Below are 57,671 nucleotides of genomic sequence, written 5' to 3' on the forward strand. Positions count from 1 at the left end.
CGATTCCGGAAAACTGCCCAAAATCGGTCACGATAAAACGGAATGCGCGGTCACCATCATCCAGAACAGACGGTCACGTTCAAACGGAATGGGCGGTCACGATAGGGCGGAATACGCAACGGTATGGCTAAACACGTATTTTTCTTAATTTCAGCACTCTTTTAAAATTAATATTTGGTTATTATAAAAAATTCATTTAGAGTGTTAAAGGAGGAGTTTTTGTGAATATAAACGATATCGACGATATTGATGAGTTGGAGAAAGCTATCGACTTGGATATAGCTTTTGAAAACAATCTTTCTGAGTTTTATGAAAATAAAGATTTTCATGAGTTTTTAATTGACCTTGAAAATTGCATGCCTGTAGAGATGAATGATTTTCAAAAAGCACTTTTTGATTTCAACCAACATGCCAATATTCTCTGTGACATTACGGCTGCTCAAATTTATTCCTTGATAGATTTTCTTTATGTTTATGCCCTTTTAATCGTGGAAGAGTTTAATAATTCGTTAAATCATGACAAAACCAAAAATCCTCACTTCAGATACTGGAAACATTTTTGCATAGTAACAAAAGGAAAGACTGCGGTTGTGATTCGATGGAAAAGATATAGGGGTAAAGGTGTACATAGTGACCCAGTTAATAAAGGTATGTTGAAGGCATTTAAAATGCCTTCTGGAGCTTTCATAAAGTGTTCAAACACAGAAAAGAAAGCAATTATGATCGCTGAAGATAAGTTTAGTAAAATCAGAAGAATTAATTCAAAAATGGGTACTTTGATAGAGTCAGCAAGATCCATGAAGTACATTACAGATTACCAATCGAAAATTACTAAAGACCATGAAACGTTAGAAGAAGATGAAAAAATTGAGGACCTCGAAAAATATCATGCTGACCGAGAAAAAACACATGGTCAGTTTGATCGGCATGAATTTCGACGATCGCTTGGACTGTAAGTTTTTTTGATTGAAAAGCTATTAATCTCCCCCCTGCGTTACAGGACTTAGCCTGTAACGCAGGGGGGGGGCTACGTACATAGATAGATTTGTAGCTTGCCCCTTGCAGCATCAAGCTCTTGGCTTAGAATTAGACAGGAGAGTGCTACGGCCACTTTGTAAGGAATTTTCCATTAGAAATTCAAAGTATTCGCTGGTTTGGATCACTGTTTCGCAGATGAAAGAGGTCATAGTCATGAAAACTGTAAAAGATATAATGGTGTCAGTAGTTGAGTCGGCAGAAGAGCTTGAGAGTTCTTATGAGGTTGAAGTTTCTTTTTCTTTAAGGAGGAGTGAGGGAAAGTTTGTGAATATGCAGTCGTATATGAGCATAATCAGCAATATTGAAACTAATTCGCAACATAATGAGCTTGAAGAAAGTAAATGGTTCTGAATAAGAGGATCTCAAAATGAAAAACTATTTATTAAATACTAGTGACATTGATACAAGTGATCATCCGAATATAAATCCAGCAAATGGCTTACCAATGTTAATAGGTGGCGCTATAGATGTTGAGGGTAATTTGTATGGTTCAACAGATATTTCAGGAAACACTTTTGGTGATGATGATTTTTTAACAGCTGATATTTTCGGAGAATATTAATAATATATTAGTTGATTAAACTAAAAGCAGAATAAAAACTTTAAAGTATTCTGCTTTTTTTAACACTTTTTCTGCGTATCATCAATCCACATGGTGCACATCCCCGGTGCGGAAGCGAATCAATTTTTTTCACCGTGATGTGCTGCTGGTGTTATTAGCCACCGCCAGCTGGGCCACAACTATCATTCATATAAAACAGCATATCTTAGGACTTTTTTATGCAACCCCACTATTGGCATCTTTTAGGAAATTGATTTCCATATAGCAAAATCTATGAATCACTGTAATCTAACTTTCAGGAGCAACTACTGTTGGGGATCTGCCCTGCCCTTTCGCTCCCCCGTTACTTTTATGACTGTTTGATAAAAGTTACCTCAAAAGCTTTGCTGGAACGAAACTGCTGCAGGCGGTTAGTAAATGAGAAGGCCTCATTCATTTCGTAGTGCTGAAAAATGTCTAGCCCTCTGTCTAGTGATATCTTCCAGCCATTGTCCGATACGATATGGCGCGCGTGAATAGTGCCGGTTTCGTCAAACTCCCAAGTGAAGTCGATACCGACTGTGCGTGCAGATTCCTGGATTTTTTCAAAGCTCTCGTCTTGTAATTCGCCCTTGAACTCATCTCTTACAGTAACAAGGTGAACCACGACTTCATCTTCTTGGGCCTTGTTCTTGACGATGGTCTCAAAAAATTCCATGAGGTTGCGAATTTGGTAGAAGAGGCGAATGTATGGATCGGTAACTGTGATACGTTTGGTACCCTTCAGGTAAGGCCCAAACAGAGTATCGAATGAGACTCCTTTCTGGTTCTCCTGGAAGGTTAGGTGTTTTTCCTCCAGTCCATGCTTTTCGGGTTCAGGCACGTTAACTGCACTATCTAGTGGCTTCTCTACAGAATGAGACCCAGCCGTGCCATTCTCTATATCTGCATCAGCCACTGTCTTGTAATAGCAGCCAGGATATTCCTCTTCCTCAAGAGTGGTTACCAGCGATTCTTTACCCTCGTTATTCATATAGGCAAAGCGTACCTGACCATAGGTAGTGTCGATTCTCATCAACTGGTCTTTCACCCGCTTGCGCCCTTCAATAGCAAATCGCAGCAATTCCTCAATATCACCTTTGCTAGCACCACCTTGAGGGAACAGAATCTTCATGAGTCCAGAAAATGTCTTATTGATACCGTCTCGGTCACGGGTCGAAATATCCGAAGATAACGAGAAATGCTCCTGATACTGATCGGAGTAGTCATAGTTCCGCATGGAGCGCAGAATTTCAGCAAGATAATCCACCACAAACCCGTAGCCATCCGAGAACATCTCCCCCCGGATAATGTCGATTTCCCACCCTGGAATATAAAAATGGAGCCGATCCAGAAAGGCAGAATCGTAGAACTTGTCCGGCAACTCGTCGAACAAGTCAGAATGCTTCAACATATAAGGGACGGTATGCCGGGTGTTGCCAACGAACACCATGGAAGCCTCAGCCCCCAGCGTTTCCACACCCCGCGAGAAAGACTTGTTGGCCATGTAGTTTTTCATGATGTCGACGAGGGCCTTATCGACACGTTTATTCTTGCCGGCGAACTCATCGAAAGCCACACAGTCCCAGTAGCCCACTAGGCCAATTTTGCCACTAGAGTTGTTCACAAATAACTTGGGAACTGACACCTCGCCCCCGGACACTAGAATGCCGTGGGGAGAGAATTCAGAATAAACGTGTGATTTGCCAGTTCCCTTGGGTCCGAGCTCAATCAGGTTGTAGTTTCGCTCGCAGAAGGGGACAAGCCGCAGGAGCTGGAATAGTTTGCTGCGCTTGCCAAACATCTCTGGGTTGAAACCAATGCTCTGGATCAGCAGGTCGATCCACTCATCAATACTGAACTTCTGCCGGGCCTCTACATAGGCGTCGTAATCAAAGTGGGACAGCTGAATCGGCTTAAGGGTCGATAAGATCCACGGGCTAGCATTCTTATCTTCGGCAAACTCGTATTCGATATCAGCGATACACCACACGCCGCTTACCAGCAACTTTGGGTGAGCTTTCACAGTACCGGAATCCACCAGTACCTTTTTGATGCCCAAATTGGAAAACTGAGCCTCGTAAGCGTCCGTCTTCTCGTTCAATGCGACACTGATCTTGTCGATAACCTTATAACGCCCTTTCTCCTTGATATTGGAGCGCACCAGCCCGGCCTCATTACGATGAACATAATGCTTGGCCAGGATTTCCTTCACCGTCTCAATACCGGTCTGAATAGTGGCCTCGTCACTGGTCGCGCAATATTGTCCCAGTAAATACTCCAGCACATAGGACGGCACAATGGCATTGCCCTTGACCGTCTTTACCAGATCTTTGCGAACCACCAAGCCCGGAAAGTGTTCGTTGATCTTTTGGTCAAGCGTGTTCATTGGCTACCGTCCTCAGAAATCAAAATCGCTGGTAAAGGATCGCCGCATTGTATATCTGAGCGACTTATACTCCTTGAAATGAGACGTCCCAGCATGCTGTTCCTCAAGCCTTAGGGAGACTTCCTGGCCATTGGCCTCATCCGCCTTACGGGTGAGAACAAAGCGTACCTGCAGCTCCCGTTCACGAGGGTTCTCCGAGGTCAGATCAAACACCAACTCATGACTATCGGAGATCAGCTCACCTGCCTGGGTGTAGATGCCAGCACGCAACAAGCGTGGCTGGATCTTTTCCGTAACTGGCCCTGACTGATAAAGAGTGACCGCGAGCTGTCCGGAAGTGATCACTGAACTGGCCCCACGCAGGATATCCACCTCAACGGCACTAACATCGCTCTGGCGCTTCTTATTCACCTTCAATACCGGTATGACCACCTCCTGCAAGGAGGCACCGCCATGAACAAAACGACTGCCAGAGCCCTTCAAGCGTAGTCGATTGATCGACTTGGGGATCTGCACTTCCATATCCCCATCTAGTGCAAGCTGTTCGGACGAGAAGTGGTGGAACGCCGGAGATGTTGTCAGCCCTTTCCCTAGAACAAAGCGTCGATCCCGATAGAGAATGCTTTCTCCGTCCACGGGAACACTGAGAAAGTCACTCTCATCTAACTCGCGGTTCTGGTAGATAAATCCGTGATCGGCAGTGATCAGCAGATTATTGGCATTGGCTGCCGTCAGCTTCTTGATCAGGCGAACCAGGTCATCCAGAGTTTGTTGCGCCGCTTCGAAGGCCTGCCCCTCTGAATGCATTTTATCGCCGGTGTGGTCAATTCGATTGTGATAGATATACAGCACATCGTTGCCTTTCAGCACGTCACGGCTATCATCACGGTTGAGCTGCATAAACTCATCCGCCCTGATGGCTTGACCACGCCCCTCCAGAGCCGCCTGCAATATCTTGGTGCGATTGGCAGTACCTTGGGAGCTCTGGCCGTCAACCAGCACCGTACCAGTATCGTTATCCGCAATCGACAGGGTTTTATTGGGCATCAGCGCAGCCATACCAAGCTGGGTATAACTGGGAAGCATGGAGAGCGCAGGCTCAAGATCGGCGCTGTAGCGATCCTCCTGACGGATAAGACTCAGCAACTCGTCCCCAATCTCATAACGCATGGCGTCCGAGATAACCACGCATACGCGTTTGTCCTTGCGCAGGAACGGGCGCACCCAGTGTTCGAAGAAGTCTTTCTGTTGGCGAACAGGGTAAGCTTCCCAGTTGGAGCTTGTATCGACGTGGCTCTGAAATGCATCCCCAAGCTTCATCAAGTAATTGTTGGAATACAGATTTTCCAACTGTTCACTAAGTTCTCCCATCAGTGATGGCTGTCCGGAAAAGCACACATGGTAGGTAAACTTGCGATAAAGCTGATCCAGCTGAAACCAAACTCGGCTGTATCGCTGCACGCCATCGGCCAGACTCTCCATGGTTAGCGTGGCCTCGCCTAGCATCTGCATAAAACGTGCGGCGAATTCGACAGCCTCGTAAAGGTGCCGAAACTCACCGTACCAATGCCCCTGGCGCCGCTGACGAACCCAAAGGGCGACATCGCCACTGGTGACCGTACGGCCCACTACGGCTCTTACCAAGTCACTGATAATTTTCTGGTCAATCAGCCGGAAGTAATCCAACTCAATCAAATCGCGGAAATCTCGCTTTTCCAGATCCTTCTCAATGCCAAGTACATCGGCACACTCGGCGGATAAGGTCTCAAACCCTGCCTCGAACTGCCGACTGTCTTTCCAGCGCTTGAGGAACACCAGGGCATCGCCGGTCATTTTGACCTCGCCATCGGTGCTCATCGCATAGCAGGACTTGAATAGCGCGATGACGAAATCCCGTAGGCTCGGCTCAGTAGATGCATAGCCATAAAAGCGAGTGAGTTGCTCCCAGAGAAAGATATCCAGACCACAGCGCTCGATCAGCCGCATGCCCTCATCCCTGCCTTCAGCCAGCTGCTGAAGTAAGGTCTCTACTACCGAATCCATACGTGGTTCGCTGCCGGCACACACGGCCAGCATCTTTAGCCGTAACTGGCCAACGGTATCATCGGTCTGCAACCAGTTCTTCAGGGCATCCTTGCGTTTCGCAGCCTGGAAGAATTCCGCATGCGTCTGTGCGAGCTCAGCAAACTCCAAGCCCAACTCCAGCTCAGATAACCAGATGGCCACCTGGTCGGTACGAAATTCGCCATGGGCCAACTGCACATCTAACAACCAGTTATCCAGGTCAGCTGGCTGCGGACCTTCTTGATACAGAAGAAATTTTTGCTCCGGCGCTTCGCGCAGAATACGATATTTCAATCCATATTCATTGTTGGCAATTTCCAGCTTCTCTACGTTCGGAAGTGTCGCCGTTTCATAATCTCTGCGCAATTCGCACTTGGTGTCGTACCAGAAAATGATTCGGTGCTTTTCGAACAAGCGAGACAGCGCTGTCTCTATTTGTTTGCTCATAGAACTGCTTCTTCCAAAACTTCTTCACCCTCGCTATCGTCTACTTCCTCTGGCACGACAGGCGTAGCCATGTAGACACGTGAAATTAGTCGCCGTTTGAGGGCTTCATGCCTCGCTTCATAAAACGCTTTGAACGATTCAAACTCTAAAGCAACATTTTCGACTAGCAAATCGCGCGCCGACAGATGGATATTTTGATCACCAAGCCAGTCTTTAAGAGGCCTGTCATTTTTGGACTGGTTCTGTGAATGGTTCAATAGATGCAAATTTGGGATAGCGTTCCAGTGGACGGGGTTACCGTAGAACGCCCTTAATTCCTCATTCTCCGCTAGATATTCATGCCCTTTCAGCGCTTTTTTAGAGAAAGCTGACTGTGGATGTAAGTGATCAATGTGGAAGATCTCGGTCACATTCATTTCTGGAAACAATAGATGTAATAAGGCGCGGCAACGCCCTTCACCGTGTTGAGTCTCCAGTAATTTGTCAAGCGTTTCCTCATCAAACCTGAGATCTTTGTTTGTCGCTCGATAACGCTCGATGATCGCTTCCAACGGAAACGATCTTTCACTGAGGTGTTGATCCAGTAGATCCCGCATGCTTGAGAGAATAGTGTCGGCCTGGCCCCCGAAGACCCCTTTCAGAAGCGCCATATAGAACCACTGGCTGATCATAGATCGTTGCTCGTGGCACTTTGCGAGATTATTGATTTGCGTGTAAATCAGGCCATTACCGGTCTGCTTTCGGTACAAGTAGTAGCAAATTGGAATAACCGCATTCTTGGATGTCAAAGACTGGGGTGTTATGCCAAAACGCCTGATCAACCGAAATGTCTCAGTAATACACTCCTTGATTCCAGGCCACTCCTGTTGAATGCGGGCAACCTGATCACCCTTGAAATTCCTGACTTTGAAACGAACATCAGCCCCAGTAAGAGTCAAGCACGCCTTCAGCAACCAGTCCCGTTCAATGTAGAAACCCATTTCGGTGCTCTGGTGAATGTGATGCGTTAAATCGTCTAGTTCTTTCCGAAAATCCCCTTCCCAATGGGCTACAGCGATCGACATCAGTAGATCTGAGAAATCGAGCTTCGTTCCGCCGCTGTTAGTACGGATAAACACATCAAGAACATGGTCAATTTCTTGGCTGCTCTCGTTGAAATAGTGGATGATCCGTTGGCCACGAACCACATCGTATAGTTTCAGCAGTGTTTTGTTTGCGAACTTGTTGTCCGTCAGTCCTCGACGCTCTAGCTCAAGCAAGACAACTTCGAGTAACACATCGGTGCCATCGTATGTCGGATATCTCAGAACTTCGTGCATACATAGCCAGTGATGAGCGGGATCCGCTGCTTTTACAGAATCCTGATACTGACGATCGGTGAGGAACTTGAAGTTGTAGTACATCAACGACTCGTCATCTTCCGTGACTAATGGAGCCATCAAGTCAAGATAGAGCTTTCGCGGCGGTAGAGCTCTGTCATCGCGTGTGCTTGGCCACCAAACACGAGGCTTTTTATAGGCATAGGTACCACAAAGTCCTATATACAAGGAGGTTAACCGCTGTTGACCATCAATAATCGCCTTGAAGTCCTTATAGCTCGCATTGGTGGGTTCATGAGGGTTTTCCTCACCGAAGCGCTGACAAAAAGACTTCAAAAACTCGTAGAATTTGTAGTCATTCTTGATTGGCCCATCTTTGACTTCCCACATCATAAAGCTGTTGATGGGGTAGCCACGCATAATTGAGTCAAACAACACGCAGATTTGATGACTACTCCATACAAATTTTCGCTGAATCGCTGGTAGCAAAAAATCCCGCTGATTGATCGCATCAATAGCTTCTTTAATCGTAATGGGGTTTTCGTATTTACCCGGCACGTTCTCACTCCTCAATGCGTCAAAACAGGCCTGGGATTTTTTTCAAGGCGTCGCCAAATTTCGGATAATTCACTTTCACCCCATCATCCAGATCGATTTCTATCTGCTTGGTAGCCAGTGGATAGAGTACGTCGCGCTCGTAGTCATCCAGTTCAACAATGATCTTGCTGATTTTTTCGATGTCTTTCAGTGCTGTTGTCTTCTCCCCCGTAGATGCCCCGGCACTGATGCTGACAGCCTCCAGATGATCCCGGCGGGCCGTTAGTTTGGTGCGAAACTCCCGCAGGTAATCATTGAGCACGACGCTGACGTTGTCGGGGCGATAGCGGTGCATATAGATCAGGGCGTTAAAGGAGCCCTTGGGGGAGGAGAACAGCCAGTAGATAGGCCGCTTTTTATAGCGTTTCACATGGTCGGTGTAGAAATCGCCGAGAAAATAGTCGCGGATACTGTAGTTGCGCTTTCCCTTGATGTTCAGCGCCTGCTCGACGAATCGAAGGTTGGCCTCGTAGTACTCCTCCCCAAAAGCCACGCGCAGGAATTTGCGGAAGCGTTCGGCAATATCGTCGGTAAACCAGTCACCGTCGAGCATAGGAATGGCATTATCGTCGTCCGCCGGGAAGCTGGGCTCCGGAATTTGTTTCAGATAGTCCTCGATGGACTCGCCCTGGTCCGCAATAATCAATCCTGGCTTGTCCAAGGCATAGCGGCCGAACATACAGCCTACTGCGTAGGAGACAAGATCTCGCATGGTATCAGCCACCAGCAGTGCTTCAAGCTCCTCCAGGCTCTTATTTCCGCCATACTGGTAATGAGGGTTGCAAGTGAGAGTAATCTCATCAAGCGGCACTTCGGGCGTCAGCTCGGCCTGCAGGTCGTAGGCATCGATGAAGAGGCGATTGTTCTCTTGTTCAAGCCTATGCATTTCCAGCGTCATGTCCCGCCAGTGGGCGCGGAGTTTCTGATAGGTAGCTTTAAGGGATGACTGGTGGTGGTCGGAATGTAGAATCGGTAGGGTAGTGAAATCCCAAGAGGTTTCGTAGGAATCCCAATCATTCCTAGCCGTTAGAACCAATTTTTTGGCATTATTATCAACATTCAATTCATTTCGCATGTAAGGTAACTTTTCTATATCACCACTCACTATACTCATAGAAGATGAGATTGCTGTGATTAAAGTTTGAGCAACAATCGAGTTCATAAAGGATAAAGACTGAAACACATCTTTAGGCTCTGGAAAGCCCTTCAATCCAACAGAGCTGAAAATAAATCCGGCATCATCTTTTCTTACTCCAAGACATCCACTTGCGATTTTTGACCATGTTAATCCTGGCCGAAAATAAAGATCCTTAGAGGGCAGATGGTTTCCTAACTCTGAGAGCCTATTGAACGCAGGTGGATCGAAACGCAATATTTTTTCGTTATTCCCATACCATCTTCGGTTATCGCCACCTTTATTAAGGGGGAAATATTTGAAACCGGATTCTTGAGACTCCGACAAGCTAGCTATACCGATTCCTACATCCTGCCATTTAACCTCATGCCAAAAGCGTACAAAAGTTTCATCGTCGCCTGTAGAGGTACCTTGTTTAGGTTTAATTATTACCTTAAGCGGAGTCCCGCATACGAATGCCTTGCCAATAGCTTCGCTAGTCCAATAAGCAATCGGCCCACCAGGTATCTTTTTGAAATCCATCGCCGACGCGCGGAAGAAACACTTATCAATCTCTTGCTCGGCTTTACTTGTTTGGTCATTACTCATCGTCGTACTCCGAATTTTTCTCTTGGGCCGACACATTGACCTGCTGCCAGTCATCCGCAATCGCCTTCCAATCAACGTTACGCTCAACCGTCTCGCCTTCGTTACCTTGCCCCGACCACACGGCCCAGAAATCCGGGTCATCCGATTTTGGCCGATGATGCTCAGGCAGCGCATTCATCTGCACCAACACCGGGAGTTCCGATGCCCAACCGAGGAGAATGGCATGTTGAGATGGAAGCGAGGGCAAGTCCCGCAACAGGCCTCGCAGGTTGTCGGGCACTAACTTATGTACCAATTCCTGATCGCGGTCGTTGCTGATGCGGTGCATCAAAAAACTATTGCACTGGGAAAGCACCGTTGGCGACAGTTCACTCGGGCGCTGCGAGGACAACACTAGACCCAGTCCAAACTTGCGACCCTCTCGGGCAATTTTTTCAAACACCTGACAGCAGATGGTTGCTGAATTTTGATTTTCGGCATCGTCCTTGTAGCGCTTGATGAAGGTGTGCGCCTCTTCCATCACTAGCACGGTGGGCAAGGTCTTGCCGTGGTTCAGCTTACGGTAACGCTGCTGGGCCTCAAGCGTCATGCGCGCGATGACCGCGGTGATGATGTGCACCACCTCTGCGGGAACCAGTGAGAGGTCTATGACGCTGACGGAGCCATTGGAGGCCCCACTGTCACCGATGTAATTCCTTAACCAGGCATCCAGACTAATTTGATTCTCGTCGCCCATTACGGACTGAATGTCAGAATCGGAGAGCATGGTTCGGATGCGCATGACCAGAAAATCAACAAACTGAGTTGCATTCTCTTGTTGCGCAACAAAATCTATTTGGTCGGCAAAGCTGGTGCTATTGAATGGTAGCGGGCAATTTTCATCGGGGCCCTCCTGGTAAACCACGCCTCCCAGTTCGTTTACAAGTACTTCGATTGCAACACGAATTGCTGCAATATGGTTTTCAGTAAACGCTCGAAAGTAATGATTGCCTGGTGGATACTCCTTTATCGTTGAATCAATGGCAGACTCTAATGCCGACGTCACCGCAACGATTTGCTCTGCATACTTACTGAACTCTGTCTTCATTGCATGAATGTCGTCTAGGTACGCCTTGAGCCTGAAGCCAAATTTGGTTTCTTCTGTTTTCTCAAGGCCGTTCCGGCTAGCGGCTTCTAGCTGAATGAACAAAGCTGACATTTTTCGACGAAGCTTGATCTCTTTATCTTCAACAGTATCTTCGAGCGAACCACCAGCAGCCCTAACTTCTCGCAGAGCCCTCCTAAGTATTGGCCGCTGGGTCTTTCCGCTGGCCTGGGCAAACGCGCTCCATTCCGCGCTGTTCCAAAACCATAAAGGCACCTGTAGCTGCTCGACACCTTCACCGGGTTCGACGGCGAACACGCGAACCTTGCTCATGTCTCGGAAGGTATTTGCATACTCGCCATTAGGATCAAGCACTATAAAACGGGCGTTGGGATCACTTCCGTCCCCACGGGCTTTTTTTGCTGCGTCCATCGACCAACGGATCAAGCCGGCAACCGAGCAGGATTTTCCACTGCCGGTATTACCGAGTACTGCTAAGTGGCGACCAAACAACCTATCCGGATCAATGCTCACTTCGGCGTTAGCAGCCAGCGGGCTGGTGCCTATTATTACGTGGCGGTTATCGCCTGATTCCACGATGGCCCGCAGCTGATTCTGGGTGGGAAGCAGTACAGAATCACCCACGGTTGGGTAGCTCTCGACACCGCGACGAAAACGATATTTCTCTTTGCCGCTTGCCTCCCTGCCGTCATAGAACAGACAGCCCAGTGGATTCAGGCTCATCTTGCGTAAAGGATAGGGCAAGTCCACTAAACCAAAATCCTGCATACCTCGGCGCTTGGGGTAATGAGAGCGCTCGATGGTGATCCACTCAATCTGCGCGACCAGATGGCCTTCGTCACTGGGAATCAGTACATAGCCATTAATGCGGGGAAACGGGCGCGGCGTACCGGTATTGAGCGCAACACCATCTGGAGCCTCAATTTCCAGTAGTACTTTGATTTCATCGGGTGACACGAAATCAATGGTTCCGATACGCAAAGAATCAGCGTAAGCCAGTGGGGAGAGGCTCATAGCGGTTCCTCTTCATCAATAAGCTGATCCTTTTCGGTCGATTTTTGATCGACTGGCTGCTGCGTCCCCCACCGTTGCTTAAGTAGCTCGCTCATGCGGAAGGTCGTCTTGTCTATAGCGGCCTTGGGCAAGTAATTTTCAGTCAATGTGCTCAGGTCGCCCAGTGCAGGGCCAATCAGCAAACTGATTTGCGATGGCCTTCCTATCTCCTCGTAAGTCTGCATAATGCGACCAAGCGGGTCGTCAAAAGAGATCACGACCAGATGGGTGGAGGGGATGGTGAGCATATCGCGGATCACGCGGTTGATGTGCTCGTCGCCAAAACTGTAGCCATAGGTCACCAGCGTACTGTTCGGGCGACATACGGCCGCTGCGAGATCGCGAAACAGCTCCACGTAGGGATAATCAGCGGTTTCCCTGTCCTTGGCGGCGTTAGGGTAAATCATCAACTGATGGGCCGTGGCCTCACCAAGGCCGGGCGCTTTCAAATAAGGCGCAACACTGTCGGCTCCGAAGGGCAGGCCGAAGCGGCGAATATCTTTGCCGGTTTGCAGCCAGTCCACCGAGCCATGCAGCTTGGTATAACGCGCAACGCCTTCCAGATAGCGTGGCTCGCCGCGAATGCCAGGTGGGTTGTAGTGCATGTCCAGATCCAGCCGCGAAGAGCGGAAGATCGGCATGAGATTGCCCAGGAAACGGTCCAGCAGATGAAGACCGGCCAACTCTGCTCCGGCCTCGATCAGCCGGTCGTAGTTGGTGGTGAAGATATTCAGACGATCACGCACCCCTGTGCGGCTGGCAAAACTCATCAGGAAAGTGACCAGGGTATTAAAAGCCTGCTCGCGCCTCGCGTCATCAGACGAAGCAATCGACGTTTCATTTTTCAGTATCGAAGCTGTAAAGTCTTCAAGCGTCTTGTTGATATGTTCTTCCAATGCTTTGCTCTTGCTCGCTTCAACAATTTGCATCCCACGCAGTAACTCGTTCGCAACGCGCAGATCATCCTCAATGTTTGCTTCCGCTCGCTCTGCCTTTGGAGCTTCTCTATCTGCTGCTGCAAAGATTTTCTCGCCTAGGTCGCCAAAGTTGTATCCAGACCGATCCATTCCATGTGCGCCGGAACCTGTCGCGATACGGTGTACCGCATGAGTTATTCCGGAACCAATCAACAGCGATAGATGCTCAGACTGAAACAGCGAAGTTAACCAAGGTTCGATGCGATTGCGTAGCTCCTGGTGACCAAACTTTTCGGACTTTAACCAAGAAGCTTCTATTCCTGCCTGCAGCTTGAACTTATCCTCGTCAGCTGAGAACTGCACTGGAACATGGTCATCTCGTATTTTGAGCGTGTTAGTGGTCATGCCGTCCTCTCCCTTTGCGTTAGGCGTCTTCCGCCGGCGCGATTCGTGTCGCTGGCCATTTTGGGAAATTTTGATTCCACAATTCGATGTTGAAAACCTGACAGTTCTCCGCCAACTGGCGCTTCCAACGCGGTATCGCCTTGCCCATGGGAGGAAGCTTCTTGGCAATCTCATCCGAGAAATTGGGCAAAAACTCGCTATCCTCGAATGTGACTAAGCTGATGTAATACACAGGCTTATGCAGGAGCTCTTCGGCCCATCGATACAGGAAAGTGTCGATGAATTTCGCGGCAAAAGTGTCGCCCAGGGTGCCGTCACGCAGCTCCCCGTAAAACTTTTCCAGCCCTTCGGTTTGCGCCTTGGGGTTGCTCGGATCCTTAACTTCTACAAAGAGAATGGCTTCTTTCAGTTCCACTACAAAATCGACGCGGTGCATCTCGCCGACCCCGTGATAGTTCGGCTTGCTTACTTTCATCTGATCGAAGACGATGGCGTCAATGGCATCGGTGAAGTCGATCTCCAGGTCGCGCTCGCGCAGCTTCATTTTCCCAAACCTCCCATCTTGCGTGCCACTTGCTCCTTGGTCAGTTCGTTGAAGGTGTCTGCAATCGCGTTCGGTTCAATGGCTCTATAGTCATCCGTACTATCGCAGCAGATCTGTCCGGTTTCTGCATCACGAGACAGCACGTGGAAACGTATCTGATCTCCCTCGCCCTTATCCATTAACAGGTCGAACCACTTGAGCAGCACGTAATCGTGTGTCGCCAGGATAATTTGCTGGCCATTGCGAGCAAGCTCCAGAAGTGCCAGCACCAGATCTTTCATCAACTTGGGGTTGAGGTTGGATTCGGGTTCATCCCACAACAGGGGGCCAGCTGCACCGGGATCGAGGCTTCCATTGCTGAGTAAACGCTGCAGTACGCCGATCTTGCGATACCCTTCGGCGGTCATGCCACTGGATAGCAGTGGCGACTTCGTCGGCACGAAGCTCAGAATCGAATCCTGAAAACTCTGAGCAGCTTTCTCTGCCGCGCTGCTTTTACCTAGTTTTTCGACGTACTTTCCCTCCTGAAAGCAAAACCGCCCGTTGTGAAGTTCGTACCTACCTCCGATCAGGTTGGCCAGCCGAGGGACTATGCTCGCAAACCGAGGATCGAGCTGGACTTTGGTTTCAAGATCATCCGCACCCTCATTGATAAGCTGGTAGGCCAGATCCAAGTAGCCATCGTCAAAAATGCGGTCGATAGTAGCTTGGTCTGGCTGGTCGGCGGTGAGGCCTCGGACCAGAGACAGAACCTCCTTGGTCGGTATAAAGATGGCCGGAGCAACGCCTGAGTCTCCGTTAGTGCTTACTTTGGCTTCAATGGCTGTGCTGCTGAACCGGGCCACTACTTCTTGCCCCAAGGAAAAGGTGGCATTGAGCACGGCATTCCCGCGGGTGCCAGTCCGGCGCAATTCACCCATTTGCTCCCCGAGTGGTTGATAGAGTCGGCAAAGCTTGCGGGCGAGGTGTTCGCCGGGATGGTCAGAACGGGATTCTGGCCCGCACAGCGCGAGAATGGCCTTGAGCAACTGTGTCTTTCCCGTGCCATTTTCACCAATAATGATGTTAATTCCCGGGGAGAACTTGATAGCCAGGTCGTTAAAGACGACAAAGTTCTTGAGGAGCAGATTGCTGATCATGCTGACCTACCCTGCGCAACAGCCTTAGACATCATAGTCATCTTCTCAGCTTCCGAATTGCCATCCACCAATCGCAGATAAGCCCCTTGATAGTGCGGTTTATGGGTGTTTTCGAGTACGAATGCCGTAGTCGAGACCACCTCACCACCGATGCTGTCAAAGGCACGCGCCCCCAGATGGGCCATCGACAGGATAGTGTGCTGGTTTAGAATACGACCACGCAAAATCTCGAAGGAAGACAGGAACATCCAGCTCTGCATTGTGATCATAGCGACTGCCCCCTTGATCACAGCCAGATCCAGATTGCGCTCAATGAACATTGCAAACAGGTCGGACTTGCTCTTGGGGTAGTTCTCCTTGGCCCAAGCCCCAAGCCGCCCGTTCATGCCTTTGCCCCCCATATAGGGCGGATTGGCGACGACCACGGCGTAGCGCGGGCTAAGGGCCTCGGCCATGCGCAGCACTTTCAGCACTTTGCTATGCGTGTCAGCCAGGAACAGGTTGCTACCCAGATCCTTGGTTTCCAGCTCGGCCAGCACGTCGGTCACATTAGTGAGTTTGGGCACAATCAGGGAACCGAAGTTGTCGGCTTCCTCAAACTGCTGCAAGGTTTCGCGCAAGCCCTGGGTGAACAGGTCGCGGCCCACGGCGCTCATGTATTCATCTAGCTCATCCGCGCTGAAGCTGACTTTTACCAGAACGCAGATGTTGGGCTCGATGTTTTTGTTGAAAAAACGCCGCTGGCGCGCTCGGGCCTTCATGGTCAGCGCAAAAGCGGCGAGTTCGCCGGCCCGTTCATCCAGCTCGATACCGTAGAGGTTGTGGGTGAGAATCTTTTCCGGGATTTCGGCAGGTTCGTAGCCTTCTTCTTCGTAAATGGTGTAGAGCAGATCGAAGGCGTAAGTCAGCATATGGCCGGAGCCACAGGCGGGGTCACATACCTTTATATCTTCCGGGCTGGAGATTTGCAGAAAATCGGTCTCGACCTGCTCTTTGCTGTCTAACGCAGGCTCAGTAGGAATGTAATACTGCATCTGATCAATCAGCGCTGAATTTGGTCTGTTAAGCATCCACAAGCGGCCGAGGGAGTTTTCCACCAGATATTTAACTATATAGGGCGGTGTAAAAAGCTGGGTGGCAGCAGGGATATTGGCCGGCGTAATTTTCTGGTTCTTCTTCAGCGACTCGAATACTTGATCCTTTTTCTCGGAGATATAAAACTGGTACAACCAGCCGATCACCTCAACATCCTCACTGGCGTCGGGTGTCATGGCTTCGCGGGTGTAAGCAAGGATGGAATTACCCGAGAGCAGGTCGTCCGGCATCAAAAGCTCGGTGTAGTCATCGATGCGTTCGAAAAGGAATGGCATGGCACTGTGCCAATAGTTACAGGCGGCTACGACCAGCAGGCGATAGGCTTCCCCCTGTGGATCCTGGCTGGGCGTTTTGCTATCCAGCAGGGAGAGTATTCGTTTGCGGGTTGCGTCCGGCACAATGTCCTCATCGATATGGCCCATCTTGGCATCAGCCAGAATTTCGGGCTGGAACTGCCCCTCGGCAGGCGAGACGATACCAAGACGGTTGTAGCGGTTTATATCCATAAATCGCAGGGCACAGAAGCGGTTGAACCAGATATAGGCCACTCGCTCGATAACCTGCTCATTGCCCTGCTCGGAAACCGCCTCTTCCAGTTTTTTGATGGCCAGAGGCCTCTCCCGACGAGCAGAACTTTCCTCACCCAACACCAGCTTAAGTTTTGCGCTAACCTGCTCAATCAGACTGCGGCGCGCGAACTGAGCGAATTTTTTGAGTTTTGCGGTTTCCATCAATGCTTGCCTTGTTTTGATTGACTGCCATGAAGAGGCTTATTTACGCTGACGCATAAAAAGGCGTATATATTTGCGCTAGGCGCATAAATTAAAGAACGCGCTCATAAATTGCCCCTTTACGCTCACCAGTTTGCTTAACCTGTCCCTGTTTCTTCAATCTTGCCAATAGCTTGTAAGCCTGATCTGGACTGATATGACACAGTTCAATAACGTCAGCTCGCTTAATGCTGCCGTGGGTTTCGATAAAGCTCAGCACCATCTGCTCCTGCTGAATGGGGTCAAACCCCGCCTGACGCACGTAGGCCGCTTTCTGGCCAGCACCCTGATACACCTTCGCGCTCAGGGTATAAGTACGGCCTTTGCCAGTACCGTGGGCTTCCACCATACCTGCTTCCACCAGCTTCTCTAAGGTGCCCCGGGTGACGGTTTCCGGCTTCTGTACCGATCTTGCCAAATCCATGGTTGTCAGCCGTCGCTCGTTACGCAGCCGCGATAGGATTATCAGGCTATCGATGGGCATGGTGGAATTGGTCTGCTCTTCTCGCTGAACGATCATGCGCAAGAACTCGGTGTCCGCATCCGCCGCTGTCATTCGTAAGGCGACAGTATGAGCGGAAGACATCGAGTAGTCAGGGGCAGTACGTCCGTAACGGAGCATCCCTTCAAAAATCCGATCGATACCTCGGCCAGTGCGCTCGGCTAGGCCAATGCGCTTAATAATGTCGGCCAGCAAGGGGTTACGGGAGCGGGGGTCGGCTACCAACAAGTTGTCAAGGTTGACGCCTTCTACAAAGCCACCCGGGTTACTGATGCTGAGTCCGTCGTTATCAAGCTTGACGTGCACTGCGCCCAAGGCACTGTAATCCCGGTGGACGAGAGCATTTACAAAGGCCTCCCTAAAAGCTCGCCGGTCGAAATTTGGGATAGGCACGCGGAACAAGCCAACTTGAATCTCTTCTTCTTCCACACGAGCCCGGAACAACAGCTCGACTTCTTCAAAAGTTTCCAGCAGTGGCTTGCGATAAAACTCGTTAACAAGCACGTCGGTACCGCGCAGCACCTGGAAGGCTACCTCATGAGACGGCAGATATTGTCGCAACTGCATGTCACTGCCCAGTAGCAGAAGCCCCGCCACTGTCGGCTTACGCCTTCCGTTTATCGTCATGGTCAGACCCAGAGCACCATCGAGCTCATCATCTGCCAAGGGCAGCAGGCTTTGGTCGCCTCCATAGTTCTTGATGGCATTACGGATGCGGATGCGCTGAATCGGATCCAGGTCTTCAATCGCCAGGTTTTCCAAAGGCAAAGCAGAGGGATCAGTGACGCCAATGCTGGATTGCCGCTGCACAAACTCGTGGGGATAAAAGGGAACGGCCTCTGGGCTGCCATCCAATTTCAGTCGCCGACGCTGAAGCAGTCCGTCCGAAGTAGACACCAATTGCCTAGATTTAGGTACGCAGATTCTGGCGATTAACTGCCCTTCTAGCTCAAGGGTCTCGACACGCACAGCGACAGAAGGAATGGTTTTATTGGCAATCAAGGCCGGCAGCCCAGTCACATTCCTGTGATTAGCATGCAGCCCGGTAATAGCGGAGTTGTCTTCAACCCCGAGGAATAGATCGCCTCCTTCCGTGTTTGCAAGGGCTACGACGGCCGCTATCAGATCTCGGTCAGGCAGGCTCTTGGCATCGCTTTTGAATTCGACGGTAAGACTTTCACCGCCACGAATCAGCTCAGCAATGTCCCGCTCCGTATGACGCATAGCCATTCCTTAAATTTGTACCTTGTGGCCTTTCTGAATTTCTTGCAGCAGGGCTTCACGTAGAGAGTTCAGGTACCTATCCACGTCACCTTCGTCAGCCAGCCAGGCCTTATCATAAACAACGTGAATGTTGCGGGAATGAACGTAATTGAGAGATGGCTCCTTGACCTGATCCTGTTTGGCAATGCTTTCTGGCTCAGGAGATGCTTCCGGATCAGTGGAGGGTGCGGCTTTTTGGTTGGCCAGAGCCACCATCCGCGCTAGAACTTTCTGATAGCCCTCGTCTTCGAAAAAGCGCAAGCGGTCATTGATCACAGCAATAAGCTGTTGTTGACGGATGTGCTCGTTCAAATCTTGGAAGGGCTTATTCAGCTCTGCCCAACGGGATTCCGGGAGAGACTGGTATTCGTCCATACTTTGCATGCGTTCTTGCATGGTGTTTAAGGATGCGACCGCGCTAGAGCGGGTTTGATTAACCTTTTCATCAATACGCTTTTGCAGACTATCCAGCTGCCCCTTGAGTTGCTGAATGCGGTTGCCCTTGTAGCAGTTGGGGTCATTAAGAATGGAGTGAATCTGCTCAATCTCATCTCCAGGCACATAGATGAAGTTGGGTTCTTGGGTTTGAAGCAAAGACCGAGCCTGGTTGTAGATGTCTTTCTGTGACCCGCTCATAAATTTGCGAATAGGGTCGATGGCTTCTTCTTTCAGCTCCAGCAGTTCGTCTTCGTGCTTACGTAGTTCGGTTAGGTGCCAGGTGTAAGGCTTTCCAGCTAAATCTTTCAGCATTTTCATTGCTGGATTCAAAGCACTCATAAACGGGTATTGGCCAGCCTGGACTGCCAGCGGTGTGAGCTGGTGGAGCATTTCCTGGAAAGCCTCACTGGTTTCATTACCCAGCGCTTTAGCCTCGCTGCTATTAGGCGGGGCGTCGAAAAAGTCTTCATAGAACGCCTTGAGGGTACGCACCTGAGAGGCGGTAAACTCTATTTGAGGCTCCAGAACAAGATTGCTATGCCCATGGGTATTGCGAAGCGCCCGTTCGATCCCGGCATCTTCTAGGATATTGCCGTCGAGGCGAATCTCTACTTTACCGCGCGCCCACAGGTTGGCCAGGTTGCAAAGAATGGCGGCGTAGTTCCAGCCGTATGGCTTACGCTCAAATTTTTCCAGCAGGCCTTTTAAGGTGGTACGAACACCGCCACGATTATTGCTCTGAATGAACGCCAGCACTTCCTGGTCTGACTCCGCAAGAGCTGTTGCATCATTGCCAAACAAGCCATCTTCTGCCCGTTTCAGGCAGTTGCCGATATCATTTTCCGAGTAGGAAATGCCTCGCAGCATGCGAAGGTTGGGATAGGAACGTACAATCAACTCATGGAAACCGCGAATAATGCGGGTTTGAGGATCTTCGTTCGTTACCTCTACATCCGCGCCACCGATGAGGAGTTTTGATTTGCCTAGGAGTGCCTGAATCTGCTGTCGGAGCCTAGCTTCACGTTCACGGTTCTGGAAGCCTTTGTCGTTCAGAATCCGTTTAACGGACTCCTGTTGAGTTACGGAGATGTTCTGCTTAATATATTTTTCAGTGCGCTTGAGCATCAACAGGTCACGCACCAAACGCTCATCAGAGGGCATTAGGACAAAAAGTTCATCCGCTTTATAGGTGGAAGCGGTGCGGAGCATCTGCTCGTTGTCTGTATGCTCATGGAATGGGCTGATGACATTAATGGCCAACTCATATTCACGGCCATGTAGCCGATCATCTAGCTTGCGCGAATAGGTGTAGTCCTGCCCCTGGTTCTGAGAGGAGCCAGCATCATAGCGGATCTTGCGCTGCTTGATGACGTAGTCGAAGATGATTTTCTCAAGCTCGTCGGCGATGTCGGTGGACTCAACCTCCGTATTCTTGATTTCCTGTTCGACGTCTTTCTCTTCGTCTGTCAGATACTCGTATTGGTCACCGTTTCGCTGAATGTAGGTTTGCTGCTCTAGCAGGCTCAGCGCCTCTTCGATTTTCTTCCGGAGGGCTGGCAGATCCTGATCGAAAGCATCCAGCATGAGCACACAGAGGTTACGGACAGTTGGCTTGAACTCTTTGACGTATTTCACCAGGAACAAAGATTTTAACAACCGAATCGCGAACGGGCCGTCCAAGTGATTTTCGGCTTGGATAATCGCGCGCTGTATTTGTGACTTCAGAGCAGACCGAATGCCTTCGAACATCAGGTCGAAAGTTGCTAACTGGCCTACTTCGTGGCCTCCGATATGGACGGCCACTTGCTGAAACACACCCAGCATGGAGCGTTCGCCCACTGAGCTATGTTTGCCTTCAAAAGCACTATGCTCTGACAAATTCTGAATTGCGGACTGGAAAAGCGCGAACTGATAAGGGACAAAGGGATAGCTGTGGATAAAGTGATCCCGATCTCGAAAATTACGGTAGGTGGCTGAGCCGTCCGCAAAGTCGAAAAGAGTTTTAAAGTTATTGGACTGCACGTGGTAAACGTCCGTTAACTGGTTAACACCCTCTTCGGTTTTGGTCAGCAGACGTTTCTGGATTACCTCTGCCACATCAGCACTGGAAAGCTTCATGCGGTTGTTAAATCGCGCTTGGATCTTTGAGAAGTCATTGCCCTGCTGATTGCCCAATTCACCTACGACATTTTTCATCTCTTCCTGTGCGGTGACAACAATCCAGGCACGGCCTTTGCACTTAGTAGCCAAGCTTTCAGCAATGGTTTGCAGATTGGTCATTAATTTGATGTTGTCGGCTATGTATTGGCCTACTTCGTCCACAAAAAAGTTCAGGCGGAACTCTTTATGCCCGCCTTCGGCCGCTTGTTCCTTGATATAGTCGTTAACATTGTCCGCAAAATCCTCGATGGAGACCCTGTATTCGCTCCGGTATTTATCGAGGATGCCCATTGCCGACTGTTGATCGGCACCAGTGACAGCAGCGTAAGCTTTGGCGATGCTCGGCCCTTCTAGAAGTGCCTGTTCCCGACCTTTCTGCCAGGTTCGCCCGGCCATGCTTTCATATTCATCCTTGAACTGTGGATACAAACCACGGCTGTCCAGGTCTCGCTCGAACTGGGCGATGTGTCCTTGTTTGCCGTAGTAACCGCACATTTCGTCAAAAACCTTGACGAATACAGCCAGCAACGCATCAATCTGGGTCTTGCTGATAACATCGGCTTTTTGGTCAATGTTGAAAAGAATACTTTTGGAGGGAATTGAGACAGCACGCTTCAGGCCAGCCCGGAGGATCTCATTCTCGTTACACTTTGGAAGGAATCGATCCAGGGTGGAAGTCCCATCCATTTCCCTATTTTCAAGTAATAAGGCTAACATCTTGAGCAAATGCGACTTACCTGACCCAAAGAAGCCGGATACCCAGACGCCGTTTGCACCTTCGTAGTTGTTGTAGGCATCCAAAAAGTCTTCAAGTCGTTTTTCGACTTCATTGGTCAGCACGTATTCTTCAATTTCGAGACGAAGGCTGGCCTCGTCGTCGGCTTTGATAACGCCTTCGATCGTGCGGTCGACTCTTTTTAGAAAAATATCTTTCAATGTCATTGCAGTTCCCTAGAGTTTTACGTCCGCTCAGGCTTCGTAATGAAAGATATTGAACGCACGGTAGTACTTATCGTCATGCAGCCTGCCAAACAAGTCGAGTGATGCACCCGTTTCCAGAGAATGGGTGTACGATCCTGGGAAAAACATAACCGTAGGCTTGTCTTTCGCCGTACTTTGCAAGTTGCTTAGCACGTTATGAGAACGGATGTAGGGAAAGACCTCTCCCACTCCCGAAATGAACAGTACGTCCAGCTCGGAGGCTTGTAGCTTCAACGCGATAGCTGGTACAAGATGTGCCTCGGGATCTAGAACCCCCTGCAACAGCTCCTTCAGTTGGTCTTTTGAAACCGAAGGCTCAAGCTCAAGTATTCGGCTCCACACATCTCTTTCTTTAAGAATCTCAACGGAAAGGTCATACAGGTTAATGCTTAGGACCTTCAGGCCTGTCTGTTCCAGGCGGTTAACCAACTGACGTTGAAGGCGCTCCATCTCGGTCGCATCTTCCGCTTTGAAGGGACAGATAAAAAATGGCACCTCGTTGCCGAGCCCTTGCTTATTCAGGAAACGCTGCCCCGAGACAACGCCGTAAAGGTGCTGAAACCTATCCTGAATCGACATTCTGGCAATATCTTTACTCACAGTGACATCCCCCTGATATCGGAATCGAAGACAGGAAAGTACCGAAACTCATCCGGATTATTACGAAGAATCAAATCAGTGAGGCCAGGGCTGAGCAGGACGGTGTTAATGGTATTGGCCTTACTGAGCAACCCCGCCTCCCAGAGCATTCTGAATGAGACTTGCCGAAGTTTGTCTCGCGTCGATGCACTGGCTTTGTCTAGCTCGTCATGCCATTCCGACTTGCGATTATAGAAGGCATCAAAGTCCTCGAAGCTCAGATCGAGTTTCATCGATATATAGCGCTCTCGCACCACTTCTACTGCAAAATCAGCCATAAAACGGTACAGGCGACAGACCGCAACCCAAAGAAGATGTGCCTGATCCTGGTGGTTAGCATCGGATAAGAAAGTTATCTCCGCATCTCTCAGGGTTTTCAAGCGTGCGATGGCCTCTCTACAGGTCCGCTTCGCTGTACTTTCTGTTCTAGCCTGAAGCAGGTTGCTGCTCAATGCTTGATCACGTACCCCATCCCAGTCTTGAACTGACAGGTATAGCTCTACCAGCATTACCGATTCACGGTGATACAAGCTGCCAGATGTGAAGGAAATGCGATACCTGTCTTGACTCATTCGGCACGCTCGCCTTTAGTTGGCGTCTCCGCAGCACCACCCGCTTTGACCCAGTCGTCCACCTCTGCCTTTTTAAACTTCCAGAAACGGCCCATGCGATGGGCAGGCATCGCATGTTTATCTATCCAGCGGTACACGGTGTCATTGCTAATACCTAAGTGCTTGCCGATTTCATCGACTGACAGCCACCGGTCGTTGAGTTCACTCATGTGTCAAATTCTCGTTTGCAATACACGGCTCAAGAGCTGAAGGCTCTCAAGCGATGCCTCATATTATATGGCTACCAATATATAGGGGTGTTCCGGGGCAGACAACCGCATTGACCTGCATAGGTCGGCATTGGAAGGTGAATACGTCCTTAGGATCGGGATCAAGGTATTGATGCAATCAGTTATATCAATACACAAAGTTTCACCATCGAATTTTTTCCTGCAATATTCACCGATGACCAAGTGTCTCCATACATCTATGTAAGTCACATAAAAAAGCCAGCTTAGCGCTGGCCATCTTTAACACTTAGATGTAATTAATCATCATTTAGTCTGCCATCTATCAGTTGAGTAAAGCCTCGCACAGGACCATTAATGCTTTTAAGGTGCTGAGCACAGCGACGAATAACTTCGAATTCGTCTTCGGCTTTCATAATAGCATTAATCTCCCACTCTTTAGCCTTACTGAACTGGATTTTCTTTGCTCGGACTGCCCCCTTGCTTAAACGAATGTTTTGGATTTCAGGTTTTAGATATTTTCCACGCCCATTCATAAAAAACCAATCAATATAAACAGTCCATTTTTGTTCGATTACTCGAACACCATAACCCCCAAATTCTTTTGTAACACCATCACCCTTTCGACTCGTCCAATGCTCAAGCCAGAATTCATCTGCAACTTTTTGAGCCCAGCAAAAAAGGACAGCATTAAACAGTTTCCTCCCGAGCCCCATTAACACTATGGCATCACTAAAGTCTAAATATTCCTTTTTCCTTAGTTCGCTCCAGATTAGTTGATTTTCATATTTCTCGTTTCTTCGCATCGCTCGGTGGCGGCTAATTTTTCTGCCAGACATATCTACCCCTACTTAACACAAAACTATCAATTGCCTTATAGCCTTACCCAACCAATTAAATGATCAAATAAAAACTAGCCAGCTCTCGTTCAACTACCGATAGTTTGCAAGAGATTTGAAAAATCGTCCACCCAGCCTAAATCCATATTTTTTGCAATTACTGAGACATAGAGACACTACCAACCAATTCAATTTGTATAGAAGAATGGCTATTAGCGGTCATTTCCAATCACTCATCATTCAATAAAAAGCTAAGGACACCGACCAGAAGGGTCAGATATTTCAAGTGTTTCATTCTTGCAGTTCTTAAGAAGAGATTTTCCAGCCCAACTTTAAAGTCAACTCGGCTAATTGCAGTTTTTACGCATTTACAAAAAACACCGGAGGCCTATTGAACAACAACATGATGTCTGAATCAGTCAAGGATCAACAACATGTTTATGAAATTTAGCACGATCACATCTGCATTGCGGGAAGCGCTTTTTTCCAGGGGTGTAAATCTAAATAGCATTATCGAAGATGGTCAGATTCATCGCTTTGATGTTCCTGACAAGCCCCGGGGTAATCGGTCAGGATGGTATGTATGCCCGACGCCGCAGTTAGCCGTATTCGGCTTCTGGCACACGGGTGAGCGGCAGACCGTAACTCTTGCCAATGAGTATGACCCTATTGCCACCCAGCAGGCACGCCAAGCCGCCGCGAACGTTTTGCGTGAACGTGAAGCCCTTCGAAAGATGGAACAAGATCAAACCGCCGATAGAGCTCTGAAATGGTGGTCTAACTCCCAGCCAGCTGACTCTTACCACCCGTATTTACTGAAAAAAGGGGTTCGAGCAAATGGACTACGTCAGCATGGCAATACACTTCTCGTTCCACTTTATAACAATCTTGAACTTGTGAATCTGCAGCAGATCTTTTTGGATGGTAACAAGCGTTTCATGAAGGGGGGCATGGTAAAGGGCGTTGCGTCAATAATCGGTGGTCTAGCTGAAGCTAGTCATGTTTACCTGAGCGAAGGATGGGCAACCGCGGCGACAATCCATGAAGCAACCGGGTGCCCGGTTGTAGCAGCGATGACAGCGAATAACTTGCCGGTTGTGGCCATCACTCTTCGCCGATACCTCTCTTCAGAGACCTCAATTACAATCGCTGCGGACAATGATCGGCGCACAAAAAACAATCCCGGTCTCCGGTATGGCCAACAAGCAGCCACGAAAATTGGTGCTAGCATAACTTGGCCTCGCTTCCCTTGCGAACGCTGCAACTGCTCAGACTTTAACGACCTGGACGCATGTGAAAAAAGGCAAGGGGTTAGCTCATGAACGGTCTGCTAAAACAATTGCACGATACCAGCGAGACTTTTACGGCCCCATTGGCACTTCCAAAAGGCTTACCGCCTGTTATTCCTTTTAGCCCAGAAATGCTTCCGCTGGGAATTCGCGAACATACAATGGACACCGCTTATCGGCTTCAAGCGGCCCCCGAGTACTGTGCTGTGGTCGCATTGACATGCTTATCCGCCGTGTTAGGCCGGAAAGTTTTGATAGGTCCGAAGCAGTATGACGATTGGACGGTGACGGCAAATCTTTGGGGTGCCCTAATCGGCGGGCCGTCTTCGATGAAGAGCCCTGTACTTAAAGCAATGCGGTTCCCATTAGAATCGATTGAGCAAGAACTTCGCGATCAGCACGCAGCAACGTTGGCACGATATAACAACGAGGCAGAGATCTGTGATATGGAGCGCCAAGCAGCTAAACAACGTGCAAAAAAGAAAGCCAAGGATGGTGACCGCTCGGGCGCCCTCGCTGAGTTAGAAAAGGTAGATATCTTTGAAGAACCGTCTTCGTCATCTCCTCGCTTGATAGTTAATGATGCAACTGTGGAGGCGCTCGGTGAAAAACTAAACGAAAATCCAAATGGCCTTCTCCTGTTTCGTGATGAGCTAACTGGCTGGCTCTCGAAAATGCAGCGAGAAGAGTACGCTAGTGACCGAGCATTTTACCTGGAATGTTGGAACGGTGACGGACGCTATACATACGATCGAATCGGTCGCGGAACAGTTGCGATCGAGCACTGCACTCTGTCCATCATAGGTGGCATTCAGCCATCAAAAATCGCACCCATCGTGCGCGGCGCGACAACGGGCAGTGACGATGACGGTCTAGTCCAGCGGTTTCAATTGTCAGTTTGGCCAGACCCAAATCCAAAGTGGAAATGGGTAGACCAAGCTCCGTGCAAACAAAGCAAAGAAAAATACCGCCAAGCATTTTATGCACTACACAACTTGCACTTTGAAACAGAGGATGATGAGCCGCCAATCTGGAAGTTCAGTGATGAGGCTCAACCAATCTTCATTGAGTGGATGGAGGAACTTCACTCCACGGTTAAAAAAGGTGATCTGTCGCCGGTGATGGAATCCCATCTGTTAAAAATGCCCCAAACAATCTGTTCCCTGGCACTACTATTCGCCTTGATCGAGGGAGAGCAAGATGAGATTGGACATGACTCCACATGTCGGGCCCTAGCTTGGGCCAAATTTTTGACTAGCCACGCTGAACGACTATACAGCGCAGTTACATGTAGTCATGTTGCAGGGGCAATTCTGATACACAAGCGCCGTGACAAACTGCCGAATCCTTTCACAGCGCGTCACGTACATCGCAAACAATGGACTGGCTTAACCAGCTCGGAAGATGTAAAAGAAGCTATACAGTTGCTGGAAGAGCACAAGTATGTTAACCCCATAACTACGACTGCTGATACTGGCCGACCAACGATTTTTTTCTACTGGCACACTAGCATGGCCCCAAAAGAGGCAGCATGAGCCGTTGGTTAGAAAAAACTGGAAATACACCAGCCATCGAGCTGACAAAACTGACAAAAGGGGGTTATGTCAGTTTTGTCAGTACCCCCGTTGGTGGTTTTGAAGAAAAAAGCAAGTGCAGCATTCAATAACTCTTTCCGAGCGGCTACTTGCCGTTCAGCCCAGCCAGTTGATCGTTGGTCATCTGGATGGCGGGCCGAGCCGACCTCGCTTAGCCATGATACCTACAACAATAGTGCGAAATTCATGTAACAAACAGGCCATAATTATGGTGCCAACTTGTGAGGCACCACAACTAGATGGTTCTTGAATATAATAAGTGGTTCGACGTCATGCCTTACAACGCATTTAGCGTGGTGGGTGGCAACTTCATAACTTTAACGACTCCTTAGCGCCTCCAACGCTGCATCCAATTCAACGACAGATTCGACAATTTTCCGAACGGCGGCGCGATCAAATTCATGATCACGTTGTGAGTCGTGAACATCAGCATTAAGACAATTCCACTTGATATCGGTCATTGACGAGGTTTATTCTTTCGTTTAACAGCCACATGAGCGGCAGCTAATGTCCCGAACATAATAAGCAAAATCGGTGAGACACCAATTAAAAACTGCGCCAAATCACTCATAACACCTCCGCTTGCTTGCTGAAATGTTGCAATATTTCTAACTATAGTACCAACCAGTATCACCTGCCGAGCCAGCCACATTCGTTTGGGGGATCTCGGAGATAGTGACTAAGCCACCTGTGCCTGAGGGGATCGTTGTCTGTGAAATGTCAGCTATTGATTCGATTATCTACTCGGGGATTTGCAGAACACTTTTTCGGTAAGTACCGCGAAGCTTCTTGAGCTGTTATAGGAATAAATAGAAAGCACTACAAATACTTACTAAAGCCTTAGCACTAGCCCAATCCAGCTAGGCGACACTTAATGTCGCATATATCTATCACAATTAGTAAGCTACCCTGCCTTTAGGTTAAAAACTAGTTCTACTGCCTCACAAGATGTCACCATCGGTTATGCAAGATCGTCATAATCCTCTGGTGTAGATACCAGCGCAGCGTTGTGATGGAATCACTCACATGTTGCTGAGCGCGTTGCACGACCCCGACACACCGTTGCCCTTCGGGTAGAAGGGAGGTGCCGGGAACATTCAGAGGCTAGCGTGATGGTGAAAGCCTCGCCAGTTGCGGCCCTCCTAATGATCCAACCTGAACGCCTGCTTGAGTTCCTGATAGTCACGAGCAATTCGTCAGCGTACCTTTGCTGACCAACGTTGTCAGCGGTGTCTCCTCAGGTTGGCTGCTCGCTTTCTGCGCCATCTCTCAACGGTGAGCCGGCTTCACCCTTTTTTTCGATGGCTTCCTTGAGGATGTCCGCTTTCAATGGTTCCACGGCGTACATCTTTTTAAGCCGTCGGTTTCCGTTCTCTAACTCCTTCAGCCGCGCCATCATGGGCGCATCCATGCCGCCAAATTTAGCTCGCTACTTGTAGAAGGTCGCACTGCTCATGCCATGCTCACGGCATAATTCTGGAACGGGTCCACCGTCTTCAGCTTGCTTGAGGATCGACAGCATTTGGCTGTTAGAAAAACGTGATTTTTCATGCAGAATCTCCCTGCGGTTAGCTTACGGAAAATTCTACTTTAGACCACCCTAGCTTTTCGAGGGAGCCACCATGCGTAAGGAGCATGTACAAACATGGAAAACAAACGTTGAAAAAGAACCAGAATTGATAAGGAAAGAGTGAGCAGGAAGGAAAACTGCTGGTGCCGTGGTGATTCCTTTTAAAACCAATACTAATTACCATATTGGCAATAACAGTAAGTATAGATTTTCTGGCTAGGGGTTCCACTAGGGGTTCAAGCGAAGAATATAGAAATATAGATTCAAAAAGCAAATGTAACCTGATGATTTAATTGGCGTCCCTGGCAGGAGTCGAACCTGCGACCTGCCGCTTAGGAGGCGGCTGCTCTATCCTACTGAGCTACAGGGACTTAAGCGGAGTACAAACTTGAGGGCGCGTAGTATAACGCGTCCGGTTAGGCAGGGCCAACCGAGTTGGCCCGCTTCAACCTAATTGCTAAATCCAACCAAGCAAACGCAGGGCAAACACGCCCAGCGTGACGGTAATGCTCGCCATCAGTGTGGTAATGGCGATGATATTGGCCGCTAACGCTACATTGCCACCGATCGCTTTTACCATCACAAAGCTTGCCGCGGCCGAAGGGCTGGCAAAAAACAGGAACAGCAAACCCAGCTGTGCTCCAGAAAAGCCCACTAGCCAAGCGGCTGCCGTTGAGACAATGGGCAATATCACCATTTTCATCCAGCTAGCGCTTAGCGCCACCTGACTACTGTCACGCATGCTTGATACAGAGAGCGTAGCGCCGATACAAATCAGCGCCAACGGCAGGGTTAAGGAAGCAAAGTAATCCCCTGAAGTAATCAACCAACTGGGCAGAGGGATAGAGAGAGCTGTAAATGGCAATGCGGCAAAGACCGAGATAATCAGCGGGTTGGTGGCAACATGCTTTAGCAAGCTGCGCCAGTCAGTGGACTGCCCAGGCTGATAGAACGCCAGCACCACCACCGAAAGCGCGTTGTACAACACAATAACCACGCCTAACAGCAAGCTACCCGCTGAAAGGCCGTAGTTACCGTACATACCCGCTGCAAGTGCTAGCCCCACTACACCGCAATTGCCACGGAACGCACCTTGCACGTATATACCGCGATCTTCACGCGCGACACGGTAATGCGCCCATACCCAGCTCAGCAGAAATTGCCCCAGCGTCGCCGCAGCAAAAAACACCATCAGTGAAACATCTAGCGCAACGCTTAGGTCGGCTTTTATCAAACTAAGAAAAATCAGAGTGGGCAGCGTCGCTTTAAAGACTAAGGCTGAGGCAGTTGAGACGAAAGCGCTGTCGATCAATTTCAAGCGCCTAAGGCTCAGGCCGATAAACACCATCGCAAACACAGGCAGCGTGATATCCAGCGTGCGAGCAAAGAGTTCGATTAGGTTCACAACAGTATCTCGATCTGCCTTGATTTTAAAAAACTGGCTTCTAGCAGTAAGTTCAGCACCTGCTTATATTCTACTGTTGGGCAAGTTTTGTCGACTAGTAAGCACGCCACAGGCACACAAGACGGCTTTTGGGGCATGTGGTAACTATTTAAATTGATCGAAGAGTTCCATGACATCATCATCATGACTTTGGGGCATATTGACGACCACCCCATCTCGGCCCTGATCTTTAGCCTTGTAACTCCCGGCATCGGCTCTCTCTAAAACGCTGCTTACACTGGCGTCAACTTCATCAAAGGTGGTGACGCCAATACTGAGCGTCACCATGTACTCTTTCCCTTGGTGAGTCACGGATATCTCCCCCACTGCTTGCCGCAAAGATTCCGCCACTGCCTTCGCCCGAGAAAGGGTACAACTAGGCAGCAGTACACCAAACTCGTCACCGCCCTGACGCGCTACATGGTCGCTACGACGCACCTCCCAGGCGACCACTTGAGCAATACGACGCAGCATTTCATCGCCCAAAGCATGCCCGCCTTCATCGTTGATAGGCTTAAAGTGATCTAAATCGAACAGCAACAGGGCCGAAGGCGTGCTGGTTTTTTGAAAATCGGCAAAAGCTTCTTCAAGGCGGCGCTCAAAACCTCGACGATTCAGCAAACCCGTTAGCGGGTCATGCTCCGCCTCCCAACGCTGAATAGCTTCCTGTTCCCGTCGCTCAGTTATATCTTTCACAACTCCCACCAAACCAAGGGTATGGCCATCTTGGGAAAGCATAACCACGCGAGCATGAATATCCAGCCACAGCAGCTCTTGATCGCTGCGTAAAAAGCGTAACTGACGCACAAAGTCACTGCCGGTACGTAGGCTATGGACCCACATATCCTTGGTACCGGTGATATCGTCAACGTGAATTTGAGTGAGCCATGACTCCATAGCCAGATCAGGAGAAATATTCAGCATCTCAAGCAATGCTGGATTCATGTAAGTGATGTCACCTTTAATATTGGCGACAAACATGCCCTGCGGTGCGGCATTGAGCACTGAGTCAAGAAACGCCTCGCGCTCCTGAAGATTACTGAGCAGTAGCTGCCGCTCCTCTTCTACCCGGTTAAAGGTGGATGCGACTTGCTGCAGTTCCTGCATATTGGTGGCCAGGCTGACGTGCTCTCTGTGGCCCAGCCCCACCTCACCAATCTGTTTTTCCAGATGCTTAAGGGGCGAAAGCTCACGACCTAACAGCCACCACAACAGGGGCAACATCAATACTGCCAGCGACACCCATAGCCACCAAAGTTTCTGGATGAAATTAGCCAGCGGCAATTGCGCTTGCTCAATCGGCAAATAGAAGCCAACGACCCAACCGGCAGGCCACACTTGAGCATAAGACTGTAGCGCTGTTTGGCCATTTAATAATTCGTCAACAACATCACCTTCCCAGCCATCCAAAGCAAGATCCAATCCAGGATTAAATTCCTTGTCAGGTACGCTGGCATTAATCAAGCGGCTGTTAGGGTGATACAAAATTTTTCCGGATGCAGTAGCAACAGCCGCATAGCCACTCTCACCCAAGCGAACCTTGGCCAAGCGACCAAACATTCCGCCTGAATCCAGGCTAAGAATGCCGCCCACGAAACCATCGAACTCACCTTGTTCAGTAAGGCGTGGAACGCTGACTAACACCATAGGCATACCACTAGCTCGCCCTTGAAATGGCTCGCTGACGTAAGGCCGAAGAGTACCGCGCAGCATACGGAAGTATTCAAGCTCGGCCGTGTGAAGCCCTACTCGGCCTACAATAGCAGGCCAGTCAGCTACGATCTCCCCTTCGCGATTAGCAACCACAACTCCCTCAAACCAAGCCAGCAGACCATCATTCTGACGCAGCTGGTAGCGGATCCAGCTCGCATCATCAGTAGCACTAATTATGCCGCTTAAGCGTTCTAATGCCTGAAAGCGCTGTTCAACCTGCTGGGTCACTTCGTCGGCAAGCAGAGTAGCTTCATAACGCAGATGAGACATATTGGCCTCATGCACCATGGTTTTACCCAGTTGCCACGACATGCCGAGCACCAGTGACACCACCAAAAACCAAGTAAGCGCGAGCCCCAGCAGAAGCCGGCTTTTTAATGAGCGAGAGGTGAGTGTTAGTTTCAGTGGGTTAGCCAGAGACACTGGCTAACCTTGATTTATAAAATAACGGCAGCATTTATACCCATTTTCTGTGGTAAGTGGGGCAGTATCGTCCAATCCAATTCATCCACCAACATAACAAAATTCCGACCCGCGCATACGTTGACACGTATCAACTATAAGCCACTTTTAAAATTAATTTAACTGTGGAGCCTTCTATTTCATGGGTAATAAAACTGGCTTCACATTAGCTACTGCAACACACCTGCTAGTAGTGTAGTGGCGTTTTCGATCAGCTCGTCCAGATGCTGCTCGCCTTTGAAGCTTTCGGCATATACCTTGTAAAGTGATTCCGTGCCGCTGGGGCGAGCGGCAAACCAACCATTTTCGGTGGTGACTTTAATACCGCCAATAGCAGCGCCGTTGCCGGGTGCGTTGACTAGCACTGCAGTAATCGGATCGCCAGCAAGCTGCTTCTCCGTTACGCTCTCAGCAGTCAGGTTTTTAAATGCAGCCTTCTCTTCCGGCGAACAGGGAGTATCCACGCGTTTATAGCAAGGCTCACCAAAACGCTCGGTGAGCGTGCGGTAATACTCGCTGGGCGTTTTGCCAGTGACCGACATGATTTCCGCTGCCAGCAAACAGAGTGCAATGCCGTCTTTATCGGTAGTCCACGCTTTGCCTTCACGGGTCAGCAAGCTGGCACCTGCGCTCTCTTCGCCGCCAAAGGCCAGCCAGCCTTCGTGCAAACCATCTACAAACCACTTAAAGCCTACCGGCACTTCATAAAGCTCGCGCTGGTGGGAAGCCACTACACGATCGATCATCGAAGACGACACCAGCGTCTTGCCAATCTTCAAGCTAGCGGCCCACTCTGGGCGATGAGTGATCAGGTAATCGATACACACGGCTAAAAAGTGATTAGGGTTCATCAAGCCATTAGCGTCAACAATTCCATGTCGGTCAGCATCCGGGTCGTTACCAAACGCTATATCGAAGCGGCCTTTAATCTTGAGCAAATTGGCCATTGCTGCAGAGCTTGAGCAATCCATACGAATTTTGCCGTCGTGATCCGGCGGCATAAACGCAAAATCAGCATCAATCGTAGTATTCGCTACTTCAAGATTGAGATGGTAGTGCGCCGCTATCGCCTGCCAGACTGGCAATGCTGTGCCCCCCATCGGGTCGACACCAAGCGCTAGGTTTGCCTTCTGAATTGCGGCTATATCCACCACCGCGCCTAATTGAGCCACATAATGAGCGGTGAAATCGTACTCCTGGGCATGGGCGATCGCCTCATCAACCGGCACGGTGGGCACATCTTCTAGCTGACGCAGAAGGTAAGCATTCGCACGCAGCTCAATCCAGCCGGTGGCGTCAGTATCCGCTGGGCCGCCGTGGTGTGGGTTGTACTTAATGCCACCATCTTCCGGCGGGTTATGCGAAGGCGTGATGATTAGGCCATCCGCGAGCGCCGGCACCGTCTGATCCTGTGGGTGATTATGATGCAAAATCGCCTGACTGATCAGCGGTGTTGCGGTGTAGCCCTGATCTTTCTCAACAAACACCGACACCCTGTTGGCGGCCAGCACCTGCAGCGCGCACTCCCAGGCGGGGCGAGAAAGCGCGTGGGTATCGAAACCCAGGAACAGCGGTCCCTGATAGCCCGCATCAATACGATAATCGACCACTGCCTGGGTGATTGCATAAATATGTGCGGCATTAAATGTACGCTCGTTGGAGCGGCCACGGTGGCCGGAGGTACCAAACGTTATGCACTCCTTAGGAACGCTAGCACTCGGCTGTTGTTCGTAGAATTCTTTTAAAATAGTTTCCATTCTTCTGATCTCCTTTTACGTAAACGAACTATCCCATCATATTTACTAGACGCTTGCACGCGCGTATGGATATCTATTATCCCTGTTATACAAGTATTACTGGTATTTAAAACAAGATCATTGACATCACAAAAAGCCAAGCACAGAAAAATGGTTGGCTTTTTTGTAAATTTTAAGTAACTGAAAAGTTATATACTTATGGAAACAGTACCGCACCCCAGGCAATTAATAGGCGAGCTGCGCTCTAATTTACACATAAAAAAACCGACCTCTAAAGAGGCCGGTTCTATTGGTTCTGCTAGGCAGTTTACCCTTTAAGTATGGTATTTAAACCAAGCTTAGAAGTGGTAACGTGCGCCAGTCAGCCAGTAAACGTCTTCTTTCAGTGAATCGAAGTTATCGCCAACGCTGGATTCGTCACTGCTAACACTAGAATCACCATCAGCGACTTCAACGAAGACGTCGAAATTGCTGGATACATTGTAGTAAGTACCTGCTGCCCACGCATGTCGAGTATCGTCACTTTCAAGGTCTACATTATAGTAGTCAAGAGCGAATGCCCAAGGACCCGTCGTAAAAGTGCCGCCTACACCAATTTTATCGTAGCCATTTTCACCAGTAGCGCTAGGTGTATAATCAGAGTTGTTGTCACGAGTTTCGTAACCTAAACGAGCAGTGAACTGATCGGTGAAGTCGTAAGAACCGATCAAGCCGTAGAGCATTTCACCGTTGCCGCCATCACCATCTTCAACATCGTCAACAAAACCTAGGCCGATGGTCACAGGTCCTTGGGCGTAACGAACGGCACCCTGGGCTGCCACTTCAGAATCTTCATCTTCAAGGCTTCCCTCCACTGCGCCGCGCGAACTGTAGTGCTTAGCTTGCAGGGCAGCAGTAAAACCGTTCATGTCGGGTGTGTAGTAACCGATAGAGTCGCCGCGCGATTGTTTCGGGTGACCAGCAAACTCTAGAAGACCACGATCGATTTCCCAGTCAAATGGCAGAGAAACAAACTGGTTGTAGAAGCTGTCAAAGTTACCAGCCTGGAAAGTACCGAACTGATCGCTTTGTAAACCCAGGTATGCTTGGCGCGTTTCAGAGAAGGCATCAAAGTTGTTACCGTTGCGGTTACCAGATTCGTCCGCACGGAAACGCCACTCAAGACGACCAAAAGCAGTCAGGTCACGTGAAACGTCATGGCTCATGCGTAGGCCAAGGCGTGAGAAGACGTCTACAAATTCAGCGTCATTATTAATACGCTGACCGGAACCATTAAACTCTTCGCCGCCACCAGCAATACCCATGGCGATACGGCCATAGACATCCAGCCTAGTACCGTCTTGGTCATAAACGGTTGCAGCTTGTGCTGCAGCAGAGGCACCCAGGGCGCCAACGATAGCAGTCGCTAAAAGTGTTTTTTTTCATGATGTAAGTTCCTTAACTCGTATACTGTTTCGATCGTTGCTGCTCGGCTCTTGATGAGACGGCAGATGGCTTGCGGGCCATGCTCTTTTCCCATCCTCCGGTTTTTCCCGGTGGTATGCGGCATGTCCTCAACAAAGCCTTGTTATAGTCCAATGCTCGCAGGACAAACTCTATACCGGGATTCCAGGGAACGCAATAGAAAAAAACAGTGTTTCTTTACTATTTGCACTTTTTTGTGGAACCCCTGCTTCCAGGCTTGGTCTCAGCGGCCTTTAAATTTTTGCTGCAAGCCTAACAATTTGTCTTCCATGCTAAGCGACTTACGGGGCTCACTTTTTTCTAACTTGCCCTCCACTACAGGCTGTTTTGGCGCCTCTTGCTGGGGCTTTTTAGCTACAGGAGATGCTTTCGAGTGAGGTTGCTTTGGCGCCCCGTTCTCGCGTTTTTCACCGCGTTTTTCTGATGCATGCTGCGCTGCTTCTTTATCAACCTTACCGGCAGGCAGACCATCTAAATCCACCCGTTCAGCGCCTACGCGCACGGCTTTTATATAACGCGGAAGATTTACATAGTTGGCAAGCGCTCGACGAATCAGCTTATTAGGCCACTCTTCGCGTTCTGCCAAGTCTTGGTGAATGCCTACTTTGAGCGGCTTGGTATGGCCTTTGAAGAACGCTTTTGGATAACGCTCGTACCATTGGTTAAGCAATGCATGCGGCGATGGCGTTTGAGCTGACTCAATCGGTTGCGTTGATTGACCTATTTCGGCTGGAGCTTCTTTGTCAGAGGCTTTTTCTTGCTCAGAGGCTTTTTCTTGCTCAGAGGCTTTTTCTTGCTCAGAGGCTTCTTCGCTTTCGCCGTGTATCTCAGCTGTGGTCGTAGTTTCTTGGCTTGGCACACTTTGCTCTTGGGCACTTTCTAGCGCCAACTGCTGCTTTAGCCGCTGGTTTTCTTCGCGCAGGGCTTGCAGCTCAGCTTGTGTGCGTTCAAGACGCGTTTCTAAGTCATCTAAAATATTCATTAAGCTGGCGGCCATACCCTTCTCCTTTGACCTTTTCAGTCGGCGATGCGCTCGTAGACCACAAAATCGTAGCTTGGCTGCCCTTCTGCTGGCTGCCCCGCTACGCGCTGTACTTCTTGCCATTCGCTGGGTTCGAACTCAGGAAACGTGGCGTCGCCTTCTACGTCGATATCCACTTCCGTGATGTAGAGCCGCTGAGCAAAGGGTAGCGCTTGGCGATAAATCTCTCCGCCTCCCATCACCATGATCTCTTCTGCCGCTTCTATAGTAGCGTGCTGGTCGGCCAGTTCCAGCGCTGCGGGCAAGTCGTGGCAAACACGTATGCCTTCGTGAGAAAACTCGGCGTTGCGCGTAACCACTACATTAAGCCGGTTCGGCAGCGGCTTGCCAATGGAAGCGTAAGTTTTACGCCCCATCACCAGCGGTTTTGCCTGGGTAATACGCTTAAAGAACTTCAAATCTTCGGGCAAGTACCAGGGCAGTTTGCCGTTGACGCCGATCACGCGGTTTTTTGCCATGGCGACAATCATTGCCACGGGGACTAAGGAGTCAAAACTCTCGTTGTGCCTAACCATATCGCTTTGCTGGCTCATACCGCTACCTCGGCTTTGATGTGGGGGTGCGGTTCGTAAGCCTCAATCTCAACATCTTCAAAGCGGAACGCAAACAGGTCGTCTATTGCTGGGTTAAGCACTAGTTTTGGCGCGGCCTTTGGGGTGCGCGCGAGCTGTTCTTTGGCCTGTTCCAGGTGATTACTGTACAAGTGCGCATCGCCAAGGGTGTGGATAAATTCACCCGGCTGAAGACCGGTCACCTGTGCCACCATGGTCAGTAGCAAGGCGTAGCTAGCGATGTTAAACGGTACACCGAGGAAAATATCGGCACTGCGCTGATAGAGCTGGCACGAGAGTTTTCCATTGGCAACGTAAAACTGGAACAAGCAATGACACGGCGGTAGCTGCATTTCATCGACCTGGGCTGGGTTCCAGGCGGAAACAATCAGCCGGCGCGACTGTGGCGAGGTACGAATTTGCTCCAACACCTTAGCAATTTGGTCAACGCTGCCACCTTTAGGGTCAGGCCAGCTACGCCACTGGTAGCCGTAAACGGGACCTAGATCGCCGTTTTCATCTGCCCATTCGTCCCATATCCGCACGCCGTTCTCTTTCAAGTAGGCGATGTTAGTGTCGCCCTTCAGGAACCATAGAAGTTCGTGAATAATAGAGCGCAGGTGCAGTTTTTTGGTGGTAATGAGCGGAAAACCACGCGATAAATCGAAACGCATTTGATGACCAAACACGGAACGCGTACCCACGCCTGTGCGGTCGTGGCGGTCAACGCCATGCTCCAAAACGGTTTGCATCAAGTCTAAATAGGGTTGCTCAAGCGCGGGCGTTGGTACAGTCACAGAATTTCCAAATTAACAGGCGGTTTAGCCGTTTATTCTAGGTGGTGGGGTCATAAGGGGCAATGCGAAGATTACCCCTGTTTTTAACCAGTTAGCTAAGCGCTCTTTTTTCTACACTTTTTGGATTTTCACATCCACTGGCTGGGAGCGTGACCAGGCGATAATGAATAGGCCCAGGGCAATCATGGGGAGGCTGAGCAGCATACCCATGGTGAACCAGCCAAACGCAAGATAGCCAATATGGGCGTCGGGCATGCGGACAAACTCGACCATAAAGCGGAAAACGCCGTAGCAGACTAAAAACAGCCCCGATAAGAAGCCACGTGATGTGGGCTTGGCGGAGACCCACCAGAGAATAGCGAACAGCACGACGCCTTCCAGCAAAGCTTCATAGAGTGCGGATGGGTGGCGCGGTTCAGGCTCCATACCGGGAAACGGCATGCCCCAGGGTAGCGAGGTCACGCGCCCCGGTAGCTCGTGGTTGATAAAGTTGCCGATGCGCCCCGCCCCCAAACCGATGGGTACCAAGGGGGCAATAAAGTCAGTCAGGGTTAAGAAGGCTAGCTGTTTGCGCCGAGCGAATATCCAGGCCGCCAGCAGTACGCCGAGTAGGCCTCCGTGAAAGCTCATGCCGCCATCCCATACACGGAAGATCCACAGCGGGTCGGCTGTCCACTGCCCTAGCCCGTAGAACAGCGCGTAACCTAAGCGCCCACCTGCCACCACCCCGATCGCACAGTAGAAAAGCAAATCGCCGATATCATCATTATTGAGGCCGAGGCGCGATGCCCGACGACAACCGAGCCACCACGCTGCGACAAAACCTACTACGTACATCAAGCCATACCAATGGACTTGCAGCGGCCCTAGGGAGATAGCCACTGGGTCAATCGTCGGGTAATTAATCATTTACACTCTCTAATCTGACCAAAGGGAAGTTTCATATACGAATCAGTGAAGGCACCCACGCCACAAGCAAAACCGCCGTACTAGGAGAGGAGAAAACGCACTCCTACCACCGTCAGCAGTAGCGCAAAGGAGAGCCGTAGTACATGAGCGGGCAAAACGTGGGCAAGTTTAACGCCTAAGCGGGCAAATGGAACGCTGGTGACAACGATACTGAAAAACGCTGACCACATGACAAAGCCCGTTGCCCAGGGTGGCAGAAGCGGATTGCCCCAACCGACGGCGATAAACACCAGCGCGCCTACGAGCGCGATGGGCAGCCCGACCGCCGCTGCCGTGCCCACTGCTTGGGTCATACTGGCTCCGCAGCGGGAGAGTAACGGTACCGTCATGGCGCCGCCACCAATTCCAAAAAGCGCGGAGATGCCGCCAATCACGCCCCCGGCCACTGCCATTACCCATTTTCCTGGCGCGACGCTGCCTGGTTTGGGCGTTAAACCGAACACCATCTTTGCGGCAATGAGTAGAACAAAGATGCCAAACATAGTTCCCAGCGAGGAGCCCGACAAATTGTCCGCCACAAACACCCCAGCGATGGCACCCATCACCAAGCCTGGCAGCAGTGCCTTAAACCACGCACGATGAATGCTGCCTTTTCTAAAATGGCCCAGGGCCGAAGAGGATCCGGTGACGAGGATAGTGGCCAGGGAGGTGCCAATGGCGAGGTGCATGATAATGTCTGGGGAGACGTTTTGCAGTCCAAAAGCAAATACCAGTACGGGAACGATAATAAGCCCGCCCCCAACGCCGAATACCCCTGCCATCGTGCCTGCGACTGCGCCTAAGGTTAAATAAATCGCTAACGCAATGATGATGGTCATGCAGGCGGAGCCGTTTTCAACGTCCCTGGGAACCAATGGGTAATCATATTGAGGAGCGTTTCCGGCTGATACGGTTTGGCAAGCAGGTCATCCATCCCCGCCGTTAAGCAGGCATCGCGCCCGGCATTGTCAGCGTTTGCTGTCAGCGCGACCAGCACGCTTTGACCACTGCCACGGCTGCGCTCATACGCACGCCAGCGCCGGGTGGTTTCAAGCCCATCCAGGGTGGGCATAAAGATGTCCATAAAAACCAGGTCAAAGAAGGCGCTCTGCTGGCGCTCAAGCGCCTGCTCACCACTACTCACGCCCTCTACTTGAAGGCCTTGGGTTTCGAGCATTTGCCGCGCTAGCATTAAATTCACCGGCCCGTCGTCAACGACCAAAACGCGCAACTTGCGTGGAGTGCTGGCTCGCCTATCTCTGCTTGCAATCATACTATCCGCTACGCTATCCACCTTCCCCTCAACGCTGTCTACACTGCTATTTTCAGCGCCATTTCCAGCTCCTTCGGCAACACTATCGGCAGCGCTTTGCTGAACTAGATTCGCTAGCAACGCGCGAATATCTGACAGCCGCTCACGTACATCGGCAATGTTATGCCGACAGCTATCTGATACCTCTTTATCAGCTAGGCTACCCAGATGATCAAACAGGCTATTGGTTTCATGCTGGAGCAGCGTTAAGTAGCTAGATTTGAGACGTGACTCTTCTCTGGCTCTTTCACGTCCGGCTATTAAATGTTTAAGCTGCCGCTGCTGATGTTGAAGGTCGTCTAGCAGCGTTTGTTCATGCTCCTGTCGATCATTCTTGATCGCGGCGCTGCCGACTTGCGAGCAGTTCATGCAGCGCTCAAGACCAGCGAGCACTTCGTTAACGCTGGCTAGCCGTTGTAGCGGGAGATGTGATTCATCGGCGGCACTCGGCGGGTCGCATTTATGCTTGGGCAGTGAGCGCGCGGCAGTGGTACACAGCGCCTGACTGTGCCGTTCAAGCTCAGTGAGCTCATGCATAAATCGGTTATCTTTACGCCGGGCGCGCGCCTTGACCAGCATAAGAAAGGCGCCGACATTCAAACTGCTGCCGATCAGCAGCGCCGCCATTAACCATAGCGTGGTGCTCCAAGAGGCATAGCTAGGCGACATCCCCCACATCATGGCGCCGACCACTAGGCACAGCACGGTCAATGCTGCTTGTACAAGCAGCAGAGGCCACAGGAGAGGCCAAACGATGGCGTTCCAAAAGTGCTCCCTTTGATAGCGTTGCATGATCTCGCCTTCCTCTTGGCCAAATGGTCGCTGATAACATGACCGCAGTGAATCCCCAGAAGTAGCTGCCCAGATGCCTGCCATCCCACCTTTTAGGATGATGCTTTATGCTACAAACATGATACTTATATAAGTGTACGTCTAGACTTCGTTACTGTCATGCTGCTCTTGCGTTGAACGTATTTCACCCTTTTCGCCTATGAGTTTGTTATGTGCTTGATATCGTTTGCTTGGCAACCCGGCACGCCGACACCTTTGCGGCTGATGGGCAACCGCGATGAGTTCCATGTACGCCCTACCGCGCCACTTGCGCAGTGGAAAGATAACCCTGCCATTATCGGTGGTCGTGATTTGGAGGCTGGTGGCTCGTGGCTGGCTGCCAAGCGTGGCGGTGTCGTAGCAGCCTTGACCAATGTACGCGATTTACAACTGAGCGTGCCCCCCGGCGCGCCTAGCCGTGGCGAACTGGTCGCGAACGCCCTGCAGTGTGACGATATTAACGCGTGGCTCACCAAGCTTGGTCAAGGCGGGGCATTACGCTATGCAGGCTTTAACTTGTTAGTTGCCACGCCACAGCGGATGTGGCATTTGCACCGTGGTCGTGACCGCCTAGCCTTAAGCGAGGTGGCCCCCGGCGTGCATGGCCTCTCCAATGCCGACCTTAACTCCCCCTGGCCAAAGCTTTTACATGTGCGTAGTGCACTCGAACATACGCTTTTCCAAGAAGGCCCAGTTCAAGCCTGGCCTCACATCGTGCAGCGCGCGATGCAAAATCCTCAGGAGGCTGCGGTGGAGGAGTTACCGGATACCGGTGTGGGGCTTGAATTGGAGCGTCAGCTATCGGCGGCGTTTATTGTTGGCGAGCGATATGGCACCCGTGCCACTTCGTGGCTGACGTTAGACGCCCAAGGGAATATCGACATTAGCGAGCAGCGCTTCGGGCCGCTGGGGCGCTTTGAGGGTGAAACCACCCTGGCGCTTCCCAGCGACTCATTGGTATCTGCGTCCTAGTCGCGTGGAGGCATCAAATGCGCCAACTGCCACTCATCTAAACGCTGATCTAAATGCGCATGTACTTGGGCAGGTGTATCCAGCCCCATCACTTCTTTGAGCAGCTGCTGGGCATCGGTAAATGGTACTCGGCGGATTGCCGCGCGTACTTTGGGTAGGCTGGGCGCGTTCATGGATAGGCTGGTAAAGCCCATTGCCATCAGCAGCAGCGCCCCAGCCGGGTCACCGGCTAATTCACCGCATAAAGAAATGGGTTTATTAAGCCGCGTAGCGTCGTTGGCAAGTTCCAGAAGCGCACCGAGCAGCGCTGGGTGCAGGGCATCGTACAGACTCGATACCCGTGGGTTATTGCGGTCTACCGCCAGCAAGTACTGGGTAAGATCGTTGCTGCCTACGGAGAAAAAGTCGACTCGCTTCGCCAGCGCGTCCATTTGGTAGATAGTGGCGGGTACTTCAATCATGACGCCGACCTTGGGTCTTACGACGGTAATACCCTCTTCGCCCAGCTCTAGAATGGCACGATCCAGCAGCCTCAGCGCTTCATCTACCTCTTCGACATTGGTGATCATCGGGAAGAGGACGTACAGGTTATCCAGATCAATGGAGGCTTTAAGCATCGCGCGAAGCTGCACCATCAGCACTTCGGGATGATCCAGCGTTACGCGCATGCCGCGCCAGCCAAGGAAAGGATTGGCCTCTTCAATCGGGAAATAAGGCAGATCTTTGTCGCCACCAATATCCAGAGTACGCATCACCACTGGCAGCGGCGCAAAGCCTTCAAGCTGGTCGCGATAGAGTTTGGTTTGCTCTTTTTCGCCGGGAAACCGCTCGGTAATCATAAACGGCACTTCGGTACGGTAGAGCCCCACTCCCCCGATACGACTTTTAAGCAGCGCGGTGGCATCGACCGCTAACCCGGTATTCACCATTAGCGGCATGGCGTGGCCGTCGGGGGTAGCGCTGGGTAGATCTTGCTCGTGTTCTAACAGCTCGCTAAGCGCAATCTCTTCAGCAATCAGACTTTCATAGCGTGCTTTCAGTTCAGGCGCTGGGCGTACGAACAGACGGCCACGGTGACCATCCAGCACCACTGGTGCACCACCTAGGCGCGGCAGCGGTAAATCCACCATGCCCAGCACCGTAGGAATGCCCATGGCGCGGGCGACAATTGCCACGTGGGATGTGCTGGAGCCGCGCACCGAGACCAGACCTTTGAGCTTGTCGCGGGGGACTTCTCCCAGCATGGCCACGCTGATCTCATCGCCGACCAAAATCGCGTTATCGGGGTAGGTTTCCGGCGTGGACGGCGTATCTTCCTGCAGGTGCGCTAGCACCCGGCGGCCCAGGTCGCGAATATCGGCGGCGCGCTCACGCAGGTAGTTATCGTCGACGCGCTCTAAGTACTGCACGTGGCGGCGCACTACATCTGCGAGCGCCCCAGGTGCCCACTGCCCTTCGCGAATGCGCTTTTCCACTTCATCGGCCAGCGCCGCTTCGCCAAGCATTTGTTGGTAGACATCAAACAGCGCCAGCTCCTGTGCAGAGATACGGCTTGCCAAGCGCTCGGCCGCCGCACGAATTTCGCTGCGCGTTTTACCGATCGCCTCCTTTAAGCGCGCTACCTCATAGTCCTGATCGCTTGGAATGAGATCAGGCACGCTATTGAGATCGGATGGAGGGGTAATCACCACCGCCTCCCCCATGGCCATCCCTGGCGAGGCAGCCACACCTTTAAACATTGCCTGCCCACCGGCAAGCGCCGGGCGTAACAGATTCCCTGTGGCTAAAGCGTGGGCTAATACCCCCGCCAACTGCGCAGCCATGGTGACCAGGAAGGCTTCATCTTCATCGTCGTAGCGGCGTTTTTCGGCTTGCTGAACAACCAGCACGCCGAGCATCAGCCGCTGGTGAATGATAGGTACGCCCAAAAAGCTGGAGTAGCGCTCTTCTCCAGTGGCTTCAAAATAGCGGAACTGCGGGTGGGTCTGGGCGTCCTCGAGGTTAAGCGGCTCGCTGCGTTTGGCTACCAAACCCACCAGGCCTTCGCCTATCGGCAGGACTACGCGCCCTACTGCTTGGGTACGCAGACCAATGGTTTCCATCAATACCAGCGACTCAAGCTCCTTATCGTAGAGGTAGAAGGAGCACACGTCGGTCTGCATCGCTTTACGAATTCGGCGTACCATCGTGGACAGCGCGGCGTCGAGGTTGCGCGCGCCATTCACTTCCTGAATCACCCGGCGCAGCACCTCAAGCATGGACGTTTTACTTTTCACTATTATTTGCCTCGCTGAGGAATTTCCTGGCAGACTGCCGCTGCCCTACCTTGGGCAGCGGCCCGTCGCCCTAATCTTCATCCTGTGCCAGGCGCTGAACGCGGGGAGACAACTCTCGCAGCGCGCGCCGATATACCTCTCGCTTAAAAGGCACCACCTGCCCTAGCGGGTACCAGTAGCTCACCCACCGCCACCCATCGAACTCGGGTGTGGGGGTTGCCGTCATACAGATCTGGCTTTCCTGGCAACGGATTTTAAGTAAAAACCACTTCTGCTTCTGGCCTATACAGACCGGACGCGAATGTGTGCGAATCATACGTCGTGGCAGACGGTAGCGTAGCCAGCCCCGGGTGCAGGCAACAATATCAACATCGTCGGCGGTTAGGCCGATCTCTTCGAAAAGCTCACGAAAAAGCGCTTCTTGTGGCGTCTCGCTTGCATTGATGCCCCCCTGGGGAAATTGCCACGCATTTTGTCCTACCCGACGCGCCCAAAGCAGCTGCCCCTGGCTATTGGCAATGATGATGCCAACATTGGGGCGAAAGCCGTCAGCGTCGATCACGGACATCACCTTATAAATTTTCAGTTGTCCCCATTTTTCCACAAGGGTGACAAGCGTATCAATACAATATAACGCTAAGTGGTGAATGCTTACTTTGTATTAGCCTTATCGCTGGTGGGAATGACCGTGCGACTCTGCGATAATCCGCGTCCGCTATTTGCCTTAACAACGGCTTTTACACCAACACTAACCGCTTACTACCACTGACTAAAAAAGGGGAGCGCCGTGAGTCTGGCCATTTTCGATTTGGATAATACGCTGCTATCCATCGACAGCGATCATGCCTGGGGCGAGTTTTTACTCGAACAAGGGGCCGTCGACCCGGTCGCTTACCGGGAAGCCAATGAACGTTTCATGGCCGATTACAACGCGGGCACTCTGGATATGGCCGCCTTTTTGAAAATGGCGCTTAAGCCCTTGGCCGATAACTCCCCTGAGCAGCTTTCGGCGTGGCACCAGCAGTTTATGGCCAGCAAAATCGAGCCAAACATCCTGCCCAAAGCGGAAGAGCTGCTGGCCCGTCACCGCACTAAAGGCGACACGCTGCTGATTATTACCGCCACTAACCGCTTTATTACCGCGCCGATTGCTGAGCGCTTGGGTGTCGATCACTTGATTGCGGTGAATCCGGAAGTGGAACAGGGCCGTTACACCGGCCGTGTTTCCGGCACGCTGAGCTACCGCGAAGGCAAAGTCACCCGCCTAGAGCAGTGGCTGAAAGACCAAGACCTGAGCATGGAAGGCGCCTGGTTCTACAGCGACTCGCACAATGATTTACCGCTACTAGAAATAGTCGAGCATCCTGTCGCTGTTGACCCCGATGACACTCTGCGCAATGTCGCCGAAGAGCGCCAGTGGCGTATTATGACTTTGCGGGATTGAGGTGGTAAATATTTAACGGCTCAGAAGCGTATCAAGCGAGATCACGTTGCCAGCATGTTTTTCTGCTAACTTGACGTCGTCAGTAACCAACGTAGATGCTGCCACCATTGCGGAGGCAGAGATAATACTATCCGGCAGTTTCATTTGGGTAGTACGCCGTACCTTGATAGTCGCATTTCTAATCTGATTATCCAGCTCTACTCTTGTCAACTGACCCAGTATCGCCTTAATGGCCTGCTCTTCCTCTAGGGGTAACGAGGGAAAGGCTAGAAGCTCGAGTTCAGTAATGACAGAAAAGGCGTAATGGGCAGCTGGGAGACGCAACTGACGCTCAATGGCATTAATGAAGACGTTGGTATCGAGGAGATAGCTACCACTCATCCCGCAAATTCCTTTGGTATTCGACTCCGTCATGTGCGGTCAGCGATGGCGCTTTCACAGAAGTAAAATCTATGCCCGTCTGTTCAGCAGAGGTATTCGACTCCTCTGTAGTATTTTCATACAGCACAACAATTCGGGCATGCCTGTTCTTTAAATAACCATATTCATCGGGGATTTTCACTACCCCATTCTGAATATCTGTCTCAAATTCAATCGCCTGCATTGTAACCCCCTACACCCAAATGACTTGCACACCATTTGACACTCTTTCCACCAAAAATTCGAGTCACTAAAGAACAGAGTCGCAATCCCAGCTCCGCTTCGCGCTACGAAACCCACCTATTAAATATTCATCCACTCATAAAAAAAACCCCTGCAAGCCATGCTTACAAGGGTTTTTACGTTGACTGCCGCTCATCTAAAAGCGTCAGCAGGCGCGTTTAGCCGAGCAGGTGCTCGACGGCTGCACGCTCTTCGCGCAGTTCTTTCTCGGTGGCTTTCATCTTCTCTTGGCTGAATTCGTCAATTTCGAAGCCTTGAACGATTTCATACTTGCCACCCTGGCAACGCACTGGGTAGGAGTAGATGATGCCTTCTTCGATGCCGTAGCTGCCGTCAGACGGAATCGCCATGCTGACGATGCCTTTGGAACCCAGCGCCCAGTCGTGCATATGGTCGATGGCTGAAGAAGCAGCAGAAGCGGCTGAAGAGGCGCCACGTGCTTTGATGATTGCCGCGCCGCGCTGTTGCACAGTGGGGATGAAGTCGTTTTCGTACCAGTCGCGCTCAACCAGATCGAACGCTGCTTTGCCGTCGACTTTGCACTGGGCCAGATCCGGATACTGGGTAGCACTGTGGTTGCCCCAGATGATCATGTTTTCAACGTCAGTGACGTGCTTGCCGGTTTTCTGTGCCAGCTGGGTCAGGGCGCGGTTGTGGTCCAAACGCGTCATCGCGGTGAACTGGCCTGCGTCCAGGTCCGGCGCGTTGCAGGAAGCAATCAGCGCGTTGGTGTTAGCCGGGTTACCCACGACCAGCACTTTCACATCGCGACTAGCGTGGTCGTTCAGCGCTTTACCTTGTACGGAGAAGATCGCGGCGTTGGCTTCCAGCAGATCTTTACGCTCCATGCCTGGGCCACGCGGACGTGCACCTACCAGCAGGGCGAAGTCAGCGTCTTTGAACGCGACGTTCGGGTCATCGGTCGCAACGATGTCTTGAACCAGCGGGAAAGCACAGTCGTTAACTTCCATTACCACGCCGTTCAGGGCGTCCATTGCCTGGGGAATTTCGAGCAGCTGGAGAATGACTGGCTGATCCGGCCCCAACATGTCGCCTGCGGCGATGCGGAAAATAAGTGAGTAGCTGATCTGACCGGCGCCGCCGGTAATCGCAATACGTACTGGATCTTTCATCATTGCTCCTTGATAGATTCGCCTAGGGTTGGTTCTCGCCTGAGGGGTGGCTCAACAGAACTCAAGACGCAAAGATGGTATGCCCAGTTGGGCAAAAACTCAATCAGACAAGAGACGACTACCCATTTACCGTACCTACCATTCTCGTCGCGGCCTGCCACTCGCTGCAAAGGCCGAGTTGCGCTATGGTATCTTCGGCTTAATGCCCTCCTTTCTTGTAATGCTAAGGACATGGACGCCCCCATGCGACGAATTCCCTTCTCTTATGCCTTGGCTAGCCTACTGGTGCTGGCGCTGGTGATATGGCTCGCTTTTGGTAATTTCCAGCGTTTTCAGACCACTGCACCGGAAGCCTCTCCCCGTAACGAATCGGGGCCACGGGTCGAGGTGGTAGAGCAACAGAGCACGCCATTTATTCCCCAACAGATCATTCAAGGCCAGTTGACCGCCCAGCGCGAAACCACCCTGCGTGCCAACGTCGCAGGCTTTGTTGTTGAAAAGCCGGTGGCCCAAGGTAGCCGCGTTGAGGCGGGTGATACGCTGCTGATCCTGGATAACGACGCCCTGCCTGAACAACTGCAGCAGGCCCGTGACGAGCTAGCGGTCGCTGAAGCGGAGTATGCCGGGGCGCGCAACCTGCGCCAGCGGGAGCTGATTTCGCAGCCCGAGCTTTTGCGCCTGCAGAGTTCGCTCAGCGCCAGCGCCGCTTCGGTGGCCCAACTGCAGAAGCAATTGGATGACAGCCGCCCCACTGCGCCTTTCGATGGTGTGATCGATCGCGTGCAGGTAGAGGTAGGCGACCTGTTACAGCCTGGAGAAGAGTGGGCCCAGTTGGTGGACGACCGCCGCTTGAAGGGCGCCGCCTGGGTGTCTCAGCAGCAGGTAGGCGATTTGAGCGAGGGATTGCCTGTCACCGCACGATTACTCAATGGCGACCACCTTGAAGGCGAGCTGACCTTTATTAGCCACCGCGCCGAAGAGGCCACGCGCACTTTTTACATCGAAGCCACGCTGGATAACCCGGCGGGTAAACGTCTTGCCGGCGGTAGTGCAGAACTGACGATTACGCTGCCACCCCGCCAGGTGCACACTCTGTCGCCTGCCCTGCTCAGTTTGAACAGTGAGGGCCAACTGGCCGTCAAGCACCTGGATGAGAACGATCAGGTACAGCAGACCGCCGTCGAACTGGTAAGCGCCGATATACAGCGCGCCTATGTGACCGGCCTGCCCGACCCGCTACGCCTCATTACGCTAGGCGCTGGCATGGTGGATACCGGCGAAACGGTGACCCCAGTGCCTGCTGAAGACGCCATTATTTCGCAACCGCAAGCCGGGCAGGATAGCGTTCATGCGCCAGTTAATTAATGCGGCGCTAGCCCACTCCCGTACGACGTTACTGCTGCTGGTAAGCCTGCTGCTGGCGGGCATCGCTGCCTGGCAGATGATTCCCAAGGAAGCCAACCCCGACGTCACCATTCCAATGATTTACGTTTCGCTGTCGTTGGAGGGTGTGAGCCCCGAGGATGGCGAGCGGCTGCTGATACGCCCCATGGAGCAGGAACTGCGCGGGATTGAAGGCCTGCGTAAGTTCACCGCCCAATCCAGCGAAGGGCAAGGCTCGATCACCCTGGAGTTCGACCCCGGCTTTGACCCCGATACCGCGCTGACCGACGTGCGTGATCGCGTGGATATCGCCCGTAGCGAGCTGCCTGACGAGGCCGATGAGCCACGAGTCATGGAAGTCAACGTCTCGGAATTTCCGGTATTGACTATCGGCCTCTCCGGGCAACTGGATACCCGCGAACGCATGACGATTGCCCGGCGACTGCAGGAGGAGATCGAAGGCATCGCCGATGTGCTGGAAGTGGACATAGCCGGTGAGCGGGAAGACCTGCTGGAAATCGTCGTAGATCCGCTGGTGCTCGAGAGCTATGGGGTCGATTTCGACACGCTGTTCAACCAGGTGTCGCGCAATAACCGCTTGGTGGCAGCAGGCAGTTTGGACACTGGCGCGGGGCGCTTGGCCTTAAAAGTCCCCGGCATTATTGAGTCCCTTGACGATGTTATGAATATGCCGGTCAAGGTGGATGAGGATCGCGTCGTCACCTTTGGTGATGTGGCGTGGATCAACCCTACCTATAAAGAGCCGGAAGGCTTCGCCCGTATTGATGATCAGCCTGCGGTGGTGTTGGAAGTTTCCAAACGTGCCGGGGCTAATATCATCGCCACCATTGACGCAGTGCGTGAGCGCCTGGCGGAAGCCGATGATTTATTGCCTGAGCAGCTTCGCTTCACGACCATTCTCGATGAGTCGACCACCGTTGAAAACATGCTCTCTGAGCTACTCAACAACGTGCTTACCGCTGTGGTGCTGGTGCTAATTGTGGTGGTCGCGGTGATGGGCTGGCGTATGGCGCTGTTGGTAGGCTTGACCATTCCCGGCGCCTTCTTAACCGGCATTCTGCTGGTGTGGGCATTTGGATTTACGCTCAATATCGTGGTGCTGTTTGCGCTCATTCTGGTAGCCGGCATGTTGGTCGACGGCGCGATTGTGGTGAGTGAACTTGCCGACCGCTATCTCCACGATGGTCAAACGCCCCATCAAGCGTGGCTCAATGCTGCCTCGCGAATGAGTTGGCCGGTGATTGCCTCGACGGCCACTACGCTGGCGGTATTTATTCCCCTGCTGTTCTGGCCCGGCGTAGTGGGGCAGTTTATGAAGTACCTGCCCGCCACGGTGATTTTATGCTTGCTGGCATCGCTGGCCATGGCGCTGGTGTTCTTGCCTACCCTAGGGCGCTTGTTTACCCGCACCGACACGAAGCAATCAACGACTAACAATGATGAGGCTACAACGTCCTTTGGGCGTGGCTATCGCCACCTGCTGACCAGGCTGCTTAAGCACCCTGCCTGGGTGCTGCTGGTCACCGTGCTATTAATGGTGTTGCTGTATACCGGCTACGCGCGTTTCAACCACGGTGTCGACTTTTTCCCCAACGTAGAGCCGGATAGTGCCCAGGTATTGGTACGCGCCCGCGGCGACTTCTCCGCCGTGGAGACCGATGCCATTGTACAGCGGGTAGAAGCGAAGCTATCCGGCATGAGCGAAGTGAGAGCGCTTTATGCGCGCTCGTTTGCAGTGCCTAACGAGCAGATGGGTAGTGATGTGATTGGCATGCTGCAGTTCCAGTTTATCGACTGGCATGAGCGGCGCCCTGCCCAGGCTATTCTGGATGATATGGCCGAGCGCGCTCGGGATATTCCCGGCATTACCCTGGAGTTCCAGGAGCAGGAAATGGGCCCTGGCGGCGGAAAACCCATCGTACTGGAGGTGAGCGCTACGAATCCTGACGTCGCTGATGCAGGCGTTAACCAGTTAGCGCAGTTAATGCGCGAACTGGGTGGTTTTACCGACATTCAGGATAACCGCAGCCTGCCCGGCGTGGAGTGGCAGGTGAATATGGACCGCGAAGCCGCGGCGCGCATGGGCACCGATGTCACGACCATTGGTAGCGCGGTGCAATTGCTGACCACGGGCCTGCAGGTGGCGAGCTATCGTCCGCCCGAAGTCAGCGATGAAGTGGATATCCGCGTTCGCCTGCCGCAAAACTGGCGTTCGCTGGATCAGCTGGAACGCTTGACCATCAACACCCAGCGGGGACAGGTGCCTATCTCGCATTTTGTGACCCTTGAACCGGCACCCAAGGTGGGCACCCTTAACCGTATCGACGGCCGCCGGGCGATTACCATTGATGCGGATCTCGCTCCCGGTTTTCTTGCCGATGAGCGCCTGCGGCGCTGCTAGAGGCGGGTCGCGATAGCTTGCCTGATGGCTTAATGGTCAATGCCGCCGGTGAGCAGGAGGATCAGCAGGAGTCGATGCAGTTCCTGGCCAGCGCGTTCATGATTGCGATTGGCCTGATGGCGCTGATTCTGGTGACTCAGTTCAACAGCTTCTATCAGGCGGGATTGGTGCTTTCGGCGATTGTATTCTCCACCGCGGGCGTGCTCATGGGCCTGCTGATTACCGGCCAGGCGTTCGGCATTGTCATGGTGGGCATGGGCGTGATTGCCCTGGCGGGTATCGTGGTTAATAATAATATCGTGTTGATCGACACCTACAACGAGCTGCGCGGCCAAGGCATGACGCCCGGCGAGGCCGCCCTGGAAGCAGGCTGCTTACGCCTTCGCCCGGTGCTGTTAACGGCGATTACCACGGTTTTAGGTCTGATGCCGATGGTGCTGGGGATCAATGTCGATCTGTTTACCCCTGCCCTTGGCTTTAATGCGCCCTCCGCCCAGTGGTGGACGCAAATGTCGAGCGCCATCGCCGGTGGCCTCACCTTCGGCACCGCACTAACGCTGCTGCTTACCCCCTGCATGCTGGTGATTGGGGGTAAGTTGCGGCGTGAGAGAACCGCGAGCTAAAGCTGTCCTTCCCCAGCCAAATGAGAATATTAAGCGGGGGCTTTGGCGTGCTCGGGGCTATGGGCGGCGTGTAAGCGTGCGATCAGCTGGTCTTCCAGCGCGAAGCGTTCGGTAAGGCCACGCGCTAGACGGTCGATCCAGGCAGGCAAACGGGCAATATTTTGCTCGCAGCGAAGGGTAGAGCCGAAATCGGTATCAAACTCCAGAACCATCTCGGTTGACATTTCCAGACGCTCAAGCAACTTCTCTGCGATAACTAACGCAGCCTCATCACCAAAGGCCTGCGCCTCTTCCGATAGCTGAGGATAAATCTCAAAGTGACCGGCGCTGATGTAGTCCATCAATAGCTCACTGAAGGTATCAATGGGTGCTTTGCTCACCGCTTCCAGTTCAGCGTCACACGCCTCTTTTAGCTCAATAAAGCTGACTAACAACTGACGACGCTGATCCAGCCAGCGGTCGATCAGAGCATGCACGCCTCCCCAGCGCTCCAGGGCATTTTTGCAATCTTCGAGCATGGGGTTTCTCCTTAAACTCACCGATTTAACGACCATTAGCCGGTCTAAATAACGAGTAGGCTTAGAGTCGCGCCTACACCTACCTCTGTCAATCCCAGCAGGCGCGGTTTCCTTGGTACAAAGGGTTCATTAATAATAACCCTTTCTTCTATAGCTAATAACCAGCGCCCTCATACCAGCTCATACCAACTGGCTTGGCTTGACCTTGCCTGAAATGATGCTCTCACTTTAGCGCCAGTATTGCGAGCAAAGCCGTATGCAACGTATGCCAAGCAGATAACGCACCGGGCTGTAGCCTTATGACGACACCGTTCTCTCGATAGGCTATAACATGGCTTGCTCTAAACCAGTAGCGACCAAATGGCCGCTGAGTTTGTTGTTCTAAACGATATTTTTCAGCAAGATGACATTCGTTAAAAAATGCGGCAAGGGTTAATTAAAACAAGGAAATTACCATGAAAATGCTATCCCGCTTTGGCCTTGGCTTACTGCTCTCTTCAAGCGTGCTAAGCGCACATGCTGAAGACGTCAAAATTGGTATGATCACCACGCTTTCAGGCGGGGGCTCGCACCTGGGCGTGGACGTTCGCGATGGCTTTATGCTGGCGCTCGAGCAGTCGGGCCGGGACGATGTGGAAGTGCTGATCCAGGATGACGCTAGACGCCCGGATCTGGCGCGCAGCTTGTCTAATGAGTTCATGCAGCGAGATGAGGTCGATATTCTGACCGGGATTATCTGGTCGAACCTGGCGATGGCGGTCGTACCGTCAGTGGTGCGTCAGGGCACCTTCTACCTCTCCCCCAATGCCGGCCCTTCCGACCTGGCTGGCCGCATGTGCCACGAAAACTACTTTAACGTGGCGTATCAGAACGACAACCTGCATGGCGCCATGGGTGCCTACATGCGCGAACAGGGTTATGAGCGTCCGATCATCATGGCGCCCAACTACCCGGCGGGCACCGATGCACTGGCGGGCTTCAAGCACCTTTATGAGGGTGAAGTCGTCGGTGAGCTCTATACCCAAATGGGCCAGACCGACTACGCGGCCGAAATCGCTCAGATTCGCGATAGCGATGCCGACAGCCTGTTTTTCTTCCTGCCCGGCGGCATGGGCATTTCGTTTATGAAGCAGTGGGAAAGCTCGGGCGTTGACATGCCGATCTTTGGCGCGGCGTTCTCGTTTGATGAAATTCTTATCAAAGCGGTCGGCAGTGCTGCGATTGGTGCCCGCAATACATCACTGTGGGCCTACGATCTGGAAAACGAAGCCAACGACCGCTTCGTCGAGGGCTTCCAAGCCGCCTATGACCGCATGCCGACGCTCTACGCGGCACAGGGTTATGACACTGCCAATCTGATTCTCAGCGCGCTGGAAACTGCCCACCCCGATGACAAAGATGCCTTCCGCGAAGCACTGCGGGCCGCTGACTTTGATAGCGTGCGCGGTGAGTTCCGCTTTGGCCCCAACCAGCACCCCATCCAGGATATTTATGTACGTGAAGTGGTGGAAGGTGATGATGGCGAGCCCACCAATCGCCTGATCGGTGTGGCGATTGAAGATATCCAGGATGTCTACTACGAGCAGTGCGACATGTAAGCTGGCCTCGGCTGGGTGCGTGCACCCAGCCATTTCTCTTCACCTTCGTCAAGGTTAACCAACGTGTCCGTTACCCTGCTAATCGAGCAACTACTTAACGGCGTTCAGCTAGGCACGATGCTGTTTTTGATGGCCAGCGGCCTCACCCTGGTGTTCGGGGTGATGGGGCTGATCAATCTTGCCCACGGCTCTTTTTACATGGTGGGCGCCTATGCCACGGCCGCGGTCACAGCCTCAACAGGCTCTTTTCTGATCGGCCTGGCGGCAGGCATGACGGCCGCAGCCCTGGTCGGCGCACTGGTCGAGCTGCTGGTCATACGCCGTCTTTATCACCGCCCTCACCTCGACCAGGTGTTGGCGACCTTTGCACTGATACTGATCTTCTCAGAAGGCACACGCTGGATCTTCGGCTCTTCGCCTCTATGGCTGAGTCCGCCCTCCTGGCTTACGGGGTTTGTTACTCTGCCGGGGGATACCCGCTACCCGGTCTACCGGCTAGTGCTGATCGGGGTGGGGGTCGCTATCGCGATTGCCCTTTATCTGCTGATTTCCCGCACACGGCTAGGCATGCGCATTCGGGCGGGCGAAAGCGACCGCGAAATGATTAGCGCACTAGGGGTCAACATTGCCAAGCTGTATACCGTGGTGTTTGCCCTGGGGGCTGCGCTGGCGGGCCTGGCCGGCGCGCTGGTGGGGGCATTACAGTCTGTGCAGGTCGGCATGGGCGAGCCGGTGCTGATCCTAGCCTTCGTGGTCATCGTGATCGGCGGTATCGGCTCGATCAAGGGCGCGCTGTTCGGGGCGCTGCTGGTGGGGGTTGTCGATACCTTGGGGCGCGTCTACCTGCCGCTGTTTTTCCAAACATTCATGCCGCCTTCTGAAGCCACTGGGGTCGGTTCTTCACTGGCTGCGATGCTGATTTATATCCTCATGGCCGTCATCCTCGCGTTCAAGCCCAAGGGACTGTTTGCTGCCAATGACTAATACCACTTCCCTTTCCAAGAACGCTGCGCCAGCCACCCACGCGGAGAGCCACTTCGACCGCAAGGGGCTGGTTCAGATGATCCTGCTCGGCCTGCTGCTGTTACTGCCCGTGGCCGCCTATTTTTTGGGTCACACTTATTACGTCAATCTGGCCTCGCGGGTCACCATCATTGCCATGGCAGCCGTCGGGCTCAACCTGGCGATTGGCTATGGCGGCATGGTGAGCTTCGGTCATGCGGCCTATTTTGGCCTGGGTGGCTACGTGGCGGGCATCAGCGCCTACCATGCCTTCGACATGACGCCATTCATGAGCTGGCCCTTCAGCGTGCCGGGCAGCGATAGCCTACTGGTGGTATGGCTGGCCGCCGTCGTGCTGTGCGCCCTGCTGGCCCTGGCGATCGGCGCCATTTCGCTACGCACCACCGGCGTCTACTTCATCATGATCACCCTCGCCTTTGCGCAGATGATCTACTACTTTGCCAACTCCTGGCCCACCTACGGCGGTCAGGATGGGCTGCCTATCTATATCCGCAACACCCTGCCCCAGGTCGGTAACAACTTGTTCGACAGCAGTGATGCATTGACCTATTTCCTGATCTGCTTCACCGGGCTGGTACTGGCCATGGCGATCACCTCGCGACTGATGAAATCGCGCTTTGGTGCTGCGCTGACCATGGCACGTCTGAATGACGTACGACTGGCAACGGCGGGGGTCAGCCCGTATCCCATTCGTCTGGTGGCGTTCGTTATCTCGGCGGCCATCACCGGGCTTGCCGGGGCGCTCTACGCGGACCTGAACGGCTTCGTCAGCCCTTCGATGCTTAGCTGGCACTTCTCCGGCGAGCTGATGGTCATCGTCATCCTGGGGGGCGTGGGGCGCCTTTATGGCCCGCTGGCCGGGGCGGTGCTGTTTGTGATGATGGAAACCTTCCTGGGTGGCATCACCGAGTACTGGCAACTCTTTCTAGGGCTGGTGCTGCTTGGCGTCGTGCTGTTTGCCAAGCACGGTGTGATGGGTTGGCTGGCCGGGAGTGAGCGCAATGAGTGAAGCTGTCCTGTCACTGCAAAAACTACATAAGCGCTTTGGAGCACTACAGGCGACTAACGATGTGTCGCTGGATCTTAAGCAGGGAGAAATCCATGCCCTGATTGGTCCCAACGGCGCGGGTAAATCTACGTTAATCGGCCAGATTGCTGGCAGCCTGCGCCCCGACGAGGGCCGCGTTTATCTGGCTGGTACCGACATTACCACGATGAGCATTGCCGAGCGCGCACGTCTTGGACTGGGGCGGAGCTTTCAGGTGTCATCGCTGGCTGAACCGCTATCGGTGATCCGCAATGTGATGATGGGCGTACAAGCGCTACAGAGTCACAGTTTTCGGTTCTGGAAGCCCGTCGCCAAAGATCAACAGCTGCTAAAGCCAGCTTATGAGGCGCTGGAACGGATGCAGCTCAGCCACCGCGCCTGGACACCGGTATTCGAGCTTTCCCACGGTGAGCGTCGTCAGGTTGAAGTCGCCTGTGCCCTGGCGCTCAAGCCCCGTGCCCTGTTGCTGGATGAGCCAATGGCTGGTTTGGGTCCGGAGGGCTCGGCAAAACTGACCGAGCTGCTCGAGGCGCTGAAGCTGGAAGTGCCCATTCTGCTGATCGAACACGACATGGAAGCGGTTTTTCGTTTGGCTGATCGTATTTCGGTGCTGGTCTCTGGCAGCGTAATCGCCCATGGCGACAGCCAGACAATTAAGCAGGATCCACGCGTTCGGGAAGCCTACCTGGGAGATTCTGATGCTTAAAGTTGCTGACATTGAGACGTTTTATGGACCCTCCCAGGCGCTGTTTGGCGTAAGCCTTGACGTTAACGCCGGTGAAATGGTGGCTTTAATGGGGCGTAACGGTATGGGCAAAACCACCACCATTCGCTCGATCTTTGGGCTGACCCCAGCCAGCCGCGGCACCATTGAGTTCGAAGCTCAAAATATACGTCGCCTGCCCGCTTATCGCATTGCTAAGTCGGGGCTTGGCTTGGTGCCGGAGGGTCGTCGCTGCTTTCCCAACTTATCGGTACGCGAAAATT

The 57,671-nt window shown here is 51.9% G+C and carries 45 protein-coding genes, 1 tRNA gene and 2 pseudogenes (1 of these 48 running past the window's edge); 15 read left to right on the forward strand and 33 right to left on the reverse strand.

Going from position 1 to position 57,671, the window contains the following annotated elements; translation table 11 throughout:
* Positions 1-221 precede the first annotated feature (221 nt).
* The 3 genes from V8L71_RS14930 to V8L71_RS14940 all read left to right on the forward strand — a co-directional run bounded on the left by V8L71_RS14930 (position 222) and on the right by V8L71_RS14940 (position 1,600).
* A complete protein-coding gene (locus tag V8L71_RS14930; RefSeq protein WP_336274614.1) occupies positions 222-956 on the forward strand; it encodes a hypothetical protein in 735 nt (244 codons plus the stop codon).
* A 235-nt stretch (positions 957-1,191) separates the two neighbouring features.
* Positions 1,192-1,389, forward strand: a complete 198-nt coding sequence (locus V8L71_RS14935; RefSeq protein WP_336274615.1) for a hypothetical protein — start codon at positions 1,192-1,194, stop codon at positions 1,387-1,389.
* 16 nt (positions 1,390-1,405) lie between these two features.
* The gene (locus V8L71_RS14940) at positions 1,406-1,600 is read left to right on the forward strand and encodes a hypothetical protein (protein WP_336274616.1); all 195 of its coding nucleotides are present in this window, start codon (positions 1,406-1,408) and stop codon (positions 1,598-1,600) included.
* 349 nt (positions 1,601-1,949) lie between these two features.
* Here V8L71_RS14940 and brxL read toward each other — a convergent pair whose 3' ends face one another.
* The 15 genes from brxL to mobI form a co-directional block, all read right to left on the reverse strand.
* On the reverse strand, positions 1,950-4,007 hold the full coding sequence (brxL, locus tag V8L71_RS14945) for a BREX system Lon protease-like protein BrxL (RefSeq protein ID WP_336274617.1): 2,058 nt from the start codon (positions 4,005-4,007) through the stop codon (positions 1,950-1,952).
* 12 nt (positions 4,008-4,019) lie between these two features.
* Positions 4,020-6,518, reverse strand: coding sequence for a BREX-1 system phosphatase PglZ type A (pglZ, locus tag V8L71_RS14950; RefSeq protein ID WP_336274618.1), 2,499 nt, complete (start codon positions 6,516-6,518; stop codon positions 4,020-4,022).
* On the reverse strand, positions 6,515-8,395 hold the full coding sequence (locus tag V8L71_RS14955) for a DUF262 domain-containing protein (RefSeq protein WP_336274619.1): 1,881 nt from the start codon (positions 8,393-8,395) through the stop codon (positions 6,515-6,517). The genes pglZ and V8L71_RS14955 overlap by 4 nt, the downstream gene beginning before the upstream one ends.
* A gap of 19 nt (positions 8,396-8,414) precedes the next feature.
* Positions 8,415-10,157 carry a BREX-1 system adenine-specific DNA-methyltransferase PglX gene (gene pglX / locus V8L71_RS14960; protein WP_336274620.1) on the reverse strand — a complete coding sequence of 581 codons (1,743 nt, stop codon included), beginning with the start codon at positions 10,155-10,157 and terminating at the stop codon, positions 8,415-8,417.
* A complete protein-coding gene (locus tag V8L71_RS14965; RefSeq protein ID WP_336274621.1) occupies positions 10,150-12,276 on the reverse strand; it encodes an ATP-binding protein in 2,127 nt (708 codons plus the stop codon). Before V8L71_RS14965 ends, pglX (V8L71_RS14960) begins: the two co-directional genes overlap by 8 nt.
* Positions 12,273-13,637: an SIR2 family protein gene (locus tag V8L71_RS14970; RefSeq protein ID WP_336274622.1), complete on the reverse strand. Its 1,365-nt coding sequence runs from the start codon at positions 13,635-13,637 to the stop codon at positions 12,273-12,275. The genes V8L71_RS14965 and V8L71_RS14970 overlap by 4 nt, the downstream gene beginning before the upstream one ends.
* 19 nt (positions 13,638-13,656) lie before the next feature.
* Positions 13,657-14,181, reverse strand: a complete 525-nt coding sequence (locus V8L71_RS14975) for a hypothetical protein (RefSeq protein ID WP_336274623.1) — start codon at positions 14,179-14,181, stop codon at positions 13,657-13,659.
* Positions 14,178-15,320 carry an AAA family ATPase gene (locus V8L71_RS14980; protein ID WP_336274624.1) on the reverse strand — a complete coding sequence of 381 codons (1,143 nt, stop codon included), beginning with the start codon at positions 15,318-15,320 and terminating at the stop codon, positions 14,178-14,180. The genes V8L71_RS14975 and V8L71_RS14980 overlap by 4 nt, the downstream gene beginning before the upstream one ends.
* Positions 15,317-17,167 (reverse strand): BREX-1 system adenine-specific DNA-methyltransferase PglX, encoded by a 1,851-nt coding sequence (pglX, locus tag V8L71_RS14985; protein ID WP_336274657.1) that lies wholly within the window; start codon positions 17,165-17,167, stop codon positions 15,317-15,319. Before pglX (V8L71_RS14985) ends, V8L71_RS14980 begins: the two co-directional genes overlap by 4 nt.
* 70 nt (positions 17,168-17,237) lie before the next feature.
* Positions 17,238-18,911 carry an ATP-binding protein gene (locus V8L71_RS14990; RefSeq protein WP_336274625.1) on the reverse strand — a complete coding sequence of 558 codons (1,674 nt, stop codon included), beginning with the start codon at positions 18,909-18,911 and terminating at the stop codon, positions 17,238-17,240.
* Positions 18,912-18,920: 9 nt separating this feature from the next.
* The gene (gene brxC, locus V8L71_RS14995) at positions 18,921-22,490 is read right to left on the reverse strand and encodes a BREX system P-loop protein BrxC (protein WP_336274626.1); all 3,570 of its coding nucleotides are present in this window, start codon (positions 22,488-22,490) and stop codon (positions 18,921-18,923) included.
* Between the two features lie 27 nt (positions 22,491-22,517).
* On the reverse strand, positions 22,518-23,129 hold the full coding sequence (locus tag V8L71_RS15000) for a DUF1788 domain-containing protein (protein ID WP_336274627.1): 612 nt from the start codon (positions 23,127-23,129) through the stop codon (positions 22,518-22,520).
* Positions 23,126-23,740: a DUF1819 family protein gene (locus tag V8L71_RS15005; protein ID WP_336274628.1), complete on the reverse strand. Its 615-nt coding sequence runs from the start codon at positions 23,738-23,740 to the stop codon at positions 23,126-23,128. Before V8L71_RS15005 ends, V8L71_RS15000 begins: the two co-directional genes overlap by 4 nt.
* Positions 23,737-23,949, reverse strand: a complete 213-nt coding sequence (locus tag V8L71_RS15010; protein WP_336274629.1) for a helix-turn-helix domain-containing protein — start codon at positions 23,947-23,949, stop codon at positions 23,737-23,739. The genes V8L71_RS15005 and V8L71_RS15010 overlap by 4 nt, the downstream gene beginning before the upstream one ends.
* A 317-nt stretch (positions 23,950-24,266) precedes the next feature.
* A complete protein-coding gene (mobI, locus tag V8L71_RS15015) occupies positions 24,267-24,806 on the reverse strand; it encodes a conjugative transfer protein MobI(A/C) (protein WP_336274630.1) in 540 nt (179 codons plus the stop codon).
* Between the two features lie 434 nt (positions 24,807-25,240).
* On the opposite strand from mobI, the gene V8L71_RS15020 reads away from it, so the two are divergent.
* Genes V8L71_RS15020 through V8L71_RS15030 form a run of 3 tightly spaced genes read left to right on the forward strand, consistent with a single transcriptional unit; the run spans position 25,241 to position 27,761 of the window.
* Complete coding sequence (locus tag V8L71_RS15020) at positions 25,241-26,128, forward strand: toprim domain-containing protein (RefSeq protein WP_336274631.1); 888 nt, start codon at positions 25,241-25,243, stop codon at positions 26,126-26,128.
* A complete protein-coding gene (locus V8L71_RS15025; RefSeq protein ID WP_336274632.1) occupies positions 26,125-27,630 on the forward strand; it encodes a YfjI family protein in 1,506 nt (501 codons plus the stop codon). The genes V8L71_RS15020 and V8L71_RS15025 overlap by 4 nt, the downstream gene beginning before the upstream one ends.
* A complete protein-coding gene (locus tag V8L71_RS15030) occupies positions 27,627-27,761 on the forward strand; it encodes a hypothetical protein (RefSeq protein ID WP_336274633.1) in 135 nt (44 codons plus the stop codon). Before V8L71_RS15025 ends, V8L71_RS15030 begins: the two co-directional genes overlap by 4 nt.
* Before the next feature lie 1,220 nt (positions 27,762-28,981).
* On the opposite strand, the pseudogene V8L71_RS15035 reads toward V8L71_RS15030, so the two are convergent.
* From V8L71_RS15035 to V8L71_RS15090, 12 genes and pseudogenes are all read right to left on the reverse strand, one after another.
* A pseudogene (locus V8L71_RS15035) lies at positions 28,982-29,245 on the reverse strand (transposase); the annotation flags it as partial.
* A gap of 309 nt (positions 29,246-29,554) precedes the next feature.
* Positions 29,555-29,631: transfer RNA gene (locus tag V8L71_RS15040), tRNA-Arg, on the reverse strand.
* An 86-nt stretch (positions 29,632-29,717) separates the two neighbouring features.
* Positions 29,718-30,665 (reverse strand): AEC family transporter, encoded by a 948-nt coding sequence (locus V8L71_RS15045; protein WP_101145298.1) that lies wholly within the window; start codon positions 30,663-30,665, stop codon positions 29,718-29,720.
* Positions 30,666-30,809: 144 nt separating this feature from the next.
* The gene (locus V8L71_RS15050; RefSeq protein ID WP_232774525.1) at positions 30,810-32,729 is read right to left on the reverse strand and encodes a sensor domain-containing diguanylate cyclase; all 1,920 of its coding nucleotides are present in this window, start codon (positions 32,727-32,729) and stop codon (positions 30,810-30,812) included.
* 320 nt (positions 32,730-33,049) lie between these two features.
* A complete protein-coding gene (pgm, locus tag V8L71_RS15055) occupies positions 33,050-34,636 on the reverse strand; it encodes a phosphoglucomutase (alpha-D-glucose-1,6-bisphosphate-dependent) (protein ID WP_336274634.1) in 1,587 nt (528 codons plus the stop codon).
* Between the two features lie 338 nt (positions 34,637-34,974).
* Complete coding sequence (locus tag V8L71_RS15060; protein WP_336274658.1) at positions 34,975-36,033, reverse strand: porin; 1,059 nt, start codon at positions 36,031-36,033, stop codon at positions 34,975-34,977.
* 290 nt (positions 36,034-36,323) lie between these two features.
* On the reverse strand, positions 36,324-37,097 hold the full coding sequence (locus V8L71_RS15065) for a ProQ/FINO family protein (protein WP_336274635.1): 774 nt from the start codon (positions 37,095-37,097) through the stop codon (positions 36,324-36,326).
* Positions 37,098-37,117: 20 nt separating this feature from the next.
* Positions 37,118-37,675, reverse strand: coding sequence for a dihydrofolate reductase (locus V8L71_RS15070; RefSeq protein WP_336274636.1), 558 nt, complete (start codon positions 37,673-37,675; stop codon positions 37,118-37,120).
* A complete protein-coding gene (locus tag V8L71_RS15075) occupies positions 37,672-38,445 on the reverse strand; it encodes a thymidylate synthase (RefSeq protein WP_431313184.1) in 774 nt (257 codons plus the stop codon). The genes V8L71_RS15070 and V8L71_RS15075 overlap by 4 nt, the downstream gene beginning before the upstream one ends.
* 156 nt (positions 38,446-38,601) lie before the next feature.
* The gene (lgt, locus tag V8L71_RS15080; RefSeq protein ID WP_336274638.1) at positions 38,602-39,399 is read right to left on the reverse strand and encodes a prolipoprotein diacylglyceryl transferase; all 798 of its coding nucleotides are present in this window, start codon (positions 39,397-39,399) and stop codon (positions 38,602-38,604) included.
* A gap of 80 nt (positions 39,400-39,479) precedes the next feature.
* Entirely contained in the window at positions 39,480-40,277 is a 798-nt protein-coding gene (locus V8L71_RS15085) for a sulfite exporter TauE/SafE family protein (RefSeq protein ID WP_336274639.1), read from the reverse strand.
* Positions 40,274-41,542 carry a response regulator gene (locus tag V8L71_RS15090; RefSeq protein ID WP_336274640.1) on the reverse strand — a complete coding sequence of 423 codons (1,269 nt, stop codon included), beginning with the start codon at positions 41,540-41,542 and terminating at the stop codon, positions 40,274-40,276. Before V8L71_RS15090 ends, V8L71_RS15085 begins: the two co-directional genes overlap by 4 nt.
* 210 nt (positions 41,543-41,752) lie before the next feature.
* On the opposite strand from V8L71_RS15090, the gene V8L71_RS15095 reads away from it, so the two are divergent.
* The gene (locus V8L71_RS15095; protein ID WP_336274641.1) at positions 41,753-42,553 is read left to right on the forward strand and encodes an NRDE family protein; all 801 of its coding nucleotides are present in this window, start codon (positions 41,753-41,755) and stop codon (positions 42,551-42,553) included.
* Here the strand turns inward: V8L71_RS15095 and ptsP are convergent.
* Positions 42,550-44,811, reverse strand: coding sequence for a phosphoenolpyruvate--protein phosphotransferase (ptsP, locus tag V8L71_RS15100; protein WP_336274659.1), 2,262 nt, complete (start codon positions 44,809-44,811; stop codon positions 42,550-42,552). The two genes, V8L71_RS15095 and ptsP, sit on opposite strands and share 4 nt — an antisense overlap.
* A gap of 88 nt (positions 44,812-44,899) precedes the next feature.
* Positions 44,900-45,391, reverse strand: coding sequence for an RNA pyrophosphohydrolase (locus V8L71_RS15105; RefSeq protein ID WP_240716294.1), 492 nt, complete (start codon positions 45,389-45,391; stop codon positions 44,900-44,902).
* A 225-nt stretch (positions 45,392-45,616) separates the two neighbouring features.
* On the opposite strand from V8L71_RS15105, the gene V8L71_RS15110 reads away from it, so the two are divergent.
* On the forward strand, positions 45,617-46,273 hold the full coding sequence (locus V8L71_RS15110; protein WP_336274642.1) for a histidinol-phosphatase: 657 nt from the start codon (positions 45,617-45,619) through the stop codon (positions 46,271-46,273).
* Positions 46,274-46,285: 12 nt separating this feature from the next.
* Here the strand turns inward: V8L71_RS15110 and V8L71_RS15115 are convergent, their stop codons facing one another.
* From V8L71_RS15115 to V8L71_RS15125, 3 genes are all read right to left on the reverse strand, one after another.
* Positions 46,286-46,654 carry a type II toxin-antitoxin system VapC family toxin gene (locus V8L71_RS15115; protein ID WP_336274643.1) on the reverse strand — a complete coding sequence of 123 codons (369 nt, stop codon included), beginning with the start codon at positions 46,652-46,654 and terminating at the stop codon, positions 46,286-46,288.
* Positions 46,644-46,877 carry a hypothetical protein gene (locus tag V8L71_RS15120; RefSeq protein WP_336274644.1) on the reverse strand — a complete coding sequence of 78 codons (234 nt, stop codon included), beginning with the start codon at positions 46,875-46,877 and terminating at the stop codon, positions 46,644-46,646. The genes V8L71_RS15115 and V8L71_RS15120 overlap by 11 nt, the downstream gene beginning before the upstream one ends.
* Before the next feature lie 217 nt (positions 46,878-47,094).
* On the reverse strand, positions 47,095-48,069 hold the full coding sequence (locus V8L71_RS15125; protein ID WP_008957639.1) for a malate dehydrogenase: 975 nt from the start codon (positions 48,067-48,069) through the stop codon (positions 47,095-47,097).
* 243 nt (positions 48,070-48,312) lie between these two features.
* Between V8L71_RS15125 and V8L71_RS15130 the strand changes: the two genes are divergently transcribed.
* Positions 48,313-49,434 carry an efflux RND transporter periplasmic adaptor subunit gene (locus tag V8L71_RS15130; RefSeq protein ID WP_336274645.1) on the forward strand — a complete coding sequence of 374 codons (1,122 nt, stop codon included), beginning with the start codon at positions 48,313-48,315 and terminating at the stop codon, positions 49,432-49,434.
* Positions 49,418-52,497: pseudogene (locus V8L71_RS15135) on the forward strand (efflux RND transporter permease subunit). The gene V8L71_RS15130 and the pseudogene V8L71_RS15135 overlap by 17 nt, the downstream one beginning before the upstream one ends.
* A 29-nt stretch (positions 52,498-52,526) precedes the next feature.
* Here the strand turns inward: V8L71_RS15135 and rsd are convergent.
* On the reverse strand, positions 52,527-53,015 hold the full coding sequence (rsd, locus tag V8L71_RS15140) for a sigma D regulator (RefSeq protein WP_336274646.1): 489 nt from the start codon (positions 53,013-53,015) through the stop codon (positions 52,527-52,529).
* A gap of 455 nt (positions 53,016-53,470) precedes the next feature.
* Between rsd and V8L71_RS15145 the strand changes: the two genes are divergently transcribed.
* The 5 genes from V8L71_RS15145 to V8L71_RS15165 form a co-directional block, all read left to right on the forward strand.
* Positions 53,471-54,613: an ABC transporter substrate-binding protein gene (locus tag V8L71_RS15145; protein ID WP_336274647.1), complete on the forward strand. Its 1,143-nt coding sequence runs from the start codon at positions 53,471-53,473 to the stop codon at positions 54,611-54,613.
* A gap of 63 nt (positions 54,614-54,676) precedes the next feature.
* The gene (locus V8L71_RS15150; RefSeq protein ID WP_336274648.1) at positions 54,677-55,597 is read left to right on the forward strand and encodes a branched-chain amino acid ABC transporter permease; all 921 of its coding nucleotides are present in this window, start codon (positions 54,677-54,679) and stop codon (positions 55,595-55,597) included.
* Positions 55,590-56,645 (forward strand): branched-chain amino acid ABC transporter permease, encoded by a 1,056-nt coding sequence (locus tag V8L71_RS15155; protein ID WP_295711879.1) that lies wholly within the window; start codon positions 55,590-55,592, stop codon positions 56,643-56,645. The genes V8L71_RS15150 and V8L71_RS15155 overlap by 8 nt, the downstream gene beginning before the upstream one ends.
* Positions 56,638-57,390 carry an ABC transporter ATP-binding protein gene (locus tag V8L71_RS15160; RefSeq protein WP_336274649.1) on the forward strand — a complete coding sequence of 251 codons (753 nt, stop codon included), beginning with the start codon at positions 56,638-56,640 and terminating at the stop codon, positions 57,388-57,390. The genes V8L71_RS15155 and V8L71_RS15160 overlap by 8 nt, the downstream gene beginning before the upstream one ends.
* Positions 57,383-57,671 carry the beginning of an ABC transporter ATP-binding protein gene (locus tag V8L71_RS15165; RefSeq protein ID WP_336274650.1) on the forward strand. Its footprint extends 392 nt past the window's final position, so 289 of the gene's 681 nt are visible here — the first part of the coding sequence; its start codon is at positions 57,383-57,385; the stop codon falls past the right edge of the window. Before V8L71_RS15160 ends, V8L71_RS15165 begins: the two co-directional genes overlap by 8 nt.

The sequence above is a fragment of the Vreelandella indica genome, from assembly GCF_037070225.1.
GTDB lineage: Bacteria > Pseudomonadota > Gammaproteobacteria > Pseudomonadales > Halomonadaceae > Vreelandella > Vreelandella arctica.

Bases quoted from the DNA above. Each gene is read 5' to 3' on its own strand.
- V8L71_RS14935 (WP_336274615.1), top strand. From the start codon at position 1,192: ATGAAAACTGTAAAAGATATAATGGTGTCAGTAGTTGAGTCGGCAGAA.
- V8L71_RS14940 (WP_336274616.1), top strand. From the start codon at position 1,406: ATGAAAAACTATTTATTAAATACTAGTGACATTGATACAAGTGATCAT.
- brxL (WP_336274617.1), bottom strand. From the start codon at position 4,007: ATGAACACGCTTGACCAAAAGATCAACGAACACTTTCCGGGCTTGGTG.
- pglZ (WP_336274618.1), bottom strand. From the start codon at position 6,518: ATGAGCAAACAAATAGAGACAGCGCTGTCTCGCTTGTTCGAAAAGCAC.
- pglX (WP_336274620.1), bottom strand. From the start codon at position 10,157: ATGAGTAATGACCAAACAAGTAAAGCCGAGCAAGAGATTGATAAGTGT.
- V8L71_RS14965 (WP_336274621.1), bottom strand. From the start codon at position 12,276: ATGAGCCTCTCCCCACTGGCTTACGCTGATTCTTTGCGTATCGGAACC.
- V8L71_RS14970 (WP_336274622.1), bottom strand. From the start codon at position 13,637: ATGACCACTAACACGCTCAAAATACGAGATGACCATGTTCCAGTGCAG.
- V8L71_RS14975 (WP_336274623.1), bottom strand. From the start codon at position 14,181: ATGAAGCTGCGCGAGCGCGACCTGGAGATCGACTTCACCGATGCCATT.
- V8L71_RS14980 (WP_336274624.1), bottom strand. From the start codon at position 15,320: ATGATCAGCAATCTGCTCCTCAAGAACTTTGTCGTCTTTAACGACCTG.
- V8L71_RS14990 (WP_336274625.1), bottom strand. From the start codon at position 18,911: ATGCGTCATACGGAGCGGGACATTGCTGAGCTGATTCGTGGCGGTGAA.
- brxC (WP_336274626.1), bottom strand. From the start codon at position 22,490: ATGACATTGAAAGATATTTTTCTAAAAAGAGTCGACCGCACGATCGAA.
- V8L71_RS15005 (WP_336274628.1), bottom strand. From the start codon at position 23,740: ATGAGTCAAGACAGGTATCGCATTTCCTTCACATCTGGCAGCTTGTAT.
- V8L71_RS15010 (WP_336274629.1), bottom strand. From the start codon at position 23,949: ATGAGTGAACTCAACGACCGGTGGCTGTCAGTCGATGAAATCGGCAAG.
- mobI (WP_336274630.1), bottom strand. From the start codon at position 24,806: ATGTCTGGCAGAAAAATTAGCCGCCACCGAGCGATGCGAAGAAACGAG.
- V8L71_RS15020 (WP_336274631.1), top strand. From the start codon at position 25,241: ATGTTTATGAAATTTAGCACGATCACATCTGCATTGCGGGAAGCGCTT.
- V8L71_RS15025 (WP_336274632.1), top strand. From the start codon at position 26,125: ATGAACGGTCTGCTAAAACAATTGCACGATACCAGCGAGACTTTTACG.
- V8L71_RS15030 (WP_336274633.1), top strand. From the start codon at position 27,627: ATGAGCCGTTGGTTAGAAAAAACTGGAAATACACCAGCCATCGAGCTG.
- V8L71_RS15050 (WP_232774525.1), bottom strand. From the start codon at position 32,729: ATGTCGTGGCAACTGGGTAAAACCATGGTGCATGAGGCCAATATGTCT.
- pgm (WP_336274634.1), bottom strand. From the start codon at position 34,636: ATGGAAACTATTTTAAAAGAATTCTACGAACAACAGCCGAGTGCTAGC.
- V8L71_RS15065 (WP_336274635.1), bottom strand. From the start codon at position 37,097: ATGGCCGCCAGCTTAATGAATATTTTAGATGACTTAGAAACGCGTCTT.
- V8L71_RS15070 (WP_336274636.1), bottom strand. From the start codon at position 37,675: ATGAGCCAGCAAAGCGATATGGTTAGGCACAACGAGAGTTTTGACTCC.
- V8L71_RS15075 (WP_431313184.1), bottom strand. From the start codon at position 38,445: ATGCAAACCGTTTTGGAGCATGGCGTTGACCGCCACGACCGCACAGGC.
- lgt (WP_336274638.1), bottom strand. From the start codon at position 39,399: ATGATTAATTACCCGACGATTGACCCAGTGGCTATCTCCCTAGGGCCG.
- V8L71_RS15085 (WP_336274639.1), bottom strand. From the start codon at position 40,277: ATGACCATCATCATTGCGTTAGCGATTTATTTAACCTTAGGCGCAGTC.
- V8L71_RS15090 (WP_336274640.1), bottom strand. From the start codon at position 41,542: ATGCAACGCTATCAAAGGGAGCACTTTTGGAACGCCATCGTTTGGCCT.
- V8L71_RS15095 (WP_336274641.1), top strand. From the start codon at position 41,753: ATGTGCTTGATATCGTTTGCTTGGCAACCCGGCACGCCGACACCTTTG.
- ptsP (WP_336274659.1), bottom strand. From the start codon at position 44,811: ATGCTTGAGGTGCTGCGCCGGGTGATTCAGGAAGTGAATGGCGCGCGC.
- V8L71_RS15115 (WP_336274643.1), bottom strand. From the start codon at position 46,654: ATGAGTGGTAGCTATCTCCTCGATACCAACGTCTTCATTAATGCCATT.
- V8L71_RS15120 (WP_336274644.1), bottom strand. From the start codon at position 46,877: ATGCAGGCGATTGAATTTGAGACAGATATTCAGAATGGGGTAGTGAAA.
- V8L71_RS15125 (WP_008957639.1), bottom strand. From the start codon at position 48,069: ATGAAAGATCCAGTACGTATTGCGATTACCGGCGGCGCCGGTCAGATC.
- V8L71_RS15130 (WP_336274645.1), top strand. From the start codon at position 48,313: ATGCGACGAATTCCCTTCTCTTATGCCTTGGCTAGCCTACTGGTGCTG.
- rsd (WP_336274646.1), bottom strand. From the start codon at position 53,015: ATGCTCGAAGATTGCAAAAATGCCCTGGAGCGCTGGGGAGGCGTGCAT.
- V8L71_RS15145 (WP_336274647.1), top strand. From the start codon at position 53,471: ATGAAAATGCTATCCCGCTTTGGCCTTGGCTTACTGCTCTCTTCAAGC.
- V8L71_RS15155 (WP_295711879.1), top strand. From the start codon at position 55,590: ATGACTAATACCACTTCCCTTTCCAAGAACGCTGCGCCAGCCACCCAC.
- V8L71_RS15160 (WP_336274649.1), top strand. From the start codon at position 56,638: ATGAGTGAAGCTGTCCTGTCACTGCAAAAACTACATAAGCGCTTTGGA.